Source organism: Dactylosporangium sp. NPDC049525, from assembly GCF_040676755.1.
Classification (GTDB): domain Bacteria; phylum Actinomycetota; class Actinomycetes; order Mycobacteriales; family Micromonosporaceae; genus Dactylosporangium.
The window spans coordinates 1-55,999 of record NZ_JBFAPO010000058.1; the positions used below are offsets into that span (position 1 = coordinate 1).

49 protein-coding genes and 13 tRNA genes (1 of these 62 cut by a window edge) are annotated in these 55,999 nt (G+C 71.4%); 31 read left to right on the top strand and 31 right to left on the bottom strand.

Features of this window, described 5'->3' with window-relative positions:
* The 3 genes from AB0K00_RS46445 to AB0K00_RS46455 form a co-directional block, all read right to left on the bottom strand.
* Positions 1-1,015: serine/threonine-protein kinase (locus AB0K00_RS46445; RefSeq protein ID WP_363535761.1), on the bottom strand; the 1,015-nt coding region annotated here is incomplete at its 3' end.
* 145 nt (positions 1,016-1,160) lie between these two features.
* On the bottom strand, positions 1,161-2,348 hold the full coding sequence (locus AB0K00_RS46450; RefSeq protein ID WP_363535764.1) for an NAD(P)/FAD-dependent oxidoreductase: 1,188 nt from the start codon (positions 2,346-2,348) through the stop codon (positions 1,161-1,163).
* 23 nt (positions 2,349-2,371) lie between these two features.
* Positions 2,372-4,618 carry a PAS domain S-box protein gene (locus tag AB0K00_RS46455; protein ID WP_363535768.1) on the bottom strand — a complete coding sequence of 749 codons (2,247 nt, stop codon included), beginning with the start codon at positions 4,616-4,618 and terminating at the stop codon, positions 2,372-2,374.
* 52 nt (positions 4,619-4,670) lie between these two features.
* Between AB0K00_RS46455 and AB0K00_RS46460 the strand changes: the two genes are divergently transcribed.
* Positions 4,671-5,453, top strand: a complete 783-nt coding sequence (locus AB0K00_RS46460; RefSeq protein WP_363535771.1) for an SAM-dependent methyltransferase — start codon at positions 4,671-4,673, stop codon at positions 5,451-5,453.
* A complete protein-coding gene (locus tag AB0K00_RS46465) occupies positions 5,450-6,385 on the top strand; it encodes a sigma-70 family RNA polymerase sigma factor (RefSeq protein WP_363535774.1) in 936 nt (311 codons plus the stop codon). The genes AB0K00_RS46460 and AB0K00_RS46465 overlap by 4 nt, the downstream gene beginning before the upstream one ends.
* On the opposite strand, the gene AB0K00_RS46470 is transcribed toward AB0K00_RS46465, so the two are convergent.
* Positions 6,373-6,963, bottom strand: coding sequence for a helix-turn-helix domain-containing protein (locus AB0K00_RS46470; protein WP_363535777.1), 591 nt, complete (start codon positions 6,961-6,963; stop codon positions 6,373-6,375). The genes AB0K00_RS46465 and AB0K00_RS46470 overlap by 13 nt on opposite strands.
* 63 nt (positions 6,964-7,026) lie before the next feature.
* Here AB0K00_RS46470 and AB0K00_RS46475 point away from each other — a divergent pair, with 63 nt between their 5' ends.
* Positions 7,027-7,971: a hypothetical protein gene (locus AB0K00_RS46475; RefSeq protein ID WP_363535780.1), complete on the top strand. Its 945-nt coding sequence runs from the start codon at positions 7,027-7,029 to the stop codon at positions 7,969-7,971.
* Between the two features lie 59 nt (positions 7,972-8,030).
* On the opposite strand, the gene AB0K00_RS46480 is transcribed toward AB0K00_RS46475, so the two are convergent.
* Both AB0K00_RS46480 and AB0K00_RS46485 read right to left on the bottom strand, forming a co-directional pair.
* Complete coding sequence (locus AB0K00_RS46480) at positions 8,031-9,749, bottom strand: trypsin-like peptidase domain-containing protein (RefSeq protein ID WP_363535783.1); 1,719 nt, start codon at positions 9,747-9,749, stop codon at positions 8,031-8,033.
* 81 nt (positions 9,750-9,830) lie between these two features.
* Positions 9,831-10,403, bottom strand: a complete 573-nt coding sequence (locus AB0K00_RS46485) for a hypothetical protein (protein WP_363535786.1) — start codon at positions 10,401-10,403, stop codon at positions 9,831-9,833.
* A 58-nt stretch (positions 10,404-10,461) separates the two neighbouring features.
* Here AB0K00_RS46485 and AB0K00_RS46490 point away from each other — a divergent pair, with 58 nt between their 5' ends.
* Entirely contained in the window at positions 10,462-11,139 is a 678-nt protein-coding gene (locus AB0K00_RS46490; protein WP_363535789.1) for an SMI1/KNR4 family protein, read from the top strand.
* Between the two features lie 19 nt (positions 11,140-11,158).
* Positions 11,159-11,569 carry a tRNA (N6-threonylcarbamoyladenosine(37)-N6)-methyltransferase TrmO gene (tsaA, locus tag AB0K00_RS46495; RefSeq protein ID WP_363535792.1) on the top strand — a complete coding sequence of 137 codons (411 nt, stop codon included), beginning with the start codon at positions 11,159-11,161 and terminating at the stop codon, positions 11,567-11,569.
* Positions 11,570-11,639: 70 nt separating this feature from the next.
* On the opposite strand, the gene AB0K00_RS46500 is transcribed toward tsaA, so the two are convergent.
* From AB0K00_RS46500 to AB0K00_RS46520, 5 genes are all read right to left on the bottom strand, one after another.
* Positions 11,640-12,959 (bottom strand): class I SAM-dependent methyltransferase, encoded by a 1,320-nt coding sequence (locus AB0K00_RS46500; RefSeq protein WP_363535795.1) that lies wholly within the window; start codon positions 12,957-12,959, stop codon positions 11,640-11,642.
* Complete coding sequence (locus tag AB0K00_RS46505; protein WP_363535935.1) at positions 12,956-14,323, bottom strand: FAD-binding oxidoreductase; 1,368 nt, start codon at positions 14,321-14,323, stop codon at positions 12,956-12,958. Before AB0K00_RS46505 ends, AB0K00_RS46500 begins: the two co-directional genes overlap by 4 nt.
* 141 nt (positions 14,324-14,464) lie before the next feature.
* Positions 14,465-15,721: an RNA polymerase sigma factor gene (locus AB0K00_RS46510; RefSeq protein WP_363535798.1), complete on the bottom strand. Its 1,257-nt coding sequence runs from the start codon at positions 15,719-15,721 to the stop codon at positions 14,465-14,467.
* Positions 15,718-16,041 carry a YciI family protein gene (locus AB0K00_RS46515; RefSeq protein WP_363535801.1) on the bottom strand — a complete coding sequence of 108 codons (324 nt, stop codon included), beginning with the start codon at positions 16,039-16,041 and terminating at the stop codon, positions 15,718-15,720. The genes AB0K00_RS46510 and AB0K00_RS46515 overlap by 4 nt, the downstream gene beginning before the upstream one ends.
* 59 nt (positions 16,042-16,100) lie before the next feature.
* A complete protein-coding gene (locus AB0K00_RS46520; RefSeq protein WP_363535804.1) occupies positions 16,101-17,474 on the bottom strand; it encodes a condensation domain-containing protein in 1,374 nt (457 codons plus the stop codon).
* 94 nt (positions 17,475-17,568) lie between these two features.
* Here AB0K00_RS46520 and AB0K00_RS46525 point away from each other — a divergent pair, with 94 nt between their 5' ends.
* Complete coding sequence (locus AB0K00_RS46525) at positions 17,569-18,222, top strand: class I SAM-dependent methyltransferase family protein (RefSeq protein WP_363535807.1); 654 nt, start codon at positions 17,569-17,571, stop codon at positions 18,220-18,222.
* A gap of 88 nt (positions 18,223-18,310) precedes the next feature.
* Positions 18,311-19,399, top strand: a complete 1,089-nt coding sequence (locus AB0K00_RS46530) for a hypothetical protein (protein ID WP_363535810.1) — start codon at positions 18,311-18,313, stop codon at positions 19,397-19,399.
* A 35-nt stretch (positions 19,400-19,434) separates the two neighbouring features.
* Here AB0K00_RS46530 and AB0K00_RS46535 read toward each other — a convergent pair whose 3' ends face one another.
* Positions 19,435-20,001, bottom strand: a complete 567-nt coding sequence (locus tag AB0K00_RS46535; RefSeq protein ID WP_363535812.1) for a helix-turn-helix domain-containing protein — start codon at positions 19,999-20,001, stop codon at positions 19,435-19,437.
* A 79-nt stretch (positions 20,002-20,080) separates the two neighbouring features.
* Between AB0K00_RS46535 and AB0K00_RS46540 the strand changes: the two genes are divergently transcribed.
* A complete protein-coding gene (locus tag AB0K00_RS46540) occupies positions 20,081-20,698 on the top strand; it encodes an NAD(P)H-binding protein (RefSeq protein ID WP_363535815.1) in 618 nt (205 codons plus the stop codon).
* 134 nt (positions 20,699-20,832) lie between these two features.
* On the opposite strand, the gene AB0K00_RS46545 is transcribed toward AB0K00_RS46540, so the two are convergent.
* The 4 genes from AB0K00_RS46545 to AB0K00_RS46560 form a co-directional block, all read right to left on the bottom strand.
* Positions 20,833-22,602: an ABC transporter substrate-binding protein gene (locus tag AB0K00_RS46545; protein WP_363535818.1), complete on the bottom strand. Its 1,770-nt coding sequence runs from the start codon at positions 22,600-22,602 to the stop codon at positions 20,833-20,835.
* Positions 22,603-22,878: 276 nt separating this feature from the next.
* Positions 22,879-23,289 carry an RpiB/LacA/LacB family sugar-phosphate isomerase gene (locus AB0K00_RS46550; RefSeq protein ID WP_363535821.1) on the bottom strand — a complete coding sequence of 137 codons (411 nt, stop codon included), beginning with the start codon at positions 23,287-23,289 and terminating at the stop codon, positions 22,879-22,881.
* Between the two features lie 17 nt (positions 23,290-23,306).
* Complete coding sequence (locus AB0K00_RS46555) at positions 23,307-23,894, bottom strand: hypothetical protein (protein ID WP_363535824.1); 588 nt, start codon at positions 23,892-23,894, stop codon at positions 23,307-23,309.
* 21 nt (positions 23,895-23,915) lie between these two features.
* On the bottom strand, positions 23,916-24,818 hold the full coding sequence (locus AB0K00_RS46560) for a DMT family transporter (RefSeq protein WP_363535826.1): 903 nt from the start codon (positions 24,816-24,818) through the stop codon (positions 23,916-23,918).
* 88 nt (positions 24,819-24,906) lie between these two features.
* On the opposite strand from AB0K00_RS46560, the gene AB0K00_RS46565 reads away from it, so the two are divergent.
* Entirely contained in the window at positions 24,907-26,247 is a 1,341-nt protein-coding gene (locus tag AB0K00_RS46565) for a PLP-dependent aminotransferase family protein (protein WP_363535829.1), read from the top strand.
* A gap of 46 nt (positions 26,248-26,293) precedes the next feature.
* Here the strand turns inward: AB0K00_RS46565 and AB0K00_RS46570 are convergent, their stop codons facing one another.
* Positions 26,294-30,577 (bottom strand): discoidin domain-containing protein, encoded by a 4,284-nt coding sequence (locus tag AB0K00_RS46570; protein WP_363535832.1) that lies wholly within the window; start codon positions 30,575-30,577, stop codon positions 26,294-26,296.
* 647 nt (positions 30,578-31,224) lie between these two features.
* On the opposite strand from AB0K00_RS46570, the gene AB0K00_RS46575 reads away from it, so the two are divergent.
* Positions 31,225-32,496: an ROK family transcriptional regulator gene (locus AB0K00_RS46575; RefSeq protein ID WP_363535835.1), complete on the top strand. Its 1,272-nt coding sequence runs from the start codon at positions 31,225-31,227 to the stop codon at positions 32,494-32,496.
* Here the strand turns inward: AB0K00_RS46575 and AB0K00_RS46580 are convergent.
* Positions 32,474-33,589 carry a cytochrome P450 gene (locus AB0K00_RS46580; protein ID WP_363535838.1) on the bottom strand — a complete coding sequence of 372 codons (1,116 nt, stop codon included), beginning with the start codon at positions 33,587-33,589 and terminating at the stop codon, positions 32,474-32,476. The genes AB0K00_RS46575 and AB0K00_RS46580 overlap by 23 nt on opposite strands.
* An 81-nt stretch (positions 33,590-33,670) precedes the next feature.
* Between AB0K00_RS46580 and AB0K00_RS46585 the strand changes: the two genes are divergently transcribed.
* On the top strand, positions 33,671-34,297 hold the full coding sequence (locus AB0K00_RS46585; protein ID WP_363535936.1) for an alpha-ketoglutarate-dependent dioxygenase AlkB: 627 nt from the start codon (positions 33,671-33,673) through the stop codon (positions 34,295-34,297).
* Between the two features lie 84 nt (positions 34,298-34,381).
* A complete protein-coding gene (locus AB0K00_RS46590) occupies positions 34,382-34,747 on the top strand; it encodes an STAS domain-containing protein (RefSeq protein ID WP_363535841.1) in 366 nt (121 codons plus the stop codon).
* Positions 34,748-34,918: 171 nt separating this feature from the next.
* Here AB0K00_RS46590 and AB0K00_RS46595 read toward each other — a convergent pair whose 3' ends face one another.
* Together AB0K00_RS46595 and AB0K00_RS46600 are read right to left on the bottom strand one after the other, a co-directional pair.
* Entirely contained in the window at positions 34,919-36,421 is a 1,503-nt protein-coding gene (locus AB0K00_RS46595; RefSeq protein ID WP_363535844.1) for a phospholipid carrier-dependent glycosyltransferase, read from the bottom strand.
* Positions 36,422-36,479: 58 nt separating this feature from the next.
* A complete protein-coding gene (locus tag AB0K00_RS46600) occupies positions 36,480-37,892 on the bottom strand; it encodes an MFS transporter (protein WP_363535847.1) in 1,413 nt (470 codons plus the stop codon).
* A 70-nt stretch (positions 37,893-37,962) separates the two neighbouring features.
* Between AB0K00_RS46600 and AB0K00_RS46605 the strand changes: the two genes are divergently transcribed.
* Complete coding sequence (locus AB0K00_RS46605; protein ID WP_363535850.1) at positions 37,963-38,532, top strand: TetR/AcrR family transcriptional regulator; 570 nt, start codon at positions 37,963-37,965, stop codon at positions 38,530-38,532.
* On the opposite strand, the gene AB0K00_RS46610 is transcribed toward AB0K00_RS46605, so the two are convergent.
* From AB0K00_RS46610 to AB0K00_RS46630, 5 genes are all read right to left on the bottom strand, one after another.
* A complete protein-coding gene (locus AB0K00_RS46610) occupies positions 38,506-39,720 on the bottom strand; it encodes a hypothetical protein (RefSeq protein ID WP_363535853.1) in 1,215 nt (404 codons plus the stop codon). The two genes, AB0K00_RS46605 and AB0K00_RS46610, sit on opposite strands and share 27 nt — an antisense overlap.
* 10 nt (positions 39,721-39,730) lie before the next feature.
* Positions 39,731-40,624: a carbohydrate ABC transporter permease gene (locus tag AB0K00_RS46615; protein ID WP_363535856.1), complete on the bottom strand. Its 894-nt coding sequence runs from the start codon at positions 40,622-40,624 to the stop codon at positions 39,731-39,733.
* A 7-nt stretch (positions 40,625-40,631) separates the two neighbouring features.
* A complete protein-coding gene (locus AB0K00_RS46620; RefSeq protein ID WP_363535859.1) occupies positions 40,632-41,540 on the bottom strand; it encodes a sugar ABC transporter permease in 909 nt (302 codons plus the stop codon).
* Positions 41,541-41,544: 4 nt separating this feature from the next.
* Entirely contained in the window at positions 41,545-42,957 is a 1,413-nt protein-coding gene (gene ngcE / locus AB0K00_RS46625) for an N-acetylglucosamine/diacetylchitobiose ABC transporter substrate-binding protein (protein WP_363535862.1), read from the bottom strand.
* A gap of 242 nt (positions 42,958-43,199) precedes the next feature.
* Entirely contained in the window at positions 43,200-44,177 is a 978-nt protein-coding gene (locus tag AB0K00_RS46630; protein WP_363535865.1) for a BadF/BadG/BcrA/BcrD ATPase family protein, read from the bottom strand.
* A gap of 53 nt (positions 44,178-44,230) precedes the next feature.
* Between AB0K00_RS46630 and AB0K00_RS46635 the strand changes: the two genes are divergently transcribed.
* Together AB0K00_RS46635 and murQ are read left to right on the top strand one after the other, a co-directional pair.
* Complete coding sequence (locus AB0K00_RS46635) at positions 44,231-45,145, top strand: MurR/RpiR family transcriptional regulator (protein WP_363535867.1); 915 nt, start codon at positions 44,231-44,233, stop codon at positions 45,143-45,145.
* Positions 45,142-46,044: an N-acetylmuramic acid 6-phosphate etherase gene (gene murQ, locus AB0K00_RS46640; protein ID WP_363535870.1), complete on the top strand. Its 903-nt coding sequence runs from the start codon at positions 45,142-45,144 to the stop codon at positions 46,042-46,044. The genes AB0K00_RS46635 and murQ overlap by 4 nt, the downstream gene beginning before the upstream one ends.
* A gap of 3 nt (positions 46,045-46,047) precedes the next feature.
* Here the strand turns inward: murQ and AB0K00_RS46645 are convergent, their stop codons facing one another.
* Entirely contained in the window at positions 46,048-47,175 is a 1,128-nt protein-coding gene (locus tag AB0K00_RS46645; protein ID WP_363535873.1) for a hypothetical protein, read from the bottom strand.
* 317 nt (positions 47,176-47,492) lie between these two features.
* Here AB0K00_RS46645 and AB0K00_RS46650 point away from each other — a divergent pair.
* The 14 genes from AB0K00_RS46650 to AB0K00_RS46715 all read left to right on the top strand — a co-directional run bounded on the left by AB0K00_RS46650 (position 47,493) and on the right by AB0K00_RS46715 (position 49,513).
* Positions 47,493-47,565, top strand: a tRNA-Trp gene (locus AB0K00_RS46650).
* Positions 47,566-47,719: 154 nt separating this feature from the next.
* Positions 47,720-47,792, top strand: a tRNA-Ala gene (locus AB0K00_RS46655).
* 5 nt (positions 47,793-47,797) lie between these two features.
* Positions 47,798-47,869 (top strand) — tRNA-Phe (locus AB0K00_RS46660).
* A gap of 10 nt (positions 47,870-47,879) precedes the next feature.
* Positions 47,880-47,951 (top strand) — tRNA-Gln (locus tag AB0K00_RS46665).
* A gap of 10 nt (positions 47,952-47,961) precedes the next feature.
* Positions 47,962-48,039, top strand: a tRNA-Thr gene (locus AB0K00_RS46670).
* A gap of 9 nt (positions 48,040-48,048) precedes the next feature.
* A tRNA-Thr gene (locus AB0K00_RS46675) sits at positions 48,049-48,121 on the top strand.
* Positions 48,122-48,202: 81 nt separating this feature from the next.
* Positions 48,203-48,275 (top strand) — tRNA-Leu (locus AB0K00_RS46680).
* A gap of 5 nt (positions 48,276-48,280) precedes the next feature.
* Positions 48,281-48,356 (top strand) — tRNA-Asp (locus tag AB0K00_RS46685).
* 138 nt (positions 48,357-48,494) lie between these two features.
* Positions 48,495-48,944 carry a hypothetical protein gene (locus tag AB0K00_RS46690; protein WP_363535875.1) on the top strand — a complete coding sequence of 150 codons (450 nt, stop codon included), beginning with the start codon at positions 48,495-48,497 and terminating at the stop codon, positions 48,942-48,944.
* A tRNA-Lys gene (locus tag AB0K00_RS46695) sits at positions 48,931-49,004 on the top strand. Before AB0K00_RS46690 ends, AB0K00_RS46695 begins: the two co-directional genes overlap by 14 nt.
* A gap of 4 nt (positions 49,005-49,008) precedes the next feature.
* A tRNA-Arg gene (locus AB0K00_RS46700) sits at positions 49,009-49,081 on the top strand.
* Positions 49,082-49,277: 196 nt separating this feature from the next.
* Positions 49,278-49,350: transfer RNA gene (locus AB0K00_RS46705), tRNA-Asn, on the top strand.
* Position 49,351: 1 nt separating this feature from the next.
* Positions 49,352-49,424, top strand: a tRNA-Val gene (locus tag AB0K00_RS46710).
* 14 nt (positions 49,425-49,438) lie between these two features.
* Positions 49,439-49,513, top strand: a tRNA-His gene (locus AB0K00_RS46715).
* Positions 49,514-50,005: 492 nt separating this feature from the next.
* Here the strand turns inward: AB0K00_RS46715 and AB0K00_RS46720 are convergent.
* From AB0K00_RS46720 to AB0K00_RS46730, 3 genes are read right to left on the bottom strand one after another with little or no spacing between them, the layout of a single operon-like run.
* Positions 50,006-50,905: a DJ-1/PfpI family protein gene (locus tag AB0K00_RS46720; RefSeq protein ID WP_363535878.1), complete on the bottom strand. Its 900-nt coding sequence runs from the start codon at positions 50,903-50,905 to the stop codon at positions 50,006-50,008.
* Entirely contained in the window at positions 50,905-51,477 is a 573-nt protein-coding gene (locus AB0K00_RS46725) for a cysteine hydrolase family protein (protein ID WP_363535880.1), read from the bottom strand. Before AB0K00_RS46725 ends, AB0K00_RS46720 begins: the two co-directional genes overlap by 1 nt.
* On the bottom strand, positions 51,474-52,691 hold the full coding sequence (locus AB0K00_RS46730) for an MFS transporter (RefSeq protein ID WP_363535883.1): 1,218 nt from the start codon (positions 52,689-52,691) through the stop codon (positions 51,474-51,476). Before AB0K00_RS46730 ends, AB0K00_RS46725 begins: the two co-directional genes overlap by 4 nt.
* Before the next feature lie 75 nt (positions 52,692-52,766).
* Between AB0K00_RS46730 and AB0K00_RS46735 the strand changes: the two genes are divergently transcribed.
* On the top strand, positions 52,767-53,552 hold the full coding sequence (locus tag AB0K00_RS46735; protein ID WP_363535885.1) for a methyltransferase domain-containing protein: 786 nt from the start codon (positions 52,767-52,769) through the stop codon (positions 53,550-53,552).
* 74 nt (positions 53,553-53,626) lie between these two features.
* Positions 53,627-53,977 (top strand): hypothetical protein, encoded by a 351-nt coding sequence (locus AB0K00_RS46740; RefSeq protein WP_363535888.1) that lies wholly within the window; start codon positions 53,627-53,629, stop codon positions 53,975-53,977.
* Here the strand turns inward: AB0K00_RS46740 and AB0K00_RS46745 are convergent.
* The gene (locus AB0K00_RS46745; RefSeq protein WP_363535891.1) at positions 53,968-55,482 is read right to left on the bottom strand and encodes a precorrin-2 C(20)-methyltransferase; all 1,515 of its coding nucleotides are present in this window, start codon (positions 55,480-55,482) and stop codon (positions 53,968-53,970) included. The two genes, AB0K00_RS46740 and AB0K00_RS46745, sit on opposite strands and share 10 nt — an antisense overlap.
* Positions 55,479-55,999 carry the 3' portion of a precorrin-8X methylmutase gene (locus AB0K00_RS46750; protein WP_363535894.1) on the bottom strand. The gene runs 106 nt beyond the window's last position, so 521 of the gene's 627 nt are visible here — the last part of the coding sequence; its start codon lies beyond the right edge, outside the window; the stop codon is at positions 55,479-55,481. The genes AB0K00_RS46745 and AB0K00_RS46750 overlap by 4 nt, the downstream gene beginning before the upstream one ends.

Genomic DNA, 55,999 nt, shown 5'->3' on the forward strand with positions numbered 1-55,999 from the left:
CGGGCCAGCTGCGCGACCCACGGCAGCGGCGGGTGGTCGAGGGCCCGGATCTCCTGGAACAGGCCGGCCGGCAGAGCAGCACCCGGCCGCGGCCGGAGGGCCCGCCGCGGGCCGGCGCCACCGGTGGTTGCTCGCGCCGGGTCGGCTCCGCTTCCGTCGCGTGCCCGACCGGCTCCGGTGCCGTCGCGGGCGGGGCCGGTCGCGCGTCCATCGCGCGCCGCGCCGCGACGGCGAGCGCGGCACTGGAGGGCCACCGCGCCGCCGGGTCCTTGGCCAGCGCCCGTTCGACGACCTCCCGCACGCCGGACGGCACGTCCTGCGGCAGCGGCGGCACCTCGTCGTGCGCGTGTCGCAGCGCGATCTGCAGGAAGCTCTCCCCCACGAACGGCAGCCGCCCCGCCAGGCACCGGTAGGCGACGACCCCGAGGGAGTAGATGTCGGACTGGGCGGTCGCCGGCTGCCCGTCCGCCCGTTCGGGCGCGATGTAGGAGGCCGTGCCCAGCAGCAGCCCGGCCGAGGTCTGATGGGTCGCCGCGGCCGAACGCGCGATGCCGAAGTCGGTGAGCACCGTGCTGCCGTCGGGGCGGATCAGCAGGTTGCCGGGCTTGATGTCGCGGTGCGTCACGCCCTTCTCGTGCGCGGCGTGCAGCGCGTCGGCCGCCTCCGCGACCAGCCGCATCGTCGCCTCGGCGGTCAGCCGCTCGACCCGGTCCAGGGTGCGCGCGAGGGACTCGCCCTCGATGTACTTCATCACCAGGTACACGCCGGTGGCCGGGTCGTCGCCGAAGTCGTACACGTCCACCACGCCGGGGTGGCTGATCGTGGCCATGGTGCGCGCCTCGGCCCAGAACCGCTCGACGAAGGCCGACTCGCCCGACGGGCTCCGCAGCAGCTTGACCGCCACCGTGCGCCCCAGCACCCGGTCGTGTCCCTGCCACACGTCACCCATGCCGCCGCTGGCGATGTGCTGCCCGATCTCGTACCGCCCAGCCAGCACCGTTCCCGCGCCGATCAACGCGCCCCCTTCGCAGGCCGGACCAATGCTCAAGGTGCACGCTGAGCCGCAAAGTCATGATTATGGGACGGTCGCCGCCTGTCTTGGGACAGCCCAACGGCCGAATTCATACAACACTTCGCCGGACAACGGCAACGCTCGGGGGTCAGGCCGTCGACATGATGCGGGCGACGTTGTCCGGGGCGAAGTACTCCGGGAGCGGGGTGCTGCCCTGCATCGCGCCGAAGAAGCGGGTGCTCTCCGCCGGTGACGCGGCGATCGCCGCGAACAGCGCCGCCATCTGCGGAGTCGGTGGCTCCATCGAGGCGAGGTCGCGGGTGAGGTGCAGCGCCGGGAGGAAACGCTCGTCGCGGCGGCGCTGGTAGTCGGCGAGGGCGGCGTCCAGCGACGACGGTGACGGCAGGCCCGCGTGGATCGCGGCGGCGAGCAGGGACGCGGAGACGAACGCGTCGGTGATGCCGGACGCGGTGCACGGGTCCTTGTGGTAGCCGGCGTCGCCGACCAGGGCCCAGCCGGGGCCGTGCGAGGTGCGGAAGAAGTTGGGCACGTCGGCGGTGCCGCGGAAGCGTTCGACCCGCTCCCCCGCCGCGACCCGGCCGGCGAGGCCCGGCACGCGGGCGACGGCGGCGAGGAAGTTGCCCTCGATGTCGGCGCGGAAGGCGTGGAACTCGGCGGCCGGGCAGGCGACGAAGACGCAGGCGAGGTCGTCGTTGGTCGGGAAGACCACCACGGCGCGGTCGCCGAGCTGGTAGATCTCCGCGCCCGGGCCGGAGACACCGCGGTAGTACGTGTAGTAGCAGGCGGTCGCGGAGGGGGTCGCGTCGTACAGCGCGGCGCCGGTCTCGCGGGCGACGACGGAGTGCAGGCCGTCCGCGCCGACGACGACCGGCGCGGACGCCTCGAACTGGGCGCCCTCGACGCCGGTGACCCGGCCGGCGGCGTCGCGCAGCAGGCCGGTGACCGTGGTGGACTCGCGGACCGTCACGCCGGCGGCGGCCGCGGCGTCGAGCAGGATCTTGTCCAGGACGGTGCGGCGCACGCAGTAGGGGTGGGCCGCGCCGTCGACCGCCGGTGGCGGGCCGCTGATGACGAACGGGCCGAAGTCCATCGTGAACCCGTCCAGCGCGGGCGCGCCCGATGCGGCGACCTGCTCGAACAGGCCCCACTGCCGCAGCATGGCCATCGCCGGTACGTGCAGCAGATGCGTGGACACCACGTCACTGGGGAACGTGGCCCGGTCGAGCAGCAGCACGCGGTGCCCGTGGCGGGCCAGGAGCATGGCGGTCGGCGAGCCGGCCACCCTGGCCCCGACCACGATCACATCGAAGTCCATGTCCGAGACCGTACACAACCGGGTTATGCCGTGAGCTGTTCGGCCACCGCGGCGAGCAGGTCGGCGCCGGTGAACGGCTTCTCCACCAGGTGGACGCCGGGGTCGAGGATGCCGTTGCTGGTGAGGACCGGCTGGGCATAGCCGGACATGAACAGCACCCTGGTGTCCGGGCGGGCGTGCTGGAGGCGTTCGGCGAGGACCCGGCCGAGCATGCCGGGCATGACGACGTCGCTGAGCAGCAGGTCGATCGGGCCGTCGTGGGCGGCCGCGACCTGGAGGGCGTCGGCACCGTCGGAGGCGGCGAGCACGGTGTACCCGCCGCGGCCGAGGATGCGGGTGGTCACCTCGCGCAGCGCCTCCTCGTCCTCGGCGACGAGCACCGTCTGCCCCGTGGCGGCGGGGAGGTCCGGGCAGGTGGTTGCGCCGGTGGTGAGCGGCTTGGCGTCGCTGGCCGGCAGCAGGATGGTGACGGTGGTGCCGAGGCCGGGCTCGGAGTAGAGCCGCACGGTGCCGCCGGCCTGCACGACGATGCCGTACACGGTGGCCAGGCCCAGGCCCGTGCCGGCGCCGCTGGGTTTGGTCGTGAAGAACGGCTCGAACGCCTTGTCCTGCACGTCGCGGGGCATGCCGGTGCCGGTGTCGGAGACGCGCAGCCGCACGTACAGGCCGGGCTTGAAGCCGTCGCGGGTCATGGAGTGCTCGTCGTCGACGGTGACGGTGCCGGTGTCGATGGTGAGCCGGCCGCCCTCGGGCATCGCGTCGCGGGCGTTGACGGCGAGGTTGACGAGGACCTGTTCGAGCTGGCCGGGGTCGGCGACGACGGATGGGAGGCGCTCGGACAGCGCCGTGCTGAGCGCGATGTGCTCGCCGATGGAGCGGGTGAGCATCTGCTCGACCTCGGTGATGACCCGGTTGACGTCCAGTGGCACCGGCCGGATCACCTCCCGCCGGGCGAACGCGAGCAGCTGGTGGGTGAGGTCGCTGCCGCGCTGGCCGGCCCGCAGGATCTGCTTGGCGTCCTCGGCGAACGGGGTGCCGGCGCCGTCCTCGACGATGAACTCGGCGTAGTTGAGGATGACGGCGAGCAGGTTGTTGAAGTCGTGCGCGACGCCGCCGGCGAGCTGGCCGAGGCTTTCCAGGCGCTGGGTGCGCTGCAGCCGGACCTCGTCCATCTGCCGGTCCGCCTCGGCCCGCAGCCGCTCCTGTTCGGCGCGGGCGGCGATGCGTTCGGTGACGTCGCGGATGCCGGCGAGGGAGATGACGCCCTCGTCGGTGCGCAGGACGCTGCGGGTGATGTCGACCGGGACGAGCGTGCCGTCGCGGTGCCGGGCGGCGGGGCCGGACCAGCCGTCGGCGCGGGCGCCGTCGGGCAGCAGGCGCCGCACCGGCATGTCGAGCAGGTCGTAGCGGGGGTAGCCGAACAGCCGCTCCGCCTGGCTGTTGACCAGTGCGACCCGGTTGCTCTCGTCGACCCCGATGAGCGCGTCGGGCCCGGCGTCGATGACGGCCTGCATCTGCGCCTCGGCGCGTTCCCGTTCGCTGATGTCGCGGGTGGTGCTGGTGACGCCGATCGTGCGGCCGTCGGGTGCGGCCAGCGGCGACACCAGCATCGACACGGTGAAGACGGTGCCGTCGGCGCGCTGGCGCAGCGTCCGGTACGGGTCGACGCGACCGCCCGCCGCGACGATCGCGCGGATCTCGGCCTCGTCGGCGCGCCGGGACGGCGGGATGATCTGGTCCTTCGACCGGCCGAGCATCTCCCCGGCCGTGTAGCCGTAGAGCCGTTCGGCGCCCGGGTTCCACGACAGCACGAGCCCGTCGAGGTCGGTGGAGACGATCGCGTCGTGTGAGGACTGCACGATCGAGGCGAGCAGCGACCGGGCCCGGTCCGCGCCGGTGTGCCCGCTGAGGTCGTGCAGGACGGCGAAGATGTGCCCCTCGACGACCGAGAGCGTGACCTCGGCGGAGAACGGGGTCCCGTCCCGGCGGACCGCCTTCAGCGGCTGCCCCTGCCGCTTGTCGGGGTGGGTGGCGCCGAGGTAGGCGCGCACCCGGTCGATCATCGGCGGCACCGCCGGTGGCACGAGCACGTTGACGGACGCGCCGACGAGGTTGTCGGCGCCGAACATCGCCCGCGCGGCGCCGTTGGCGAACACGATCCCGCCGTCGCCGTCACACACCACGATCGCGTCCGGCGCCACCTCCAGCAGGCCGCTCGCGAGCGTCTCCGTCCATTGCACCTGACCGCCCCCGCACGTCTGCCCCTGCACCCAGAGTAAGGTGACAAAAACGGACAGTTGGCAAGTTTCGGAAAGCGGTGGGATGAGCGTAGACCCGAACCGCCCTAGTGCCGCCCGTATTTATGACCGCTTCCTCGGCGGCAGCCACAACTTCGCGGTCGACCGGGAGGTCGCGGAACGGGCAATCGCCCTGGTCCCGGACCTGCCGCAGGTGGCCCGGGACAACCGGACGTTCCTGCGCCGCGCCGTACGGTTCGCGGCGTCCCGAGGGGTGCGCCAGTTCATCGACATCGGCTCCGGCATCCCGACCGAGGGCAACGTCCACGAGGCCGCCCGCGCCGCCGACCCGGACGCCCGGGTCGTCTACGTCGACGTCGACCCGACCGCGGTCATCCACTCGCGGCAGATCCTCGGCGACGACCCCCGCACCGTGCTCCTGCAGGCCGACCTACATCAGGCCGAGCGCATCCTCGGCGACCCGTCGGTGCGCGCGCTGGTCGACTTCGACCGGCCGGTCTGCCTATTGTTGGTCGCGATGCTGCACTTCATCCCGGACTCGCCGGAGCTGCACGCGGCCCTGCGCCGCTACCGGGACGCCGTCGCCCCGGGCAGCCTCCTCGCGGTCTCACACGGCACCACCGGCTCCCGCGCCGACCGGCTCGAGGAGCTCGCCGACCTGTACGTGCGGACCGGCACGCCGCTGGTGCTGCGCGACCGGGCCGCGATCCTCGGCCTGTTCGACGGCTGGGAGCTGCTCGACCCGGGCCTGGTCCACCTGCCGCTGTGGCACCCCGAGCCGGGCGACCCGCCGGTCGAGGACCCGGGCGCCTACGCTGCCCTCTGCGCGGTCGGTGTCCGCACGTGATCTCCGGGCCGGACCTCGACATTCACCGGGTGGCGCTCACCGGGTACTGCTATCGCATGCTGGGCTCCCCCTTCGACGCCGAGGACGCGGTGCAGGAGACCATGCTGCGGGCGTGGCGCGCCGCCGCCCGGTTCGACGAGCGCCGCGGCAGCCTGCGGACCTGGCTGTTCACGATCGCCACGAACGTGTGCACGGACGTGCTGCGCGCCGCCGGCCGCCGCGCCCTGGCCGTCGACCTCGCCCCGGCCGGCACCGTCGGCGGCGACTTCGGGGCGCCGCTGCCGGAGTCCGCGTTCGTCGGGCCGATCCCGGACGCCCGGGTCCTGCCGGCCGATGGCGACCCGGCGGAGCTCGCCGTGCAGCGGGAGACGATCCGGCTCGCGTTCGTCGCGGCGCTGCAGGTGCTGCCGCCGAAGCAGCGCGCGGTGCTGATCCTGCGTGAGGTCCTGGCGTGGTCGGCGGCGGAGGTCGCCACACTGCTGGAGATCTCGGTCCCGTCGGTCAACAGCGCCCTGCAACGCGCCCGCGCCACCCTGCCGTCCGTCCCTGCGCAGCGGCGGCCCGGCCACGGCGAGCTCGACCAGGACCTGCTGGACCGGTATGTCCACGCGTTCACCAACCACGACATCGACACGCTGGTGTCGCTGCTGCACGAGGACGCGACGATGTCGATGCCGCCGTTCTCGTGGTGGCTGTCCGGCCGCGACGCGATCGCGGCGACGATGCGCGCCTCCGACGCCTGCCGCGGCGACGTGCTGCTCCAGGTGCGGGCCAACGGCGGGCCGGCGTTCGGCCAGTACCGCGACGGCAAGCCCTTCGCGCTGCTGCTGCTCACCGGCGGGCCGCTCGTCACGTCGTCGGTCGCGTTCCTGGGCCGCGCGGACCTGTTCCCGCTGTTCGACCTGCCGGCGAGCCTGGTTCACTCGGCCTGATCCAGCGCGCGGGCGAGGGCGGCATACGCGGTCTCGGCCTCGGCTCGCACGGCGGCGCGCACGGCGGCGGGGTCGTCGCCGGCGCGCATCCGGTCCCGGATCTGCGCGTGCAGGGCCCGGTCCACGCCGGCCAGCACGGCGGCCCGCCACCGCGCGCCGCCGAGGGCCTCCGCCAGGGCCTCCTCCGCGCGTTGCGAGAGCAGGCGGGCCCTCGCCTGCAGCGCCGCCGAGTCCTCGACGACCTGCCAGAACGCGCCCACGTCCGGGCTCAGGCCGAGGGTCGGCTCGCCGCGGTCGAGCTCGTCGAGGAACAGCCGCCGCACCGCCGCGACCGGCGACTCCCCCGGCCGGCGGTCCCGCACCGCATCCGCGAGACGCCGCACGACCTCGTCCTGCCGGTCGAAGAACAGGTCCTCCTTGGTCGGGAAGTAGTTGAACGCGGTGTTCACCGAGACCCGGGCCGCGTCGGCCACCTCCGCGACCGTGACCCGGTCGAACCCCTTGGCCAGGAACAGGGCGAGTGCCGCGTCCGCGATCGCCGTCCTGGTCGCCGCCTTCTTCTCCGCCCGCAATGCCACGCCGACAATCATAGCGTCACATCAAATTTGGCGTCACACCAAGTTTCGTCGTACCGTGGCCGCATGTTGCACTTCGGGATCTATCCGGGCGGCCTCGGCGCCGACCTGGACGGCGTGGTCACGCCCGGGCCGCCGGAGGACGCGGCGCGCATCGACGAGCGGCTCGATGACCTGCGACCGCAGCTCGTCCGCGGTTACCTGCACTACAGCGACGCCCTCGGCGGGCACCTGGAGGCGCCGCCGCGACCGGCCCGGCACGCCACCGGCGCCCGGCGGCTCGACCTGGTGGCCTGCTTCCACGAGCCCGGCGACGACCTGACCGGATGGCTGGCGTTCCTGCGCGGGCTGGTCCGCGAGCACGGCGACACCCTCGCCACGCTGCAGGTCGGCGAGGAGGCCAACCACGACGGCCCCGGCGGCGACGGCGGGTTCCCGCAGGTCCGGCGGGCGATCGTGGAGGGCGTCCTGGCGGCCCGCGACGAGGCGGACCGGCTCGGCGTCGACGTGCTGGTCGGCTGCAACTCCACGCCCGTCTTCGACCCGGCGCAGGAGTTCTGGACCGGCCTGGGCCGCCTCGGCGGGCGCGAGTTCACCGACGCCCTCGGCTATGTCGGCCTGGACTTCTTTCCCGACGTGTTCCGGCCGGTACCGGTGGACGCCTTCGACGGTGCCGTGGCGGCGGTGCTGCGCGGGTTCCGCGAGCACAGTCTGGCCGCGGCGGGCATCGCGGCGACGACCCCGATCCACGTGACCGAGCACGGCTGGGCGACCGGCCCGAGCCGCTCACCCGACCGACAGGCCGACGTCCTGGAGACCGTGGTGCGCACCGTCGACGCGCTGTCCGGGCCGTTGCACGTCACCACGTATGAGCACTTCTCGCTGCGGGACGCCGACTCGGACAATCCGGACGTGATGTTCCAGTTCGGCCTGGTCCGCTCCGACTACACGCCGAAGCCCGCGTTCGCCCGCTTCCGCTCGCTGATCGGTCAGCTCGGGCCCGGGTCGTGACACACAACGGCCCGCGCTGTGGCGAGCGCGGGCCGTTGCTGCGAAAGGGTTCTGCTTGTTTACGGCGACTCGCCGAGCGTGACCGTGACCTGCTGTTCGGCGCCGTTGCGCGTGATGGTCATCGTGACCTTGTCGCCGACCTTGGCGGCCTGGATGGCGTTGATGAGGTCGGTCGCGCCGTTGATCTGCGTGTTGCCGATCTTCGTCACCAGGTCGCCGGTCTTGATGCCGGCCTTGTCCGCCGGGCCCGCGGCCACGACCCCGCCGATCAGGGCGCCGTTCTGGCCGTCGCCGAGCTGCACCCCGAGGTACGGGTGGCTGACCTTCCCGCCCTTCGCCAGCTCGTCGGCGGCGGCGCGGGCCCGGTTCGCGGAGATCGCGAAGCCGACGCCGATGTTGCCGTTGCTGTCCTGCCCGGCGGTGAGGATCGCGGTGTTGATGCCGACGACCTCGCCGGCCAGGTTCACCAGCGCGCCACCGGAGTTGCCCGGGTTGATCGCCGCGTCGGTCTGGATCGCGTCGGCGATCGACTTCGCGCCCTGCTCCCCCGTGCTGATCGTGCGGTGCAGCGCGCTGACGATGCCCGCCGTCACCGAACCCTGCAGCCCGAGCGGGCTGCCGACGGCCAGCACGGTGTCGCCGACCCGCAGCGCGTCGCTGTCGCCGAACTTCGCCGCGGTCAGCCCCGACACGTTCTGCGCCTTGATGACCGCGATGTCCCCGGCCGGGTCCGTGCCCACGACGGTGGCGGTGGCGGTCTTGCCGGTGCTGAACGTGACCGTCAGCTTGGTCGCGCCGGCCACCACGTGGTTGTTGGTGATGATGGTGCCGTCGGTGCTCATGATGACCCCGGAGCCCTCACCCTCCTGGGTCGTGATGTCCACGACGCTCGGCAGCACCGCCTCGGCGACCGCCCCGACCGAGCCCCGCTCCAGGTTCGGCGCGGCGTTGCGGGTGATGACCGTGGTCGGCGCGGCGCTGTCGTCGGCGAAGTTGGTCGCGACGAGGCCCCCACCGAACGCCGACACCACCGCGATCACGACGCCCGCCACGATGAGCCCGACGATCCGCCCACCACGCACGGGCTGCTGGCCGCCGTATCCGGGCTGCCCGTTGTGGCCAGGCTGCCCGTTGTACCCCGGCTGGCCGTTGTAGCCGGGCTGCCCGTTGTACCCGGGCTGGCCCGACACCGGGTAGCCGAGCGGGCCGCCGGAGCCCGGCTGGCCGTTGTATGCGTGCTGTCCGCCGTGGTACCCGGGCTGAGCGCTCACGGGCTGCTGCTGCCCGGGCGGGCCGACGGCGGGGAACGCCGCCGTGGTCGAGCCGAGGCCGGGTGCCCCCGTGGTCGGGAACGCACCGGTCCGGTGCGTCATCGGGCTGGTCGGCCAGGTCTGCGCGCCCGGCGCGGCCCGCCCCGGCTCCGCGCCAGCCGGGCCGACCGGCCCGACCGGGCTGGTCGGCAGCGCCGCCGTGCGGGCGCCGGCGACGTGCTGCGGGTGACCCGGCAGCGGCGTGGTCGAGGCGCCGGATGCTCCCTGGAGCCCGGATGCTCCCTGGAGCGTCGGCGGGAACGGCCCCGTGCGCGGCTCGGTGACGTCGGCGCCGGCCGGCTTCGCCCAGACGGGAGCGGGTGACGACCCCGGCTCCGGCTGCGCGGCGGCGGGCGAGGACGGGAGGTCAGAGGTCCCCGGCGAGCCGTTCGCCCCCGGCGGCTGCCCGGGCGTCGCGGGTCGTGCGGCGGTGGGCGGTGCGCTCCACTGGCGGTCCTCGTCACTCATGATGTCCACCTTGCACAACGCACCTCCGCCCAAACTGGACTTCGCCTGGGAACTCGCCGTGAGCCTTGTGATCATCCCAATCTAGGGCAGACCCTTGAGGCTCCTGCCGGCTTTGACCGGCCAGACCTCGGCGAACGTGACCCCGCGCTCGGCCGCCAGCGCCTCGACCAGTCTCCCCGAACAGAACGCGGGGCCGGTGGCAAGCTGCGGAACCCGGAACGCGGTGACCTCCGCAAGGCCCGCGCCGCTGAACGCGTATCGCGTCGCGTACATGATCCTGCCGCTGTCGAACCGCACGACGCAGGACCGCTCCTCGTCCAGCAGCTCCCTGACGTGCGGCACGAACATCCAGAACTCGCCGTCGTCGCTGGGCAGCTCCGCGAATTCACCGTCGGCGCCCACGAGCGGCTCGACCTGCCGTCGCACCTCCGCCGTCATCGCCAGCACCGCCGAGGACAGCCACAGCAGCCCGGACTGCCGCAGCCGGCGGCGCCGCTCGTCCGCCTTGACCACCTGAACCCGGATCCGCGGCAACGGGCCTCCCGGCGCCTGCCGCCCGAGGTCGACCAGCGCCCGCCGGTCCTCGGCGGTGGCACCTTGCAGCCACTCGTGCACCTCCGACCCGACCGGTTCGTACACCCGATGTGGCTCCACCGCCACGCCTCCGTTCCGCCCCGGCGAGGGTACCGGCGGCACCGCCTACGCTGTGCCGGTGCTGATCGACTGGCCGGGGGTCCGGGCACGGGTGCTCAGGCTGACCCCGGCCGATCACACCTGGCGGGAGCTCGAAGCGCCCCTCACACCGGCCGAGCTGGACGCCGTGCAGCGCCAGCTCGGCGTCGAACTTCCGGCGGACTACCAGCAGTTCCTGCTGCACGTCGGCCGCGGCGGCCCCGGGCCGTTCTCCGGCGTCCTCCCGGTCGAGCACGTGGACGGCGAGTGGCGGTGGCGGGTCGACCAGGACTACGACCCGAACGACCTGACCAACCTGGCGAAGCCCTTCCCGCTGCGCGCCTCGGACTGGCGCGTCGCGGAGGACATCGAGAACGACTGCCCCGACCCGTTCACGTTCGAGCCGCGCAACGACTACCACGACGAGTGGGAGCGGTGGCATGACCGGCACGAGACCACGATGTTCAACCCCCGCCGCACCCACGGGGCGCTCTACATCTGCCACGAGGGCGATGGGCTCGGGGAGTGGCTGATCGTCACCGGCCCGGAACGCGGCAACATCTGGCTCGACCACCGCGTCGACGGCCGCGGCATGACCCCGGCGTGGTTACCGCACCACCGCCGGGTCACCTTCGGGCAGTGGTACCTGCATTGGCTCGGGACCGCCGAGGGGGGTCGGACCGGCGATCGGTCGGGCGGGCCGCGCCGGGCCGGGTGATGGCGTACGGTCGGGCGGCATGACCGACTTCGTGATCCGACCCGTCGGCTGGGTCGAGTCGCCGCTGCTCGACCGGGCCGGTGCGCCGAAGCAGAGTGATGAGGGTGCCCCCGACGCCTGGCTCCGGTTCACCGCAGACGTCGAGCCGGCGCTGCGGGACCTGACCGCCGGCACCGAGGTGCTGCTGCTCACCTGGCTCGACCGCGCCGACCGCGACACCTTGACGGTGCACCCGCGCGGCGACCTGAGCCGCCCGGCGACCGGCGTGTTCAGCACCCGCTCCCCTGACCGACCGAACCCGGTCGGCCTGCACCGGGTGACGGTCCTCGCCGTCGACGGCACCCGCGTCCACGTCCGCGCCCTGGAGGCGCTGGACGGCACGCCGATCATCGACGTCAAACCTGTTCTCGACCCGGTGGCCGATCGCTGATCCGGGGCGCAACGCAACGCCCCGCCGGTCGCGAACGGCCGGCGGGGCGAACTGGGTTGCGGGAGCGCGGTTACGCGGTCCAGTCCGGGCGCAGCGGGTAGGACGAGTCACCCAGGCGGGTGGTCTTCGTGGCGAGGATCTGGTGCAGCTGGATCTGGTTGCGTTCGAAGGCGAACCGGGAGCCCGCCATGTACAGCCCCCACACCCGTGCCGTGCCGACGCCGACCTCGTCGACGCAGGCGTCCCAGTGCTCGACGAGGTTGCGGTTCCACCCGGCGAGGGTGTGCGTGTAGTGCATCCGCAGGTTCTCCTCGTGCTGCACCTCGAACGCCGCGTCGTGCACCGCGGAGACGAGCTTGCCGGGGCTGGCGAGCTCGCCGTCGGGGAAGACGTAGCGGTCGATGAAGGCGCCGGTCTTGTGCGAGGTGCGGTTGTCGGCGCGGGTGATGCAGTGGTTGAGCAGCCGGCCACCGGGCTTGAGCCGGTCGCGCAGCGTCTTGAAGTACTTCGGGTAGTTGCGCAGCCCGATGTGCTCGGTGAGGCCGATGGAGCTGATCGCGTCGAAGTGCTCCAGCGGCGCGTCGCGGTAGTCCAGGTGGCGGACCTCGGCGAGGTGGGAGAGCCCCTCGCGTTCGATCGCCGCCTGCGCCCACGAGGCCTGCTCGCGGGACAGCGTCACGCCGAGGGCCTTGACGCCGTATTCGCGGGCCGCGTGCCGGACCATGCCGCCCCAGCCGCAGCCGACGTCGAGCAGCCGCATGCCCTGCTTGAGGGCGAGCTTGCCGGCGACCAGGTCGTACTTGTTGGCCTGGGCCTGCTCGAGGGTGTCGCTCGGCGAGCGGAACACCGCGCAGGTGTAGGTCATCGACGGACCGAGGACCTTCTCGTAGAAGGCGTTGGAGACGTCGTAGTGGTGGTGGATGGCCTCGGCGTCGCGGCCGCGGCCGTGGCGCAGGCCCTGGAGGGTGCGCTTCCAGGCGGGGACGTGCTCCTGGGGCGGTGGCGGCGGCGGGCGCAGCCGGTCCCAGCCGAGCCCGCGCACCAGCCGCAGCGCGTCGGCGGGTGACGGCAGCCGCAGCTGCAGGCCGCCGTCGATGCCCTTGAGGGCCTCGTAGGGGTCGCCGGGGTGCACGCCGCGGACCTCGAGGTCGCCGGTCACGTAGGCGCGGGCCATGCCGAGGTCACCGGGGGCGGTGAGCAGGTAGGACAGCCCGCGTTCGGAGGCGACGTGCAGGCCGATCGCCGCCGTGGCGGGTCCGACGGCGCTGCCGTCGTATCCGGTGATGCGCACGGTGGGCTCACCGGTGGTGACGGCGCGGACGATGTCCGCGACGGTAGGCATCGGCGGCCGCTGCCGCGGCGCCGAGGAACGCTTGTTGGTGATGGTCATCGTCGCCCCACTACCTTGTCGTAGAGGTCGGTCAGTCTGTGGTCGGGGTCGTAGCGGTCCTTCGCGGCGCGGTACGCGGCGGCACCGTAGAGCCGGTCGAAGGTCTCGCGGTCGTAGTACGCGTCGGAGTACAGCGACTTGTGGCCGCCGAACTCGGACACCTTTGCTTCGATGGCCCGGTTGACGTCACCGTCGGCGGCGCCGGGCACGATCGGGACGGTGCCCCAGAACCCGACGTTCACGTAGGGCTCGCCCGCGTGCATCGGATAGAGGGGCCAGGCGGTGCCGGAGCGTAGCCGCAGCGGGCACAGCCAGATCGGCGCCATCGGCACGTTCTCGGCGAACCAGTGCAGGAACTTGCCGGTCAGGGCCAGTGGCAGCTCCACGTCCTGCACCACCCGCTCCCGGTCGGGGTTGCCCCGCAGCCGGTCGATCCGGGCCGCGACACCATACCGGTTCTCCAGCCGCACGATGCGGTGGTAGACGTCGCTGCGGCGCAGCCTGGTCGGCCACAGCCGCCGCAGGAGCGGCTGCTGCGCGCCGAACGCGGCCGAGCACCAGAACCAGTCGGTGTCCCACCGCCACAGGTAGTCGTAGGCGGTGAGGTGGTCGGTCGCCTTGGACCGCAGCGACTGGTAGTAGATCGACTGCCCGGTGTAGTCGCTCGCCGGGCCGGTGCCGCCGAACTCGCCCAGGACCAGGTAGGACTCCTCCGGCCGGAACATGACGCCGTCCATGACGTCCACGTCCACGCCGTCCCAGCGCCCGGTGCGCATCACCTCGCCGACGGCCTCGAGGAGGTCCTCGACGTCGTCGAAGCGGATGTTGCGCAGCGCGACCTGCGGGGCGATGGGCTGCAGCTCGATCCTCAGCCGGGTGGCGTAGCCCAGGCTGCCGAGCGAGTTGGGGAACGCCGCGAACAGCTCCGCGTGCTCGTTGTCCGGACGGGCGGTGACGATCTCACCCGCGCCGGTGAGGATGTCGAGCTCGATCACCGACTCGTGCGGCAGTCCGTGCCGCCACGAGGTGGCCTCGATGCCGAGGCCGGTGACCGCACCGCCGAGGGTGATGGTGCGCAGCTGCGGCACGACCAGCGGCATCAGTCCGTGCGGCAGGGTCGCGTCGACGAGGTCCTCATACGTGCACATGCCCTGCACGTCGGCGGTGCGCGCGAGGGGGTCGACCTCGATGACGCCGTCGAGGCCGCTCACGTCGAGGCCGGCGGGCCCGGCCGCGGATCTCGGCCGGAACAGGTTGGATGTCTTCTTTGCCAGGCGGACCGGGCTGCCGTCCGGCACCGCCGCATACGAGGCTCGCAGCACGGCCACCGCACGCTCGTGCTCCGGTCTCCCCTTCGGGTTGATCCGTTTCACTCGATCACCTCCTTTCCTGTGAAGGTCCCCGTGACCTTGCACATTCCAGGTGCTCAAGAGTTGAAACTTGCACATTAGGCAAGATCAACCAATGGCGGGTGATCAACCTCACGGCACGCGACGGTAACTTGACTATGCGAGATCTTGCAGTCTCCTGGCGAGAAACCGTCGTTCCGCGTCGGTGCCCACCGTCGACAGTGCCTCGCGGTAGGCCTCCGCCGCCTCCTCCCGCCGCCCGAGCCGGCGCAGCAGGTCCGCCCGGGTCGCCGGCAGCAGGTGGTACCCCTTGAGCAGACCGTCGTCGCGCAGCGCGTCGACGAGCGCCAGGCCGGCCGCCGGCCCGTCGGCCATCGCCACGGCGACCGCCCGGTTGAGCTCCACGACCGGGCCCGGGGTGAGGCGGGTGAGCCGCTCGTACAGCAGGCTGATCTGCCGCCAGTCGGTGTCCTCGGCGCGCGTCGCGGACGCATGGCACGCCGCGATCGCCGCCTGCACCTGATACCGGCCGGCCCGGCGGCGGCGCAGCGCCCGGTCGAGGATCGCCAGGCCCTCCTCGATCCGCGGGCGGTCCCAGGTCGTGCGGTCCTGCGCCTCCAGCGGCACCGGGTCGCCGCCGGCGTCGACGCGGCCGGCGCGGCGCGCCTCGTGCAGCAGCATCAGCGCCAGCAGACCGTGCGCCTCGGGCTCGTCGGGCATCAGCGCGGCCAGGACGCGGCCGAGCCGGATCGCCTCCGCACTGAGGCCGCCCCTGATCAGCGCCTCGCCGGCGGTCGCCGCGTAGCCCTCGTTGAACAGCAGGTACACCACCGCGAGGACCGCCTCGAGCCGCTCCGGCAGCAGGTGCGCGGGCGGCACCCGGAACGGGATCCCGGACCGGCGGATCTTGTTCTTCGCGCGCACCAGGCGCTGCGCCATGGTGCGCTCGGGCACCAGGAACGCCCGCGCGATCTCGGCCGTGCTGAGCCCGGCCAGGCTGCGCAGGGTCAGCGCGACCCGGGTCTCCAGCGACAGGGCCGGATGGCAGCAGGTGAAGATCAGCTCCAGCCGGTCGTCGGGCACGACACCGGGATCGTCCCAAGGGTCAGGGCCAGGGTCGGGGTTCGGGGTCAGCATGGCGGCCTCCCGCAGTTTCTGGGCCTCGACGGCGTCGCGTCGCAGCCGGTCGAGGGCCCGGTTGCGGGCGGTGGTGGTGAGCCACGCACCGGGCCGCCGCGGTACCCCGTCGACGGGCCACCGCACGAGCGCCTGGGCGAAGGCGTCCTGGGCGCACTCCTCGGCGAGGTCCCAGTCGCCGGTGGACCGGATCAGCGCCGCCACGATCCGGCCCCACTCCTCGGCATGGACGGCGGCGAGGACCCCCTCGACCTCGCCGCCGCCGGGACCGGTCACTGCCAGAACGGCCGCACCTCGATCCGTCCGTGGCGGGCCATCGGGTGCTGCGCCGCGACCTCGATCGCCTGGTCGAGGTCGGTGCACTCGATGATGTCGAAGCCCGCCATCTGTTCGCGGGTCTCGGCGTACGGGCCGTCGGTGAGCAGCACCTCGCCGTCGCGGACCTGCACGGTCGTGGCCTCGTCCGGAGACACCACCCGGTTGCCGAACAGCCGGATGCCCCTGTCGTCCATCTCCTTGACCCACGCGACGATGTCGTCGCTGGTCGGATCGTCGCTCGCCGCGCCATCGGCGACGACCAGCATCAGATACCTCACGATCACACCCCTTCCGGTCCGTCCCTGACCCTGTCGTGGTCACGACGAACGGCGGAGCCTCATATCGACAGGCTCTCCGCGGTGGTTTTCACCGCGGCGTCCACCAGCAGCGCCTCGATGCCGCGCAGGTGGGCCTCGACCGCGGCGGCGGGCAGCACCGACGTGTCCGCGAACAGCGTCAGGTCCATGCTGCCGGGCACGGCGTTGACGTGCAGGAAGTAGCGGGCGCCGTAGTGCTCGACCGGTTCCCAGCGCAGCGCCGTCGCCGGCCGCAGCGCCTCGATCGCGGCGCTGGTCACGTCCTCGCCCGCGGCGACCGGGGTCTGCGCGTCGAACCGGCGGTCGTTGAACGACACCGACAGGTCGACCTCGCCGCCCCGGGCCGCGCCGACCGCCGCCACGAGGTCGTCGAGGCCGGCCGGGTCGTACTGGGCGTGCAGGTACGCCTGCAGCGACGCCCGCATCGTCCGGCCGATGACCACCGGCAGGTCCGCGTCGCCGACCTCGATGACGCACAGCCCGTCCTGCGACGCCGGCCCGACCGAGTCGGCCAGCCCGGGCCGGAACCGGTTGCTGACGATCACCTGGAGCACCGCCTCGCCGGCGCCGGTCTGCCGGGCCAGCTGGACGGCGGCCGCGGCGAGGATGACCGCCGAGGTGCTGACCTGCTCCCGGCCGGCCAGCCGCGTGACGGCGAGGTCCCCGGCGGGCGAGCTGAGCGTGGCGGCCCAGAACGGCGGCTCCCCTTCCGGCCGCTCGCCCGCTTCGGGGAACCGTTGCAGCGCAACGCCTTCCAGGTGCCGGGCCCAGTACCGCAGCGCCTTGTCGCTCTGCCGGCGACCGGCAGCGGACTGCTGGTGCAGGGCCTGGTCGTAGGGCTGCCGGTCCTGCGACGCGGCGAGGGGCTCGCCGCGCAGGCACAGCACCACGTCGCGGACCAGGGCGGTCAAGCCGCCGCGGTCGGTGACCAGGTGGCAGATGCCGAACACAGCGTGGGTGACGACGTCGCCGACCCGCACCGCGCCCACCCGCAGCGGCCACTCGCGCGGGTAGTCGTACGCCGGGTCGGTCAGCTCCGCCTGCAGCACCTTCGCCGCCGCTGCGGCGGTGCCGGCCGTCGCGTCGACGACGTGGACCTCGATCGCGCCGGTGGCGGCCAGGACCTGCTGCGGCGCGCCGTCGTCGCCGGCCCGGACCCGGGTGCGCAGCGACTCGTGCCGCTCCACGACCGTGCGGACGGTGTCGGTGATCCGCGACAGGGGCGTGCCGAACGAGATGCCCTCACCCTCGAGGTCGGTCACCCAGCTCATGTTGAGCACCGCGTCGTCCGGGACCATCCGCTGGATCGCCCGCCAGATCGCGACCTGCCCCCAGCTCAGCGCGCTGACTCCGCCCCGGCTGCCGCTGAACTCGACCAGCGTCCGCTCCGTCATCGTTGGAATTCAAGCGCTGCGATTCAACGACTGTCAATATAGGGCCAACCTGACCATCCCCCGCCGATCCCGCCGGTACTGATTGAATGGCGCGGTGAGCAAAGACTGGGTCCGCTGGCACCAGGAGTACGACGCGCAGGGCTCCTCACTGGGCCGGCGGCTCGAGGTCGTGCGGCGGGACCTGCGCCGGGCGCTGGGCACCTCCCCCAGCGAGCCGGACGGGACGCGGCGGCTCATCAGCATCTGCGCCGGCGACGGGCGCGACGTGCTGCCGGTCATCGCCGAGCACGACCGCCGGGTCCGCGCGCTGCTGGTGGAGCTCGACCCGACGCTCGCCCGGCGGGCCCGGGAGACCGCCGACGACCTCGGCCTGTCCAGCGTCGAGATCCGCACCGCCGACGCGGGCGACGCCGGCACCTACCTCGACGTGCGACCCGCGCACATCCTGCTGGCGTGCGGGGTCTTCGGCAACGTCGGCGACGACGACGTGCGGCGCACCGTCGCGGCGCTGCCCACGCTGCTCGTCGCGGGCGGCATCGTGATCTGGACCCGCGCCAGGGCCGACGACGGGTCCGACCCGAGCCAGTGGGTTCGGACGCTGTTCGCCGAGCACGGCTTCACGGAGCTGTCGTTCACCGCCCCCGACGACGCCCGGTTCCGGGTCGGCATGCACCGGCTCGCCGGTGCCGTGCGACACGGCGCGCTCAGCGACCGGCTCTTCACCTTCCGGGCGTCCGGGGCAGGATGAGGCACCGCACGTCCCGGGCAGGATGAGGCACCGCGTTTCACCTGCCCTGGGCGAACCGGCCCGCCGCCGGCAGCGCGACGGTGGGCGCATGACGGTGAAGGACCTGGCCACCCTCACGCCGAGCGGCTACCCGGCGGTGTCGCTGCTGATGCCGACCCACCGTACGTCGCCCGCCAACCAGCAGGACCCGATCCGGCTACGCAACCTCCTCACGGAGACCCGCCGCCGCCTCGAAGCGGACGAGGCGGTGCCGGCGGACGTCGCCGCCGCCGTGTACGACGAGATAGCCGAGGCCGCGGCGCACGTCGACCTGCGGCAGGTGGGCGAGGGGCTGGCGCTGTTCGCGTCGCCCGGGCAGGTGCACGTCCGCCTCCTGGAGAGCCCGGTCAACGAGCGGGTCGTGGTCTCCGACAGCTACGAGATCCGCGACGTCGTCGCCGACGCGGCAAGACGCCACCGGTACTGGGCGCTGGTGCTGTCCGAGCAGCCGACCCGCCTGTGGAGCGGCGACGGCACCACGCTCGTCGAGGTGACCACGCACGGCTTCCCGTTCACGCACGAGGGTCCTGGTGGCGCGCTCGGCCTGCCCCGCGACTACGGCCAGAATCCCAGCGCCCACCGCGACGAACGGCACCGCCAGTTCTTCCGCGACATCGCCACCGCCCTCACCCAGGTCGACGCCCTCGACGCGCGGCCGGTGTTCGTGCTGGGCGTGCAGCGGTACGTGGCGTTCTTCTCCGCCGAGTGGAGCGGCACCATCGCCGGCACGGTCCCCGGCAACTACGACCGTTCGGGCCCGCGCGACCTGCACCGCGTCCTGGCCCCGCACCTCGCCGCGCACCAGGCCTTCGAGCAGATCGCCGCGCTCGAACACCTCGACGTGGCCCGCGGCGCGAACCGCTTCGCCGCCGGGCTGCCGGAGGTGTGGCAACTGGCCCGCCAGGGCCGCGGCGCGCACCTGCTGGTCGAGGAGACCTACCACAGCCCCGCCTGGATCCACGAGGACCACCTGCACCCCGCCGAGCAGCAACCGACCCGCGCCCCCGCCGGCACCCTCGTCGACGACGCTGTCGACGACGTGGTCGAACTCGTCGCCCGACAGGGTGGCGAGGTCACCTTCGTCGGCGACGGCAGCCTCGCCACCGACGGCCGGATCGCCCTGATCCTGCGGTACTGATTCCGGCGGCGGAGCTGGGCGACGAAGGCGGCGGGTCAGAGGCGGAGCTGGGCGACGAAGGCGGCGGCGGACTCCAGGTCGGCCCGGCGCTGCGAGAAGTGGCCGATGAAGGCGAGCTGGAAGCAGGCGCCCAGCAGCAGGCCGGCGATCGCCTCCAGGTCGGCGTCCGGGGTGATCCGGCCGAGGCGCTGTTCGGCGCGCAGGTAGTCGACCAGGCTGTCGTTGGCGCGGTGCGGGCCGAGGTTCTGGGCGCGGAGCTGGTCGCGGTGGGCGTTGAGGATCGCCGGGTCGGAGAAGATCGAGGCGAACATCGGGAAGCCGTCGCGGTAGAAGCCGATCGCGACGGCGGCGAGCTCGGTGAGGGTGTCGCGGACGGCGCCGGTGCCGGCGCGCTCGGACAGGGTCTGCAGCATCGGGATGAACTGCGGGCCGCGCTCGTGCAGGACCGCCACCATGAGGTCGATCTTGTCGCGGAAGTGCTTGTAGAGCGTGGCCTCCGAGTAGCCGGCGGCGCGGGCGATCTCCTTGGTGGTGGAGTTGGCCAGGCCTCGGGTCCGCAGCACCGAGGCGGCGGCGTCCAGGATCACGTCGCGCGTGGCCAAGCCGGCTCCCTTGACAAGTTAGTGAACACTCACCCACCATCATAGGGGTTAGTGAGTGCTCACTTACCAGGGGGATGCCATGAAGTTGACCGTGTTCGGCGCGACGGGCGGGATCGGGCGGCACCTCGTCGAGCAGGGGCTGCGGCTCGGGCACGAGATGACGGCGGTGGTCCGGCGCGAGTTCGACGTGCCGGGCGTGACGGTCGTCCACGCGACCCTGGACGACGCCGCCGCACTCGAGGCGGCTGTCGCGGGCCGGGACGCCGTGCTCACCGCCCTCGGCCAGCGCAAGGGCGGCCCGCCGACCGTGCAGGCCGACGGCGCACGGGCCGCGGTCGCCGCGATGCGGGCGACGGGCGTGCGGCGCATCGTGTCGGTCGACGCCGCCGGCCGGGTCGCCGACCGCGGCGACAGCCTCCTCATGCGCACGGTGGCGAAGCCCATCGTGCAGCGGATCCTGAAGGACAACTTCGACGACCTGGCCGAGGCGGAGCGGGTCCTGCGGGCCAGCGGCCTGGACTGGACGCTGATCAGCCCGCCCCGCCTCACCGACGGCGGCCACCGTCCATATCGGACGGTCATCGACCGCAACGTCCGCGGTGGACGGACGCTGTCCCGCGCCGACGTCGCCGACGCGATGCTCAAGTCGCTCCGCGACGACGCCCACATCCACCGCCGCGTCAACATCGCCTACTGACAAGCTTGCGGCCCGGATCCGACGGGCATCGGATCCGGGCCGGACGCTCGCGGTCGCCCCAAGGAGGCCAGGCGGCCGCGACCGTCACCGCATGCCCGGGAAGTCCCTCGTCAACCCGGGCACTCCCGGTGCGGTCAGCTCACGCCGAGGCTGCCGAAGTCCACCATGCCGTAGTACTGGCTGATGAAGACGTTGGTGAGCCGCGGGTTGCGGTAGTTGAGTGCCTTGTCGTAGGTGAACGGCACGAGCACCGCCTCGTCCATGACGATCTTGTTGATCTGGCCCCAGATGGCGGCGGCCTTCTTCGGGTCCGACTCGGCCTTCGCCTGGTCGATGAGGCTGTTGACCTCGGCGTTGTTGAGCTCGGAGAAGTTGTTGTTGCCACTGGGCAGGATCAGCCGGCCGTCCACGAGCACCGCCAGGAAGCCCGACGCGGTCGGGAAGTCCGCACCCCAGCCGGCCATCATCAGGCCGTAGCCCTTCGACTGCGTGTTCGACGGCGCGCCGATGGTGGAGCGGAAGTACAGCGAGGCGTCGCTCGGGTCGAGCCGGGCGTTGATGCCGACGTTCTTCAGCGCGGCCTGCAGCGCCTCCGCGGTCTTCGGCTCCTTGCCCGAGTTGCGGGTCGCCAGCACGGTGTCGAAGCCGTTGGGCTTGCCGCACGCGGCGAGCTCCTCCTTGGCCTTGTCGACCTGCGGCTTGCCCGACTTGGTGTTGAACGGGTCGAGGTTCGGGTCGTGGCCGGCGATGTTCGGCGGCAGCATGTTGGTGGCGATGTCGCCGCCGGCGTCCGGGCCGCCACGGGCCGTCTGCATCGCGATCTTGTCCGTCGCGTACTGCACGGCCTTGCGGCAGTGGATGTTGTCGAACGGCGCGATCTTCGTGTTGATGGCGAAGTAGCGGATGAAGCCGGTGGTCGGCGCGTCCGCGTTCTTCTTCACGTCCGGGTTGAGCAGGACCTTCGCCTGCGAACCCTGCTGGACGCCGGTCTGCGCCAGGTCCAGGTCGACCTCACCGGCGATGAGCTGGTTGTCGATCTCCTCGACGGCGGTGCCGAACGTGACCTCGATGCGGTCGGGCAGCGCCTTGCGGATCGTGTCGGTCTTCGGGTCCCACTGGTCGTTGCGCACGAGGACGGCCTTCTTGCCCTCGTCGTACGACTCGAACTTGTACGGGCCGGAGGAGACCGGGTGGTTGGAGTACCGCTCGCCGGTGTCCTTCGCCTTCGGCACGGGGCCGGCACCCGGCATCGCCAGCAGGTATGGGAAGTCGCTCAGCGGCTCCTTGAGCGTGAACACGATGGTGTGGTCGTCGGGGGTCTGCACCGACTTGAGGCCCAGCTTGTCGGGGTCGGTGTCCTTGTACGGTCCCGGATACTTCTGGCCCTGGTCGAGCACGTCGATGAGGTAGCTGGGGCCGCCGGACAGCACGTCGGAGGCGAAGACGCGCTCGACGCCGTACTTGACGTCCTTCGACGTGATGGGCGTGCCGTCCTCGAACTTCAGCCCGTTGCGCAGGGTGAAGGTGTACTTCTTGCCGCCGTCCTCGATCTTCGGCAGGTCGGTGGCCAGGTCAGCGGTCAGCACGAGCCCCTCGTCGCCGGGCTTGGGCTGGTTGGTCAGCAGGGTACGGACGTAGTACCCCTTCATGAAGTTCCAGATGTTCGCGTAATAGGCGCGCACCGGGTCGTAGGAATCGGGGTTGTCGTGGTTGGTGACCTTCAGCGTGCCGCCCTTCTTCTCCGAAGGATTGACCACACCGGTCAGTGCCGCGTTGAACCCGTTGGCACCTTTCTGACTGTTGTCCTTGCTGGTATTGTCGCTGCTTGAGCCGCTGCCACAGGCGGACAGCACAAGCGTCGCGGTGACCGCTCCGGCCACCAGCGCACTCGTTCTGATATTCACGTGTGTAGAACCTTCCCGGATGCCACGACTGTGCGGTCGTGGACGGCGTTTCGGCACGCGGGCAGCACACATCGCCAGGCGTCCACATCGGACCCTCTACTGTGGACGGGCACGGGCATGCACCGCGCCCACCATGTGGGTCGTCGAGTCGTCTGTCGGTGTTGGTCGGCATTGCTGCTCGCATAACGGCGATGTGCGTCGCCGTTCATTGAGCAAAGACTTCGGGCACCGCGAAGCGGTTGCGACCGTTCAGGTCACGCTTTGGTCAAGCACCACTCAACCGAGTGAAGCGATGTTCTGCGACTCCGAGGCGTCCGGTCCGTCGACGGCGAGGAATGCGGTGAGGACCTCGACGGCCACGTCGGGCGCGAGGCGCTTGAGGCTCATCGCCAGGACGTTCGCGTCGTTCCAGAGCCGGGCGCCGCGGGCGATCCACGGGTCCCAGGCGAGCGCGGCCCGCACCCCGGGCACCTTGTTGGCGGCGATCGCCGTGCCGGTGCCGGTCCAGCACATGACGACGCCGAAGTCGGCGCGGCCGTCGACCACCGCGCGGCCGACGGCGGTGCCGAGGTCCGGCCAGGGCGCGCCGGGAACAGCGACGTCCAGCACCTCGTGCTGCTCGGTGAGGTGCCGGACGACGGCTGCGGTGGTCTCGTTGGAATCGTCTGCCGCGAACGCGATACGCACGCAACCAAAATACGGCGTCAGTCGTCCAGGTCGCTGCCCGACGAGCTTTCCAGGGACTGCATCATCGACTTGCCGATGACGAGGAAGTCGGCGCGGACCTTGTCGGGGGTGAGCGTGGTGCCGGTCGCGGTGGTGAGGTTGAGGCTGATGTAGAGGTTGCCGTCGTAGAAGTCGAGCTCGTACATGAGGGCGCCGCCGGTCGTGGTGTACATGGCGAACGCCTTCGTGCCGATGCCGTCGACGTCGGTGACCGTCGCGCCGGCGGCGGTGGCGGATCCGGCGAGCTTCTTCACCGCGTCGTAGTGGGTGCGCACGTCGGACGCGCTGGACGGCACGTCGATGGCGACGGTCAGCGTGCCCGCGGTGTCGAAGGTGACGACACAGCCGCCATAGGTGCGGCCGAAGGCGTTGGTGTCCTTGTTCTGCTTGTCCTTGACGGCGCCGAAGGCGGACATGCCCTGGGCACCGGTGACGGTGACGCAGGCGTCGGCGGGCTTGGCGTAGGTGGTGGTGTCAGCAAGGAAGTACAGGGCCACGCCGCCGCCGCAACACAGCAGCAGCAGCGCGCCCGCGATGATTCCGATGATGAGGAAGACTTTCTTCACGCGCTGATGCTGCTGCCCGGTTCACCGAAGGTCAGTCGCGTACCGGCCAATGTCGTCAATCGGGCGCGCGACACGGGCCGCTCGCAACCGTTGGGTGAGGGCGACGCAGGCGAGCACGGCGACCGCGGCGACGATCGCGCCCGGCGGGACGGACTCGCCCAGCAGCAGCGCCGACCACCCGAGCGTCAGCACCGGCTGCGACAGCTGCAGCTGGCCGATCTTCGCGACACCGCCGCGGGCGAGCCCGCCGTACCAGGCGAAGAAGCCGAGGAACATCGAGATGACGGTCACATAGGTGAAGCCGGCCCAGCCCGCCGCGGAGGCGTGCGGTGGCTGCCGCACGACGGAGACCAGGCTCACCACGACCGTGACGGGCAGCGACAGCACCAGGGCCCAGCAGATGGTCCGGGCGCCGCCGAGGTCGCGGGCGAGCGCGCCGCCTTCGGCGTAGCCGAGGCCGCACAGCGCGACGGCGGCGAGCAGGAACAGGTCGGCCGGTCCGACGGACCCGCTGACGGCGCCGCTGGCGACGAGGAACACCAGGACGGCGGCGAGGCCGGCGCCGCCGGCGAGCCAGAACGCCGGGGTGGGCCGCTCGCCGCTGCGCAGGACCGCGAACCCGGCGGTGATGGCGGGCAGCAGCGCGATGACGACGGCGCCGTGCACGGCGGTGCTGGTCTGCAGAGCGAGGGAGGTGAAGAGCGGGAAGCCGACGACGACGCCGAGCGCGACGACCGCGAGCCGCCGCCACTGCGCGCCGGTCGGGCGCGGCGCGCGGGTCACGGCGAGATACGCCAGGGCGAGCAGCCCGGCGCCGACGGCGCGGCCGAACGCGACGAACCACGGGTCGAGGTCACCGACGGCGACCCGGGTGGCGGGCAGCGACATGCTGAACGACAGGACGCCGAGCAGTCCCAGCACCACGCCCGTTACCGTCTTCGGCGCAGTAACGCTATTCTCTTCTCTCATGAATGACGATAACGCAGCCAGCCGCGTTATCCAAGATCTCCGGTTGGCGGCGGCCGCCGCGGCACCGGGGTCGCGGCTGCCGACGGTCCGGGAGCTCAGCGCCCGCCATCAGGCGTCGCCGGTGACCGTGACCCGGGCCATCCGCACGCTGACCGCGGAGGGTGTCCTCGACGCGCAGCCGGGCCGCGGCACCTTCGTCCTGCGTCCCCCGCACACCGCGCACGCCCAGGACCTCAGCTGGCAGTCGATCGCACTCGGCGCCCGGCCACCCGGCGAGGACGCGATGCAGGCGCTCCTGGCGGTCCCGAGGCCGGGGATGATCCCATTGTCCAGTGGGTACCTCGATGCCGACCTGCAGCCCGTAGCGGCGCTCGGCGCGGCCCTCGCCCGGGCCGCAAGGCAGCCGGCGGCGTGGCAGCGTGGCCCGGTCGAGGGGCGCGACGACCTGCGCGCCTGGTTCGCCCGGACCTCCGGCGGGGCACTGCGGGCCGAGGACATGATCATCTGCCCCGGCGGGCAGTCGGCGCTGTCGACCGCGTTCCGGGCGCTGTGCGCACCCGGCGACGCGATCCTGGTGGAGGCGCCGACCTACCTCGGCGCGCTCGCCGCCGCCCGGGCCGCCGGGCTGCGGGTCGTGCCGGTGCCCACCGACGCCGAGGGGGTGCGCCCGGACCTGCTGCGGGCCGCGCTCCTGCGCACGGGTGCCCGGCTGTTCTACTGCCAGCCGCTGTATGCGAACCCGCACGGCGCGACGCTGTCCGCGGCCCGCCGGCCGGAGGTCCTAGCCGCGGTGCAGGCGGCGGGGGCGTTCCTGCTCGAGGACGACTACGCCAGGGACCTCGCGATCGACGACGACCCGCCCCGGCCGCTGGTCGCCGACGACCCGCACGGGCATGTGGTGTATCTGCGGTCGCTGACCAAGTCCGCCGCGCCGGGCCTGCGGGTCGCGGCGATCGGCGCCCGCGGCGCGGCCGGCGCCCGGCTGCGCGCCGCCCGGGTCCTCGACGACTTCTTCGTCTCCGGGCCGCTGCAGCAGGCGGCGCTGGACCTGGTGACGTCGCCGGCCTGGCCCCGGCACCTGCGGGCGTTGCGCACCGCGTTGCGGGCCCGCCGCGAAGCGCTGACCACGGCCATGGCGGTGGACGTACCAGAGCTGCGGTTGGCTCTTGTCCCTGCGGGAGGGCTGCACGTGTGGGCGCGGCTGCCGGAGGGCGCCGACGACGTCGCCGTGACCAACGCCGCCGCGGCGCGGCAGGTGGTGGTGTTCCCCGGGCGGCCGTGGTTCGCGGCCGAGCCCGACGGGGCGTATCTGCGGCTGACGTTCGCCGCCGCCGCGCCGGACCAGCTGCGCGAGGGCGTCCGCCGGCTTGCGGCGGCAATGTGAAAGGGCCGCCGGTGCGACAGCACCGGCGGCCCTTCACAATGGAGTGCTACGGGTTGATCACCAGCGTGAAGGTGCTGGTGGTGTTGCGGATGTTCTCGGCGTTGTTCGAGAACGTCAGGTTGTTGAACGTCGCGGTGCCGACGGCCGGGCCCTGACCGGGTTCGGGCATTTCGTTGACCCAGATGCCGATGCCGGACTTGGCGTTGAACGCGTCACCGCTGCGCTGCGCGCCACTGATGTTGATGTTGGTGAACACGGTGTCCTGGACGGGGTTCTCCGGCGTGGAGCCGGTGTACTTCGTCTGGAACATGATGCCCGAGTAGGTCGGGTCCACGATGTCCACATCGGACACCCGGATCGCCCGGAACGGCTTCGAGGCCGAGAAGACCCAGATCGCACCGAACGCCTGGTTGCCCCAGAAGTGGCCGCCGGCACGCACCAGCGACACGTTCTGGATCACCGTCGCCGGGGAGTTGAACCCGACGAACGGGTACCCGAAGTCCAGCGAGCTGATCGTGATGCCGGAGTACGTCAGCATGTCCGCGATGTAGAGGTTGCGGAACGTGTTGCCGTAGCCGCCGTACACCGCGAGGCCCGCCGCACGCCAGGTCAGCGTCGCGGAGAGGTTCTCCCACAGGTTGTCGTGGTTGCCCACCGAGCCGCCGCCGTCGGTCGCGGAGAACAGCGCGAACGAGTCGTCACCCGTGGAGCGGGCGTCGATGTTGTTCAGGTGGGTGTTGGTGGTGTCGTTGGTGAAGTTGATGCCGTCCGCCCACGTGTCACGGATCCGGCTGTTGGTGATATTGATGTTGCTGTTGTGCACACCCCAGTACATGCAGACGGTGTGCTCGACCCAGACGTTGTCGATGGTGAGCCCGTTGATGTCCTTGAGCTCGCCCCACACCTTGCCGGGGCCGTCGATGCGCGAGGTGTAGTTGCCGAAGAACGCGATCCCCGAGAAGGTGGAGCCGTTGGCGCTGGTCTCCAGGCGGAAGCCGGCGTCGGTGTTCTCCTGGCCCTGCGGGGTCTGGAACTTCGTGTACCACGGGCCGGCGCCGAGGACCTTGACCGCCTTGCCGTACACCCCGAACTTGCTGTTCGTCTCGTACGTGCCGGCGGGCAGGTAGACGCCGAGCGCCGTGGTGCTCTGGCGGGCCGTGTCCAGCGCGTTCTGCACGTCCTGGTGGGTGAAGCCGGCCGGGACGATGTACTTCGTCGGGTCCGGGTTCGCGATCGGCGAGACCTGCTCGAGGTTGATGAAGTCCACCGCGAACGTGCCGCTGTTGGCGGCGTCCTTCTGCAGCTTGATCGTGCTGCCGGCGGCCACCGTGCTGTTGAGCATCACGTTGGCCTCGTCGTAGATGTGACGGGGCCCGGCACCGGGCGAGTTCGACGGCGAGGCCTCGTTGCCGTAGAGCCACGAGTACTTCGACGTCAGGTTGATCGCCTTGTGGAAGGTGCCGTTGACGTAGATGTTCAGCGACGTGGTGGTGCCGTCCGGGATGGAGGCCCGCACGACGAGCGTGTTGGTGTTCGCCCGCGTGGTCCACTGCACGTAGGAGCCGGTCGCGTTGAGCGTGACCGCCTTGCGGCCCGACGCCTCACCGGCGATGTCGCCGATGATGCGGTTCGGCCCGACGACCGCCGCGCCGCCGCCGACGCTGCCGTCCTCCGCCTCGTACATGTCGTACGGCATGTTCGCGCCGCGGCCGACGAACAGCTGCTGCACGGAGGTGTTGTTGGCCTGCTTGACCGACAGCTCGTTGGTGTCCGCGGCGATCACCGTGGTCACCGTGTACTTGCCGTTGGCGGCGGTCCAGGTGCCCAGGTTGACCGGGGCGGTGGTGGCACCGGCGTTGATCACGCCGGAGGTGGAGCCGGTCAGCGTCTTGACGGTCGCGCCGCTGGTGGCGTCCTTGACGGTGACGGTGATGCCGTGGGCGCCGCCGGCGGAGGCCTGGGTGCCCTGGTTCTTGATGGCGACGGTGAACGTGACGGTGTTGCCGGCCGACGGGTTGCTCGGCGACCAACCGGACGGCGAGGCGATCAGGTCGGACGTCTGCACCGGCGCGACGGTGAACGCCGACCCGGTGAAGGTGTTGTTCGCGTCGTCCTGCTCGACGACCGTGTTGCCCTCGTCGACCTTGGCGATCGGCGTGTACGTGCCCGCGTCGCGGGCGCCGATGCTGGCGGTGACGTTGGCGGTCGCGCCGGCGGCGAGTGCGCCGACGTTGGCCGTGCCGACGAGCGTGGTGCCGAAGTAGAACTTGACGTTCGTCGCCGCCGAGCCCGCGGTGCCCTGGTTCTTCACCGTGGCGGTGAGGCTGAGCGCGTCGGTCTCGATCGGGTTGGCCGGCGAGCTGGAGATGCCGGTGACGACGAGGTCCGGGTTCGGCGCCGCGACGCCGAAGATCTGGAACTCGGCGATCTGGCCCGACGGGGCACCGGTGTTGGAGTTGATCTTCAGCTGAACGTCGGCGACCCGCGCGGTGAGCGTGATGTCGACGCTGTTGCCGGTGGCCGGGTCGAAGCGGTAGTCGCGGGCCGGCACCAGGCTGGTGAGGCCGGACGCGCTCTGCTCACGGCCGAGGACCTCGATGTTCTGGGTCCGGGCGCCCCACGCGGTGCTGGGGTCGAGCTTCAGCGTGATCTTGCTGATGTCGGCGTTGGCGCCCAGCGACGTGGTCAGGGTCGCCGGGAAACCGCCCGCGCCCTCCCAGTAGGTGGTGACGCTGTTGTCGTTGGCGTTGGCCGGGATGAACGTGAACACCGAACCGTTGGCGGTGATCGGCTTGCCGATCGCCAGGTTGGTGCCGGGCGGCGGGTTGCCGGTGCCGGTGCGGGTGACCGTGTTGCTGCCCGCCGAGGTGTTGTTCGCGGCGTCGAGCGCCTTCACCTGGTAGGACACCGTGGCCGTGTCGGGCTGGTTGTCGGTGTAGGTGAGGACGTTGCCGGCCACGTTCGCCCGGTAGGAGCCGTTGGCGTAGATGTCGTACCGCGCGATGCTGCCGCTGTTGTCCGTGGAGGCGCTCCACGTCAGGCGGATCTGGCCGCTGGCCGGCTGGGTGTACGCGAGGTTCGTCGGCGCCGACGGCGGCGTGGTGTCCACGACCGTGCCGGTGCGGGTGACGGTGTTGCTGCTCGCGGACTGGTTGCCGGCGGCGTCCCGGGCCTTCACGAAGTACTGGACGGTCGCCGTGTCCGGCTGCGTGTCGGTGTAGGTCAGGATGTTGCCCGCGACGCTGGTACGCAGCACGCCGTTGGCGTAGACGTCGTAACCGGCGATCGTGCCGCTGTTGTCGGTGGAGGCGCTCCACGTCAGGCGGATCTGGCCGCTGGCCGGCAGGGTGAACGCGAGGTTCCCCGGCGCGCTCGGCGCGACCGTGTCACCGGTCGACGGCCCGTACACCTCGAGCTCGGACAGCTGCGCGGCGGCCCAGCCCGTGTTCGCCGAGATGCTCACCCGGATGTAGCGGGTGGTCAGGGTCGTGAACGGGATGGTCACCGTGTTGCCGGTGCCCTGGTTGAACTCGTACTCGGCGGAGCCGAGGATGTTGGTGAACGAGCTGCCGGTGGTGCTGCCCTGCAGGGTCAGCGTCTGGCGGCGGGTGCCCCAGCCGGTGGGCAGCTTCAGCACGACCGAGCTGACCGGGACGGCCGAGCCGAGGTCGACCTGGACCCACTGCGGCAACGCGCCGCTGCTCTCCCAGTAGGAGGCCTGGTTGCCGTCACCGGCGTTGGCGGCCGTGAACCCGGCGTTGGTGCTGCTGGAGGAGAACGTCTTGCCGGCGGCCAGGTTGGTCGTCGACGACGCGACGCCGTAGATCTCGAACTCGGAGATCTGCGCGGCGGGCCAGCCGGTGTTGGCGGTGAAGTTCAGCCGCACGTAGCGGGTGTTGACCGCGGTGAAGTTGATGGTGACGGTGTTCTGCTGGGCCGGGTTGAAGCTGTACCCGAGCGACCCGGCGATCGTGCTGAACGAAGCCCCGTCCGTGCTGCCGGTCACCGACAGGGTCTGCTGCCGCGTCGCCCAGGCGGTGTCGTTGGGCAGCTTCAGCTTGACCTGGTCGATGTTCTTCGCGCTGCCCAGGTCGATCTGCGCCCACTGCGGGAAGGCGTTGTTGGCGCTCTCCCAGTAGGTGGCCTGGTTGCCGTCGTTGATGTTGCCGATCCCGTTGGCGCCGTTGGTGCTGCTCGACGTGGCGGGTCGGCCGCTGGCAAGGTTGGGTCCGCCGGCGGCGTTCGCCGGCAGGGTCTGAGCCGTAACCGCGACCAGGGCTGCCACGGCAAACGCCGAGAGCACCCTTCGCGTCACGTGCCTCTTACTCATCGCGATCCTTTTGTTCCAGGGGACGGGGTGTGCGGTGCGGGGAGTTGGCGGCTCCGCGAGGGACCGCGTGCTTGGCGGTCGGGTCCCTCGTGCAGTGGCGGTGCGGTCTTCAACGACGACTGGCCCGGTCGAGGCCGGGTGGGGGTGGCGCGCGAACGGGCATGGCAGGTGCCTCTCCGTAGGCGGGGGCGGCACGGGTGACCTGTTGGCGGACCGGTCACACCGCGAGTTGCGGAGAGTAGCGAAAGTCTGACGACGGCTTGTTGGAATCTTGCATCACGTTGGCCCAAATGTTGCAGACTTGCTACCAAGAAGTCAACGGGTGTCACTGGAATCGGCGGCGCGCGGTTCTGTGGCATCGCGTGGAGTTCTTGCGTTGGATCGTGGGCACCTCGACACAGGTGTTGAAAAGAGTTTCGAAACGTTCTGGATTCGTTGCCCGCAGGGCTGGTGTTGCCGGGATGTTTCGTGGTTGATTCGTCGGACTGACCGACGAATGAGCTGCGTCGATGCCGACGTGGCGCCGCTCGGCGGTGAGGCTCGACGTTCGATGGGAGTGCGGTCGATGGTGAGCTGTCGATGGTAAACGTCCGATGTGAGCGTCCGATGGAGAGCAGCTGTGAGCGTCCGGTGGTGAGCGTCCGGTGGTGAGCAAGGAGCGCGCCGGCGCCGGTTCCGTCGACGAGCCCACGGACCAGCTCGCCCTGCGCCGGGTCAACCTGAGCCGGACGCTGCGTCACATCCGCACCAACGGACCCCGCTCCCGGGCCGCGATCGCCGCCGCAACCGGCTTGCACAAGGCGACGGTGTCCAGCCTCGTCGACGAACTGCTGAGCCGGCGCCTCGTGCGCGAGATCGGCACCGAGCACTCCGGCGCCGCCGGGCGCCCCGGCCGCGGCATCGCGCTGTCCCCCGACGTCGGCGCCGTCGGCATCGAGATCAACGTCGACTACCTCGCGGTGCACGGCAGCGACCTCACCGGCCGCACCGTCATCGAGAAGCGGGTCAGCTTCGACGCCAAGGGCCGCGACGTCGAGCGCTGCCTCGACGACATCACCCAGGCCGCCCAGCGAACCCTGGCCGAGCTGGTCCGCCGCGGCGTGACCCCGGTCGGCCTGACCGTCGCGGTGCCGGGCCTGGTCGACGTGGCCCGCGGCGTGGTCGTGCTCGCCCCCAACCTCGGCTGGCGCGACGTCCCCGTCGCCACCCGCCTCGCCCACGGCCTGGACCCCGACCTGTGGATCGGCGTCGACAACGACGCCAACCTGGCCGCGCTCGCCGAATACACGTGGGGCGTCGCCGCCGGCACCGACGACCTGGTCTATCTCACCGGCGAGGTCGGCGTCGGCGGCGGGGTGATCGTCAACGGCCGCCTCCTGCGCGGCGCCGACGGCTTCTCCGGCGAGGTCGGCCACCTGCCGCTCGACCCGGGCGGCGACCTGTGCGGCTGCGGCCGCATCGGCTGCTGGGAGACCAAGGTCGGGCTCGCCGAGCTGGTCCGCCGGGCCACCCCGGACGTCGCCTACGGCCTGGAGCAGGGCCCGATCCCCGACCCCGAGGAGCGGATCGCGGAGGTCATGCGCCGCCTCGCCCGCGGCGACAAGGCGGTGGCCGCGGCCGTCGCCGAGGTCGGCCGCTGGCTCGGCCACGGCGGCGCGATCCTGGTCAACCTCTTCAACCCGCGGGTGATCGTGCTCGGCGGCTACTTCGCCGAGCTCGCCGACCACCTGATCCCGTCGGCGCAGGCAAACCTGGCCCGCATGGCCGTCGCCAGCACCGCGGCCCGCTGCCACTTCGTCGCATCGCACCTGGGCTTCACCGCGGCCGCCCGCGGCGGCGCCGGCGTGGTGGTCGAGCGGATGATCGAGGACCCGACCGCGGTGTCCCTGTCGGCACCTAGCCTGGCGGTCGCACGCTGACGATGAAGTCCCGCAACTCGTAGCTGGAGATGTCGGGCTTCATCGCGACCCGCGGCGGCTGGACCATCCTGAGGTCCGGCAGCGCGAACAGCTTGCTCAGGAAGATGTCGGCCTCCTGGATCGCCACGTAGGCGCCCGGGCACCTGTGCGGCCCGTCGCCGAACGCCAGCCCCGGCCCGTCCCCGGCCTCCTCCAGGTTGGCGGCGCTGACGTTGACGTCGACCAGTGCGTCCTTCGGGATCACCGCGTCGCCGGCGGTCAGCTCGGCGGTCGTGCGCCGCTTCAGGTTGCCCACCACCGGCTCCAGTCGCAGCAGCTCGTGCAGCAGAGCCACCCTGTCGGGTTCGTCGCCGCCGGTGTACCGCTCCCGCAACGCCTCGTCGGTGAACAGGTGCCATGCCACGACGTTGACGAACTCCCGCGTCGTGACCATGCCGGCCGCCGCGAACGTCAGGCACTCCCCCAGGATCTCCCCGTCGCGGCACCCCTCGTCGATCAGGTGCGAGATGAGATCGTCCTGGCGCTGCCTGCGCCGCCGGCGCACGGCGGGCCGCACGTCGGCCAGATAGATGCCGAGGAACTGGACGTTCTGCTTGAACACCCACCGGATCCCGTTGAGGCTGGTGAATCCGGGCCTGCCGAACTTCTCCGGGAAGAACGCGTCGAGCCGCTTGTCCAGCCCCGGCCGGCTGTCCGTCAGCCCGATCACCGCCGACACGACCTCGATCGCCATGCGGAAGCTCAGCTTCGCCAGGTCGGCCTCGTGCTGGGTGGTCAGCATGGCGAGCTGCTCGTCGGCGACCCGCTCCATCAGCCCGCGGTAGTGCTCGTCGACCCGGCGCGGCGTGAAGAACCGCGCGGTCTGCCGGCGGTGCTCGCGGTGCTCCTCGCCGTCGCGGTACAGCACCGGGCGGCGGATGCTCGGCGGCAGCTTCTCCACCGTCTCCACGCCGAGGCCGGCCTGCACCGTGTCGGTGCTGCGCAGCACCTCCCGGCCCGCGGCGAACCCCGTCACCTGCCAGGCGCCGTCCGCACCGTGCCGGACCGGGCAGCCGGTGACGACGGCACCCCGCTCGATCTTCCTGCTACTCATGGTGAGCTATACGATACGGCTTCGGCACTGTTGGCGTGTCGCTCGTACGGGTGTTCGAAACGGTGTAGGCTCGATCGCATGATGGAGCTCGCGTACCAGCCCTCGATGCTGGACACGGTCATGCCCACGGTGATGCCCCTCGCCGGCGGGATGGTGCGCCATGAGCTCAGCCGCGGCGCCTGGGTCGACCACCTCCCCGGCTGGGTCCTCGGCTCCGACGCGGTCCTGCAGACCCTGCTCCACGAGGTCGACTGGCGCGCCGAGCGGCGCAAGATGTATGACGGCGTCGTCGACGTCCCCCGCCTCCTGCGGTGGTATGGCGAACGCGACGAGCTGCCGCATCCCCTGCTCGCCGAGGCCCGCCGCGACCTGACCCGGCACTATGTCGAGGAGCTCGGCGAGCCCTTCGTCACCGCCGGCATGTGCCTCTATCGCGACGGCCGCGACAGCGTCGCCTGGCACGGCGACACCATCGGCCGCGGCGCCCGCTTCGACACGATGGTCGCGATCGTCTCGTTCGGCGCTCCGCGCTCGCTGCTGCTGCGCCCGCGCGGCGGCGGTGACAGCATCCGCTTCCCCCTCGGCCACGGCGACCTCGTCGTGATGGGCGGCTCCTGCCAGCGCACCTGGGAACACTCGATCCCCAAGACCGCCCGCCCCGTCGGCCCCCGCGTCAGCGTGCAGTTCCGCCCCACTGGTGTCGCCTGATCGGGGTTCGATCTCTCGATGGATGCGGGACCGCCGCGCAACCCGTATCGTGAGACCGGCTCGGATTATGAGAAGGTGAGCCAGATGAACCAGGTCGATCGTTTCGCGGTGTTCCCGGAGTTGCATATCACGGTCGACCCGATGCCCAACCAAGCGATCAGAGTCAGGGTGGCCGGCGAGGTCACGTTGGAAAATGTCGCCCAGCTGCGCACGGTCCTGCACCGCGCCATCGACGACGTCCGCGCCACCGCCGTCGAGGTCGACCTGAGCCTCGTGTCGTTCATCGACTCGACCGGCATCGGCAAGCTCGTCGGCGCCCGCGCCCACGCCCGCGGCAACAACAGCGACCTGTGGATCGTCAACCCCAGCCCGGGCGTGCGCCGCGTGCTCAGCCTGCTGGGCCTCATGGAGATCCTCAGCGCCCCGGACACCACCGGCACCGCCGCCTGACCCACCCGCACGCCCGTTCCATTTCCGCTCTGCCTTCGGCCGCGCATGGTCCAGCGCCGTCGAGCGCATCATTCGGTGCTACAACACGTCGCCGGCTGCAAACCGGACAACCCGAAGGATCCGAGGGTCAGCGCACCGTGGATCCTTCGGGTTGTCCGGGTTTGTTCGGTGTCACATCCAGCGGGAGCCGAGCCACATCCTGGAGAGCCATTCGGCGTTCGTGATGCCGGTGGCGCTGTAGATCGGGTAGAAGTAGGCGAAGCACACCGCAACCAGTGACACGTAAGCGCCCGCGATGATCGAGCCGATCAGGCGCCGGTCGCTGTCGGGATTCAGGTGGCGGGGCGGGCCGATGATGGCGCCCAGGACGTAGACGACGGCGAGGATCAGGAACGGTTCCGAGGGCAGGGCGTAGAAGTAGAACATCGTGCGGTGGCTCGGCATGGACTGGAACCACGGCAGGATGCCGGCGAGGGCACAGGCCATGATGAGCCAGGCGCGGCCGTCGCGGCGGGCGATCGCCAGCCAGCCGAGGGCGAACAGCGCGGGCAGGAACGACCACCACAGCACCGGCGTGCCGAGCAGCAGGATCTGCGAGACGCAGCTGGCGGCGTCGCACGGGCCGTCGGTGTTGACGTACATGCTGACCGGGCGGCCGAGCAGCAGCCACATCCACGGCCACGACTGGTAGGGATGCTTCGAGACCAGGGTGGTGTGGAAGCCGTACGCCTCCTTGTGGTAGTGCCACAGGTTGACCAGCGGGTCGATGAGGCGGTCGTGCGGGAGGCCGTTCGCCTGCGCGTACCAGTGGCGGAAGTAGCCGTCGTCGGAGGCGAACCAGCCGGTCCAGGTGGCGAGGTAGGTGACCACGATGAGGGCGCCGAAGGCGAGCACCCACCGGCCGTCCTGGACGATCGCGGTGTAGAGGGGCCGGCTGGCGCCGGCCGAGCGGCGGGCGCTGGCCTCGAACACGACGCTGAGCGCCGCGAAGAGCAGCACGTACCACAGCGCGCTCCACTTGACGCCGCAGGCGAGGCCGAGGGAGACCGCGCAGGCGAGGCGATACCAAGGGATGCCGAGCCGTGGGCGGTCGGGGTCGCCGCCGGTCTCCAGCAGCGTGAGCCAGCGGGCGCGGCGCTGTTCGCGGTCCAGGATCAGGAAGTAGAACGCGACGACGATCCAGAACATGAGGAAGATGTCCAGCAGCGCCGCCCGTGACAGCACGAAATGCATGCCGTCCAGGGACATCAGCAGCCCCGCGGTGGCGGCCAGGAGCGTGGAGCGGAACAGCCGCCGCGCGGCGAGGACGATCAGCAGGATCGACACCACCCCGACCACGACCGCCGCGATGCGCCACCCGAACGAGTTGTACCCGAAGACCTGCTCGCCCAGCCCGATCATCCATTTACCGAGGGGCGGATGCACCACGTACTGCGGGGTGCCGTCCTCCGGGTTCCACTCGACCCCGTGCTGCAACAGGTCCCACGCCTCGTTGGCGTAGTACACCTCGTCGAACACCGTCTCCTTCGGATGCGCCAGATTCACCATCCGCAGCAACAGCGCCACCCCGGTGACCAGGATCGCCGCCAGCCAGAACCCCGGGGTCGCGGGTCCCGGCCGGGCGAGCCGGCGACGGGTCACGTCAGGCACGGTCCGGGCCTCCGACGAAGTCATCCGGTGATCGTAAGGGGGAGATCGCCGCGGCGGCGGCCCCGCCCGCAACAGTGCGGTGTCAGTGGTGGGTCTCGGCGGGCGCCTTGCGGGGCATCAGCGTGACGACCGGGACGCTGACGGCGACGAGCGCGAGGACCACGCCGAGGCTGACCGTCATGGCATGGTCGAGGCCACCGGCCGCGGCGTGGAAGAACAGCGAGGTGACGGCGGCCGAGCCGATACCGGCGGCGAGCTGCTGGACGGAGCTGAGCGAGCCGCTGGCGCTGCCGGCCTCGTCGGGGTCGATGTCGCCGAGCGTCACGTCGAAGATGGTGCTGTAGCAGCAGCCCATGCCGACACCCACGACGAACAGCGCCGGCGCGAGCGCCCACAGTCCGGTGGCGGTGCCCGAGGCGAGGACGAGTGCGAGGGCCCAGCCGGCGCCCGCCAGTACCAGCGCGAGCCCGATGAAGATCAGGGTGCGGCCGAGCTTCTCGACCAGCCCGCCCATGGCGGCGAACGCCGAGGCGATGATGCCCAGCGTCAGCGGGAGCAGGGCGAGCGCGGCACCGCGCGGGGAGGCGTGCAGGCCGGTCTGGATGAACAGCGACAGGACATAGACCAGGCCGGTGGTGGCGGCGAAGACGGCGAGGCCGACCAGCAGGCCGGAGGTGAAGCCGCGGTTGCGCAGCAGCGACGGCTTGATCAGCGGGTCGGTGGCGGTGCGCTGGCGGCGGGCGAACGCTACGAAGCAGGCGAGACCGCCGGCGACGGCGCCGACCGGCACCGTGGTCCAGCCGTTGGTGGAGCCTTCGATCAGGCCGTACAGCAGGCCGAACATCGTGCCGGCGAGCAGGCCGGAGCCCCAGCCGTCGACGGTCGTGGCGCGGTCGCCCTGGTCGCGGGGCAGGATCCGCACGGCGATCGCCAGGCCGGCGGCGCCGAGGATCAGGTTGACCAGGAAGATCGGCCGCCACGACAGGCCGAACAGGTCGGCGTCGATGACGAACCCGGCGAGGACCGGCCCGCCGACGGTGGCCACGCCCAGCAGCGGGCCGAACAGCCCGAACGCCTTGGTGAGCATGTCCCGGGTGAACGCCTTCGTCATGATCGCCATGCCCTGCGGGATCAGCAGCGCGCCGAAGGCGCCCTGGGCGATCCGGGCGAGGATCAGCACCGCGGGGTCCGGCGCGAGCCCGGCGACGGCCGAGGCGAGGGTGAAGCCGGTCATGCCGGCCAGGAAGAGCCGGCGCTGGCCGAACTTGTCGCCGAGCCGTCCGCCGACGACGAGCAGGACGCCCATGGCCAGCATGTACGCGGTGCCGAGCCACTTGATCAGGCTCTCCCCGCCGTGCAGGTCCTGGGCGATGGTGGGCGCGGCGATGTTGGTGACGGTCGAGTCGATCATGTCCAGGCCGTCGGCGAGGAGGACCAGGGCGAGGATCGCCCACATGGCGCGGGTGGTCAGGCCGCTGGTCGCTGTGGTGGTCATGCTCCGAGCATATGCAGAGTCACTCTAAAGTCAAAGTGATTCTGCTTTCATAGTCGGTACGATAGTGCGCATGACGACGACGCCCGGCCGACGGGAACGCAAGAAGGCGCTGACCCGCCAGGCCCTCGCGGACGCCGCGCTGGAGCTGTTCCTGGAGCACGGCTACGACGGGGTCACGGTCGCCCAGATCGCCGACGCCGCCGACGTGTCCCTGGCCACGCTGTTCAAGCACGTGCCGGACGGCAAGGAGGCGCTGATCTTCGACGACGGCACCGAGCGGCGCGAGGCGGTGGTGGCCGCGGTCCGCGACCGTCCCGCCGGCACCTCGGTCCTCGCCGCGCTGCGCGGGTTCATGACCGGCCGTGGCCCGTTCGCCACCGACCTGACCCCCGACCTGCGCCGCAAGCGTGACCTGATCGTGGGCACCCCAGCCCTGGCCGGGTACCAGCGCAAACTGTGGCTCGCCGGCGAGGGGGCACTCGCCGAGGCGATCGCCGCGGGAGGCGACGCGCAGGACCCCGCGACGCGCGCGCTGGCGCGCTACGTCCTGGAGATCCCGGAGCTGGCCGGCACCGACCCGGACCCGCGCGCGTCCCTCGACGCGATCTTCGACCTACTGGAGCGGGGCTGGACCGGCTGACGGCATCTGCAGCGTCGCGGTCTCGTATCCGGTCGGCGGCGGGACATACCCGGGCGGCGGGACGTAGGGGTGCAGGCGGACACCGGGCCGGTCTTCGCGGAAGCGGTCGAGCGCCGCATCGGTCACCGCCGTGCGGCGCAGGTCGAGCGCCTGCAGGTCGAACCGGTCGAGGACCGGGATGATCGCGTCGGTCACGGGTGTGCCGCTCAGATCCAGGGACCGCAGCCGCGTGACGCTCTCCAGGAGCCGTTCCACGTCCCGGTCCGTGCCATGCGCGAGGTGGAGGTCCAGGCTGTCCAGTTCGTCGGGCAGCGTCGCGGGCCCGGCGACCTCGTCGGCGGTGATCCGCAGCGTCCGCAGGGACCAGGGCACGGCGCCGTCCAGCCGCAGGACGCCCGGCGCGTGCAGGTCCATGGTGGTCACGGCCGGCAGGACCCCGGCGAGCGACCCCAACGGCGTCGCCGGCAGGCCGGTGATCGTCAGGGTTTCGACGGCGTCGAGCGACCTGGCGGCACGGACCTGGACGCCGTCCGCCGCCACATGCAACCGGAGCACCCGCAGCTTCGGGAAGCGGGCGAACGCCGAGAGGTCCCCGAGCGTCCACATCCGGTGGTCGAGGATCTCCAGGTTCGGCAGGTCCGGCAGCGCGGCGTCGAACCCGCCGGTCATCAGGTGCAGCGATTCCACGCGCTGCGGTGCGGCGGCGATCCGGCGCAGGTCCGCCGCGTCCCAGCACTCGGCGAGCGCGTGGATGCTGAACGGGACGTCGCGGCGCCCGAACGGCAGGACCGGCCCGCACACGTTGAACGGCGGCGGGCCGGTGGGTGCGTGATAGAGCATGTCCTCGTCGTCGAAGAACCGGCCGCAGCAGACGACCTCGACGAGGGTCGCGTCGCCGGTCTCGCTGACGACACCCAGGTTGATCCACTGCGGGACGCGGCCGTCGCGCCACAGCTCGGCCAGCGCCGTCTCCGCGTCGCACCGGTGCAGCGCCACGGCCCGCTCCAGGCTGCTGTCCTCGGGATACCGCACCTCGCCGGGCGCCGGCGCGTTGCCGTCGTAGGACTGGTTGAGCCGCACCCGGAACAGCAGCCGCTCCGGCAGCGGCTCCAGCACGGCCGCACGGGCGAGGTCCCGCGCGGCCGCCGCCGACGCCGCGAACCGGGCGGCGAACGCGTCTCGCTCCACGCCGCCGAATCTACTTGAGCTGGCCGGCCGTGAGGCCCGACTGCACCTGGCGCTGGAAGACGAGGTACAGGATGAGCACGGGCAGCATCGCGATCGCCATGCCGGCGAACAGTGCGCTGTAGTCGCCGGCATAGCCCTGGTTGATGGTGAGCGCGGTGAGCCCCTGGGTGAGGACCCATTTCTTCTCCGCGCCCTCCCCCTGCATCAGGACGATCGGCAGCACGTACTGGTTCCAGTGCCCGAGCAGGTTGAAGATGCCGACGCTGATCAGGCCGGGGCGGGCCATCGGCAGCATGATGCGGAAGAACAGCCCCCAGTGCGAGCAGCCGTCCACCATCGCGGCCTCGGCGACGTCGGACGGCAGCGTCCGGAAGAACGCGGTGAGGAAGAAGACGGTGAACGGCAGCGAGTACGCGGTGTAGACCAGGATCAGGCCGAGGTGTGTGGAGAGCAGGCCGAGGTTCTTCACCACGAAGAACAGCGGCACCAGCGCCAGGAAGACCGGGAACATCATGCCGCCGACGAACAGGAAGTAGATGAACCGCCCGAACTTGATGGTGTACCGGGCCAGCACGTAGGCGGCCATCGCGCCCAGCAGCATGGTGAGCACCAGCGCGCCGCTGACGACGACCGCGGTGTTGAGGAAGTACCGGCCGATGTTCGCCTCGGTCCAGGCGCGGCTCCAGTTGTCGAAGCGCAGCTTCGACGGCAGGCTCCAGGCGCTGGTGAGGATCTCGTTGTCGGACTTGAACGCGCTGAGGACCGCCCAGATCAGCGGAAACGTGGTGAGCACCGCCCAGCCGACGAGGACCGTGTGGGAGAACGCGTTGAAGACGCCGAAGCGCCGGCGCGGCGGCACCTTCGCCGCCGCTGGGGTCTCGACGCGGTCGGTGACAGCGGTCATGCGGGCCTCACAGCTCGATCCGGTCGCGGCGGGTGATGCGCAGCGAGACGAACGCGACGGACAGCGTCAGGAAGAACATCGCGACCCCGATGGCCGAGGCGTAGCCGAACTTGGACTCGTTCATGGCGTCGCCGTAGAGCCGCAGCCCGATGACGTCGGAGCTGTTGCCCGGCCCGCCGTCGGTGATGATCTGCACGATGGCGAACGCGTCGATCGCCAGGATCGCCAGGTACACCCAGGCCACCTGGATCGTGTCCCACACCAGCGGCACGGTGATCTTTCGCAGGATCTCGCCGCGCTCGGCGCCGTCGAGCATCGCCGCCTCGTAGAGTTCCCTGGGGATCGACTGCATGGCGGCGTTGAACAGCACGACGTAGAAGCCGACGTTGCTCCACACCATGACCGCCAGGACGCACCAGAACGCCAGGTCCGGGTCGCCGAGCCAGGGTTTGGCGAGGCCGTCCAGCCCGATCGCGCGGAGGAAGCCGTTGAGGATGCCGCTGCGCGGCGCGTACACCTCCTTCCACAGCACGCCGATGATCGCCACCGACAGCACCTGCGGGAAGAAGTACACGATGCGGTAGAAGGCGGCACCGCGCACGCCGTGCACGCCCGCCCGGCCCTTGCGCCCGCCGACGCTGAGCATCGACGCGAAGAACAACGCCAGCACGATCGTGATGATCGGCAGTGCCACGAGGATGATGGCGTTGTTCTTCAACGCGTTCCACACGTAGTGGTCCTGCAGGAGCCGGCGGAAGTTCTCCGGCCCCACGTATTCGTACGTCGGCGACAGCCCCCGCCAGTTGGTCAGCGAGATCTGGAACGCCTGCAGATACGGCGAGATGACGAACACGGCGTACAGCGCCAGCGGCGGTACGAGGAACGTGAGCACGAACAGGCGCCGACCGTGCCGCATGGCATCAGCTCCGCTTGTACTTCGTGATCGAGGTGTCCTTGGCGATCTCGTCGGCGCCCTTCTGGCACGCCTCGACGAACTGCGCGGCGTTGATCCGCTTGGTGAACAGGTCGCCGCAGGCCGCGTCGACGAGGTTGCGCTCCAGGCGGCGGTAGAAGGAGTTGTACACCCAGTTGAAGCCCTTGTCGCCGGACGCCTTCAGCGCCTTGGTGACGCTGGTGAGGCCCGGCGGCAGCTCGACGCCCTCCTCGGCGCCGGCGACGCAGGTCAGGCTGGAGGTCTTGCGGGTGAAGTCCGCGGCGCCCTTCTTCGACAGCATGATGCGCATCAGCTCCATGCCGCCGTTGGCGTTCTTGGCCTTCGCCGGCACGATGTACGGCTCGCCGGCGGTCCCCCGCAGCGCCTCGAACGGCAGCTTGTCGCCGCTGCTCAGGCTCGGCGTCGGCGCGACCGCCATCCGGAACGCGGGCGGCGTGACCTTCTTCTGCTCGCTCTCCAACCACGAGCCGCAGGAGATGAAGACGGCCTTGCCCAGCGACCACTCGGTCTGCGACTGGATGTGGTCCAGGCCCTCGGAGCCCGGCAGGATGTAGCCGTCGACGGCCAGCTGCGAGTACGCCTCGGCGGCGGCCTTGATCGCCTCGTGCTTCCACGCGTTGGGTTCGAGGTTGTCGATGGCGAGCAGGACGTCAGGGCCGGCCATCTTCGCCGCGGCGGACAGGATCAGCCAGCTCATGTAGCGCGGGTGCTTGCCCTGGTAGGTCCACGGCGCGATGCCGGCGGCCTTGATGGTCTTGCACAGGGCGATCATCTCGTCCCAGGTCTTCGGGTACTGCCAGCCCTTGTCGGCGAGGAGCTTCTCGTCGTACCAGACGCCGTAGGCGGTGTAGGCGTAGTTGAGCGAGAACACCTTGCCGTCGTAGGTCCCCGGCAGCAGCGATCCCGGCAGCAGGGTCTGGCGGACCGTCTTGCCGGCCACGTCGAGGCTCGGCGCGTCGAGCAGCGGCGCGAGGTCGGTGAGCGCGTTCTGCGAGACCAGCCCGTTGAAGTCGATCTGCGCCGACCCGGAGTTGTTGACCATGTCGGGCGGGCTGCCGTCGACGAACCGCGGCTGCAGCGTCTTGCTGATCTCCTGGGTGGCGGAGTGCTTGATCTCCGCCTTCGGGTACTTCTCCTTGTACATGGCCTCGTGGGCCTTGGCGTAGTCCTCGCCGAAGCCACCGTTGAAGATGACGACCTCGAGCGGGGCGTCGTCCTTGACGCCGAGCGGGTTGACATTGGTCTTGTCACCCTGCTCGGTCTTGGTGTCCCCGTCGCCGCCGCCCATGGCGCAGGCGCTCAGCGCGGCCGGGGCGGTGGCCAGCAGCCCGGCGGCGGCCGCCGTCTGCAGGACGCCCCTGCGGGTCAACGTGTTCATCCGTCGTGCTCCTTCGTGGGGGTCGAGGGGCCGCTCGTTGCTGACGAGAATGAAGGTTTCCAACGGAAGTTTCAAGAGTCGGAAGATTCCTGCCACGTGGCGGTCCTGGCCGCCTGTTGCCCTGTGGCAGGCGGCTCCACCTGCGGATATGCGTCGATGTCGCGGTGCCGGCCGACCGGCCGGCACACTCGCGGACCACGTAAATATTGACGAAATCGTTGCCGGACTATGAACGGTCGGCCCTACCCAGCGTTCGTGAGCCGTGCATGCACCGCGTCGCCGACGGGCTCGCCGGTGCACGCGGCGATGGCGAGGGCGGCGGCGCCGGCGGCACCGTCGCGGGCCTCGGCCGGCGTGACCTTGCACCGCTGCCGGACCCCCGCGCGGACCAGCTCGGCGACCGGGCCGCCGGCGAGCAGCACCGAGCCCGCCAGGACCACCGGGGACCCTTCGGGCGGGCCGCCGCGGGAGACCACGTCGAGCGCGTGCAGCAGGTGCTCCGCGGCGGCCTCGACGATCCCGCGGGCCACGTCGTCGCCGGCGTCGGATGCGGTCCCGACCAGGGGCGCGAGCAGGCCGAGCGCCGCCGGCGGCCGGCGGTAGGCGACCCGCACCAGGGCCTGGGCGTGCTCCTGCGGGTCGACGTGCGCTTCGGCTTCCAGGGCCGTGGTCACCGGTCCTGTGAGCAGCGTCGCCGGTCCGCGCCCGTCGAGCGCGCGCAGCACCGCACGCAGCGCCTCGCGGCCCAGCCACACCGCCGAACCCTCGTCGCCGAGCAGCCACCCGTAACCGTCGCAGCGGCGGAACGGCGCACCGTCGCGGAACGCCATCGCGGCGGCTCCCGTGCCGGACAGCAGCAGCAGGCCCTCCTGCCGCCCCGTACCCGCGGCGAAGGCAACCTCGAGATCGGTGACGCTGCGCGGATCGCCGGTCAGGCCGGCGGCGTGCCACGCCTCCTCGGCGGCCGCCCTCGCCTCGGCCCGCCCGGCGGACGCGGCACCGGCCGCGCCGATCACGCCCGCGGCGACGGCCGCCGGGTCGAGACCCGCCAGGGCCATGCGCAGCGCGGTCTCCAGGGCCTCGGCCGGGCGGCCACCGCTGGAGTTCTGGTTCGCGCCGGCCGCGCGCCCTCGCCCCAGCACCGTCCCATCGACGGTGCTCACCAGGCAGCGGGTGCTGGTCGCGCCCGCGTCCACACCCACGACCAGGGGCACGCGCACCCGAACACCGTACTGCATTGACGAAAAGCGCGTGAGAACGGAAACTTTCCCACATGAAGGTGAGCCGGCAGTCCGCCGAGAGCGGCGCCACGTCCACCGCGGTGAAGGTCAGAGGGCTGCTGCCCTCCCTTTCCCCGGCGGAGCAACGCGTCGGACGGATCATCGCCGACGAGTCCGCCACCGCCGCTCAACTGACGATCACGGAGCTGTCGAAGCGCGCCGAGACGTCCGAGACGACGGTCATCAGATTCTGCCGCGCCATCGGGTTCTCCGGCTACCCCGAGCTCCGCCTCAGGCTCGCGGCCGAGGCCGGGCGGGCCCTCGACGACGGCGCCGGCGGCGAGGAACCCGGCAGCGACATCAGCCAGACCGACGACCTCGCCACCGTCGTCAAGACCATCGCCTTCGCCGACGCCCGGGCCGTCGAGGACACCGCCGCCCAGCTCGACCTCGACATCCTGCAACAGGTCATCGACGCCGTCGCGGCCGCCCGCCGGGTCGACATCTACGGCGTCGGCGCCAGCGCGTTCGTCGCCCGCGACTTCCAGATGAAGCTGCACCGGGTCGGCCTCGTCGCCTACGCCTGGTCGGACCTGCACCTGGCCCTCACCAGCGCCGCGCTGCTCGACGAACGCGACGTCGCCATCGGCATCTCCCACACCGGCACCACCATCGACACGATCGAGACGTTCAGCGAGGCCGGCCGCCGCGGCGCCACGACCGTCGCGCTCACCAACTTCCCCAAGTCGCCGATCACCCGCATCGCCGACCTGACCCTCACCACCGCCGCCCGCGAGACCACCTTCCGCTCCGGCGCGATGGCCAGCCGGCTGGCCCAGCTCACCGTCGTGGACTGCGTGTTCGTCGGCGTCGCCCAGAAGACCTACGCACAGACCAAGGCGGCCGTGGAGAAGACCCGCGAGGCCGTCCGAAGCCGGCGGGTGCGACCGGAACGAGGCCCCTGGTGACCGTCCCTCCCCCGATCGCACCGACGGAGGAACGCAACGCGCGGACCCACCACATCGACCAGCTGCCGACCCTGCGCATCCTCGAGCTCATCAACGCCGAGGACGCGACCGTCGCCACCGCGGTCGCCGCCGTACTCCCCGACCTCGCCGAGGTCGTCGACCACAGCGTCGACGCGCTGCGCTCCGGGCACCGGCTGCACTACTTCGGCGCCGGCACCTCCGGCCGCATGGCGGTCCTCGACGCCACCGAGCTGCGCCCCACCTACGGCGTCGAACCCGGCTGGATCGTGGCCCACCTCGCCGGCGGCACCCCCGCGCTCACCGACGCCGTCGAGGCCGCGGAGGACGACGCCGAGGCCGGCGCCGCCGTCGCCGCCGAGGTGCTCACCGCCGGCGACGTCGCGTTCGGCATCACCGCCAGCGGCGGCACCCCCTTCGTCGGCGGCGCGCTGCAGGCCGCCCGCGACCGCGGAGCGCGCACCGTCCTGATCTCCGCCAACCCCAAGGCCACCCTCGCCGCCCACGCCGACCTCCACATCGCCGTCGACACCGGCCCCGAGGTCGTCACCGGCTCGACCCGCATGAAGGCCGGCACCGCGCAGAAGCTCGTCCTCAACGCCCTGTCGACCGCCGTGATGATCCGGCTCGGCCGCACGTATTCGAACCTGATGACCGACATGGTCGCCAGCAACGCCAAGCTCCGGGTGCGCCAGGTCCGCATGCTGGTCCAGGCCACCGGCCTGCCCGCCGACACCTGCCAGGCCGCCCTCACCGCCGCGGACGACGAGGCGAAGGTGGCCCTGCTGACCCTGCTGACCCGCGCCGACGTCAACCAGGCCCGCCAGGCCCTGCGCGCCGCCGGCGGCATCGTCCACCAGGCCCTGCACGCGGTCCGCTGAGTCTCAGGATGCCCGTGTACCGGGCGTCGCTGCGCCGGCCCCCAGACGCGGGAGTACCCCGACCGCGGGATGCCCGGCACTGAAGCGCGTGAGCGCGGGCGGGGTCACCGCCGTTCCCCCGAGATCGACGACAACGAGGTCCAGCCCTTCGAGCACCGGGATGATCGCGTCGGTGACCGGCGTGCCCCGCAGGCTCAGGCGCATCAGGCCGGTCGCTCCCTCCAGGAGCCGCGCCACGTCCTCGTCCGTGCCGTCGGTGAGGTGGAGCTCCAGCAGCTCCAGGCCGGCCAGCCGCGGCGCCCGGCCGGCGATCGCGGCGGCACTGAGGCTCAGCGCGCGCACCGGTGGTGCGAAGTTCCCGTCCAGCCGCAGGAGCCCGCCGGCGCGCAGGTCCATTGTGGACACATTGGATGCGGTGGCGGCGAGCTCCTCCTGCCCCCACGGGCGCGGCGGCAGGTTCGTGATCGTCAGCTCCTGCAGGGCCTCGAGCCGCCCGCCGCCGGCCCGGAAGCCGTCGGGTGCCGCCAGGTGCAGGTCGAGCCTCCGCAACTTCGGGAAACGACCGAACACCGTCAAGGCCCCACTGCCGGCGTGGTGTTCGAGGATCTCCAGGTTGGGCAGGTCCGGCGTTCCCGCGTCGAACTCGCCGGTCAGCACGCGCAGCGCCCGCACCGCGCCGCCGACGACCGCCAGCCGGCGCACGTCCGAGGAGTCCCAGCACTCGCTGATCGTGTGGATGCTGAACGGGGCGCCGTCGTTGCCGAACGGCCGCGCCAGTGCGTGCACGTTGAACGGCGGTTCCCGCCCGGCGTCGCGGAAGAACAGATCCTCGTCGTCGGTGAACCGGCCGGTGCCGGTCACCTCGACGACCGTCGCGTCGCCGGTCTCGCCGACGACCCCGACGCCGACGTGATGCGGGACGCGTCCGTCCCGCCACAGCTCGCCGACCGCGGTCTCCGCGTCGCACCGGTGCAGCACCACGGCCCGCCCACCGGGCTCACCCCAGGGCGCGTCGATCCGCAACCGGAACACCAGCGGCTCCGGAAGACGCTCGATCACCGCCGCCCGGGCGAGCTCCCGCGCCGCCGCGGCCGACCGCGCGAACCGGCCGGCGAACTCGTCTCTGTCCACGGCGCCAAACTACCGGTTCCGCGCCATTCCACATCCGCCGACGAAAATCGGTTGGCCACGGCGCCTCGGGCGCCTATCGTTGAATACACAAGGCAACGACAAACACCCGATCTACAGGAGCCACGATGAGGAACTGGACCGCCACGCAGACCCGGCAACAGCCGGCGTTTGCCGCTGCGCTGCCCACGACCCGAGTCGCGGCGGCCCACCCGCACAGCATGCCGGCCATGCGCACCGCGGGACGGTGGAAAGGCTAGAAACACCAGCCTTCCAACCGCCCGCCCCGCACAGGGACCGGGCGGTTTTTCATTTCCCATAGGGGTGTAGCTCAACTGGTTGAGCGTCGGTCTCCAAAACCGAAGGCTGCAGGTTCGAGTCCTGTCACCCCTGCGCACAACAATGCCCCAGCACGCTGCGGGCGCATGGTTCCACCTTGAGAACTCCACAGCGGATGGCATTTTCGGGAACGACCGGCTTGGTGACCGGACCTGGTTTGGGGCCAGGAAGCGCGGGGTTCGATTCCCCGGTTCCCGACTGTTTCCATGGGGTTGTAGCTCAGCTGGTAGAGCGTCGGTGCGGCATACCGAAGGCCCGGGGTTCGATTCCCCGCTTCTCCACGCAGGTCCTTTTGGCGTAAGCGGTAGCGCGGCTGGTTGAAGCCCAGCGGGTCCCGGTTCGACTCCGGGTGAGGACACCTTGGCCGATGGGAGCTCGGCTAATCGGCAGGCCGCGAGGTTTTGGTCCTCGCTGTGGGGGTTCGAGTCCTCCGCTCCCAGCTTGCACATTGCCGACGTAGCTCAGTCTGGTCAGAGCGCTGTCCTGGTACGACAGAGGTCACCGGTTCGACTCCGGTCTTCGGCTCCACATCCCCCCGCCAACGCAGCACGACTGGTCGTGCATCCGTTTCGTAATCGGAAGGTAGTCGGTTCGAGTCCGACCGTTGGCTCTGGGCTGAGCACTGGTGTGCAGCGTCGCTTTGCAAGCCTCGCCTGCTCGGTTCGATCCCGAGTCGGTCCACGCAGTACATGCCCGGGTAGCCCAATGGGAGAGGCGTCGCGCTCAGATCGCGGAGGTTCAGGGTTCGAATCCCTGGTCGGGTACGCAAGCCCTGTCGGTCCAGTCAGGAGTGGACGCCGCCCTGTCAAGGCGGAGATTCGCCGGTTCAAATCCGGTACGGGGCGCCGTTGGAGAGCTGGCCGAGCGGCAGGGCGGCGGCTTGCTAAGCCGTCGAACTCGAGCAGGTCGCCAGTGGCCCCGAACACGTTGATGGCGGGGCTGGCCAGAGACTCTTGGACAGCAGGACGCCGTAAGATCCATGCATGGAGAAGCGTTGTTGCCAATGCGACGAGTCCAAGCCGCTGGAAGCCTTTGCGATCAACCGCTCGAAGCCCGACGGACGCCACAACCAATGCCGCGCCTGCAAGAAGGTCTACAACGCGGCCTACTACGAGCAGACAAAGGATCGGCACAACCCTGGACGGGCCGAACGTCGACGGCAGGAGCGGGTGCGCATCCGTCGCAAGCTCATCGAATACCTTCAGGAACACCCGTGCATTGACTGCGGCGAGACCGACATTTTGGTGCTTCAGTTCGACCACCAGGGCGACAAGTTGTTCGACATCGGGGCGGGCGCTGCGAAGCTGAGTTCCTGGACCCGGGTCGAGCGTGAGATCGCGAAGTGCGAGGTCGTCTGCGCCAATGATCACCAGCGCAGGACGGCCAGGAAATTTGGCTGGCACAAGTTGAAACACCTGAGCGCCGCTAGCTGAGTGGTTTAGCACCGCACTCTTAATGCGGGGACGTCAGTTCAATCCTGACGCGGCGTACCACCTCCCCCTGGCAGCTCGACGGACCGAGCGGCCGCCTTCTAAGCGGACGGTTGCCGGTTCGACTCCGGCCCGGGGGACTTCTCCTGCCAGCTCGACGGATCGAACAGCGCCCTCCTAAGGCGACGGTTCTCGGTAAGGCAGCGCACGTGGCTGATGATCAGAGGTTCCGGGGGGGTGCATCGGGTCTGGCTCCCAAGCCCTGGTAGCTCATGGGGAAGAGCACTGCGTCGACCCCGCAGGGGTGCCTGGTTCGAGTCCCGTATGCGCGACCATTCCGGTGTCGTTCAACGGCAGGACGGGTAGCTGTTGACTACCTAATCGAGGTTCGAATCCTCGCGCCGAACCATGCCTGTGTAGCTCAATTGGAAGAGCGCCTGTCCTACAAACAGGATGTTGGGGGTTCGAGTCCCTCCGCGGGTACGCAAGAAGTGCATGGCGTTCGTGGTGTACCGGATGTGCACGCCAGGTTGTGGCCCTGGTGGTTCGGGTTCGACTCCCGACGATCGCCCTGATGCCGTCCGCTGTGGAGCACCGTGGGTGCGGGCGCTGGCTGCCCGGCCGCTGCTCATAACGGCGGTGTGCCCGGATCGACACCGGGACCCACGACCGTTCGGCTATCTGAGCCGCCATCCGCTGCTGCTGGCCGTCCGCGCTCGGCGGGCTCGGTGGCGCCCTGGTGTTCAGCGCCGGCGCAGTTCTCGCGGCGAGGCTCAGCGTGACGGCCCGGCACCCCGCGGATTGGACGTCAGACCTGTCGTGAGACTCGCAACCTCAACCCCCGGTCTTTCGGTTGCCGCGCGCATGCGCGTGTTTCGGCCGCGCGGAGCGCTGGGCGTGCGAGCGGCAGCGAGCATTGGGGGTGTGGGGTGAGAATCCCCCACTGCTCTTTCGGCCGGAGGCCGCCGCGGAAGGAACAGGCTTGAGTGGGAGCGCAGCGAGCATGGGGGGTGCGGGGTGGGAACCCCCCGCCGGGGCGCGGCGCCAGCCGTGGCCCAGCTGGCTCAGCGGCGGCGGAGTCGCCGGAGCATGCGGGCGTCCTCGAAGCCGGCGGCTCGGGCCGCGGCCTCGACGGTGGCGCCGTGGCCGATGAGGTGTTCGGCGCGTTCGAGCCGCAGCAGCTGCTGGTACCGCAGCGGCGTCAGCCCCGTCGCGTCGCCGAAGGCGCGGGTCAGGGTGCGTTCGCTGACACCGGCGGCGAATGCGAGGTCGCGCAGCGGCAGGCGGTCGGCGAAGCGGGCGTCGATGAGGTCCTGGACGCGGTGTACCACGTCGGAGAGGTGCGCGCGGTGCCGGAGCATGGCGCTGTCCTGCGGTTCGTCGCCGTTGCGCCGGGCGTAGACGACCATCTCGCGGGCGATCTGCGCGGCGACGCCGGGGCCGTGCCGGGTCGCGACCAGGTGCAGGGCGAGATCGATGCCGCTGGCGATGCCGGCCGAGGTGACGATCCGGTCGTCGATGACGAACAGGACGTCTTTGAGGACCTTGGCGCGGGGGTACTGCGACGCGAGCCGGTCCTGCAGCAGGTGGTGGGTGGTGCAGCGGCGCCCGTCGAGCAGGCCGGCCTGCCCGAGCGCGTCGGCGCCGGAGCAGACGCTGGCGCAGGTGCCGCCCGCGGCGTGGTGGGCCGCGAGCCAGGCCCGGGCGGCGGCGGACAGCCGGCCGTTGTCCGGGAAGCCGTGGCTGCGCCAGCCGGGGACGACGACGAGGTCGGCGGTGTCGAGGTCGGGCAGTGGTCCGGTACGGCGGATCGAGACGCCCTGCGCGGAGGGTACGTCGTCCTGCTCGGCCACGTAGTGCAGTGCGTAGTCCAGGCCGAAGTCGCGGGCCGTGGAGAAGACCTGGGCCGGCCCGGCCAGGTCGAGCAGGTGCAGCTGCGGCACGAGCAGGAAGACGACCTTCATCAGCCGATGGCTTCCTTGACCGTGGCGATCGTGGCGAAGCGGCCGGCGAGGGCGTACTCGGTGCGGGCGATGATGTCGTCGGTGGACAGGGTGCGGGGGCTGGCGAGGATCTCGTCGTAGGGCAGGTGCCGCTCGTCGCGGTGCGGGATCGGGAACGTCGCGGTGGCCTCGGTGACGAACGTGACGTCGTAGCCGAGGTCGCCGGCCATCCGGGTGGTCGTCTCGCAGCACAGCTCGGTCTGGATGCCGGTGACGACGAGGTGGCGGATGCCTTCGGTGGTGAGCAGCTGCTGCAGGCCGGTGGTGGTGAAGGCGTTCGCCGACGTCTTGGTGATGACCGGTTCGTCCGGCAGCGGGGACAGGCCTTCGATCGGGCGGACGTGGCCGTTGCGGGGGTCGAAGACGTTGTCGACCTCGTGGTGCAGGACCCACACGATCAGGTCACCGCGGGCGCGGGCGGCGTCGATCAACGGGTTGACCGTCGCGACGATGTCGGGGTTGGAGACGGCGGCCCAGCTAGGGCGCTGGCGGAAGGACTCCTGGATGTCGATGACGAGCAACGCGCTTCTCATGCCGTCGATCCTGCGCCGTCGACCGCGTCCGCGACAGGCATCGCCTGGCCGGAGGCCGGACCGATCCGGTCACGCGACGACAGGCGCAGGCTCACCCAGTACAACACCAGCAGCAGCAACGCCAGGGCAAGGAGGGTGGAGCCGAGGACGTTGACACCGGCGCGGGCGAGCAGGACACCGATGGCGGTCGGGACGAGGGCTCCGCCGAGGCCGGCACCGGCGATCTGCAGGCCGATCGCCCGGTCGGCGTGCGCGGCCCCGACGCGTTCCGCGGTGGTGAGCGTGAGCAGCGGGAAGACGGGCGCGGCGGCGAAGCCGATCAGGCCGAGGCCGGTGGCGGCGAGCCAGCCGGGGCCGGGCAGCGCGACGAGGAACGCGCCGGCGGCCATGCCGAGCAGGCAGCCGGCGATGACGCGGGACACGCCGATGCGGTCGGCGACGGCGCCCTGCACGACCCGGCCGAGGAACAGGCAGGCCCAGTAGCCGGACACGCACACGCCGGCGACCGCGTCGCTGATCCCGCGGCCCTCGGTGAGCAGCAGGAACGCCCACAGGCCGGCGCCGGCCTCGACGGCCACGTAGACCCCGAAGGCGACCACGCCGAGCCACACCGCGGGCAGCTTGAGGGTGTCCCGGCCGCGTTGCGGCGTCTCGTGCACGGGCACCGGCGCCCGGCCCCAGCTGCGGGCCTTGGTCACGAACGACAGGGCGAGGCACAGCTGGGCGGCGGCGACGACGGCGTATCCGAGCCGCCACGGCGATCCGGCGCTGATCACCGAGGTCATGATGAGCGGGCCGATGGCGACGCCGAGGCCGAAGCAGGCGTGCATCCAGTTCATGTGGCGGGCGTTGAAGTTCGTGGCCGCGTACGCGTTGAGGCCCGCGTCGATCGCGCCGCCGCCGAAGCCGCCGAGCAGGGCGCACGGCACCAGGAACCACAGTCCGGGGGCGAGGGAGTACCCGGCGAGGGCGAGGCTCGTCGCGGCGGTGCTGGCGGCGAGCAGCCAGCCGACGCCGACGCGGGCGAGCAGGAATCCGGCGGCGACGCTGGAGGTGAGGTAGCCGGTGGTCGCGGCGACGAGGAGGTAGCCGACCGACTCGGTCGACACGTCGAACGTGCCGGCCATGAACGGCCAGCCGACGCCGAGGAGGCCGTCGGGCAGCCCGAGGCTGATGAACGCGAAATAGGCCAGCACGAGCAGCGACGTTCTCACCGAGACGATCTTACGGGTTCCACCATCCGGGAAGGTCCTCCCAATATGAGAGATGAGAATATTAGAGTCTGGGACATGGCCAACAACGTCTACACCCATGGACACCACGAGTCGGTCCTGCGCTCCCACCGCTGGCGCACCGCCGAGAACTCCGCCGCCTACCTGCTGCCGGTGCTCCGGCCCGGCATGAGCGTGCTCGACGTCGGCGCCGGCCCGGGCACCATCACCGCCGACCTGGCCGCCGTCGTCGCCCCGGGCGAGGTCACCGCCCTGGAGGCGACCGCCGAGGCCCTTGAGGTCACCAAGGCCGGCGTGCAGGGCGTCGCCTATGTCGTCGGCGACGTGCACGCCCTCGACTTCCCCGACGACACGTTCGACGTGGTCCACGCCCATCAGGTGCTGCAGCACGTCGCCAACCCCGTCCAGGCGCTGCGCGAGATGCGCCGCGTCTGCCGGCCCGGTGGCTACGTGGCGGCCCGCGACAGCGACTACGCGGCGTTCACCTGGTTCCCGCGGCTGCCGGAGCTGGACGAGTGGATGGCGCTGTACCAGCGGATGGCCCGCGCCAACGGCGGCGAGCCCGACGCCGGCCGCCGGATGCTGTCCTGGGCCCGGGCCGCCGGTTTCACCGACGTCACGTCCACGTCGAGCACCTGGTGCTTCGCCGACGAGGAGGACCGCGCCTGGTGGGGCGGCATGTGGGCGGACCGCGTCCGCGCCTCCGCGATGGCGACGCAGGCCCTCGCCAGCGGCGTGACACAGCAGGACCTGCAGCGGCTCTCCGACGGCTGGCGCGCCTGGGCCGACTCCCCCGACGGCTGGCTGTCCATCCTGCACGGCGAGATCCTGGCCCGCCCCTGATCTAAGGCGTGTTTGGTAAGTGGATGCCGGGCTGCGGCGGACCCCACTTACCAAATACGCCTTAGGCTCGTCCGATGGAACGACCGCTCGTCACCGTGTGCCGGGACTGCTGCTGCGGCTCGGCGCGCAAGCACCCCGACGTCGACCACGCCGGGCAGGTCGCCCGGCTGCGCTCGGCGCTGGGGCAGACCGGGGTGCGGGTCAGCGCGTGCCTCGACGCGTGCGAGCGGTCCAACATCGTCGTCGTGCACCCGACCCCGGCCGCGCGGCGGGCCGGGGCCCGGCCGGTCTGGCTCGGCTACGTCCTCGACGACGCGGTCATCGGCGACCTGACCGCCTGGGTCGAGGCCGGCGGACCGGGGGTCGTGCCGCTGCCGGAGATCCTCGGGCTCTACCGCACCAACCCGCCGGTCGGTCAGGGGTAGCGGCGGGGGGTGAACACGACCGGCGTGCCGCTGTCGCCGCGTTCCACCGCGCGGGTCTGCGACGAACCGACGATGAGCAGGGTCCGCATGTCCACTTCGGACGGATCCAGGTCCGCCAGGCGCACCACCCGGACCCGCTCGCCCGGCCCGCCGACGTCGCGGCCGAGCACGACCGGGGTGTCCGGGGACCGGTGCCGCAGCAGCAGGTCCCGGGCCGCCTCGACCTGCCAGGTGCGGCTCTTCGAACCGGGGTTGTAGATGGCGATGACCAGGTCGGCGCCGGCGGCGGCGTCGAGGCGGGCCGCGATCACGTCCCACGGCTTCAACCGGTCCGACAGCGACAGCACGCAGAAGTCGTGGCCGAGCGGCGCGCCGACCCGGCTCGCCACCGCCTGCGCGGCCGTCAGCCCGGGCAGCACCCGCACCGGGACGTCCTTCCAGCGCGGTTCGGCGGCGACCTCCAGGACCGCGGCCGCCATCGCGAACACGCCCGGGTCACCCGAGGAGACGACGGCGACGCGGCGGCCGCCGTCCTTGGCGAGGGCGAGGGCGAACTCGGCGCGCTCCGCCTCGACCTTGTTGTCCGAGGCGTGCCGGCGCTGCCGGGGGTTGGCCGGGATCCTTGCCAGGTAAGGGCCGTAGCCGACGAGGTCGTCGGCGGCCTCGACCGCGGCGAGGGCTTCCGGGGTGAGCCAGTCACGGCCGGCGGGTCCGAGCCCGACGACGACGACCTCACCGGCGGCGACCGCAACAGGTGCGGCGCGCAGCGCCGACGCCGTCTCCTCGTGCACCCGGCTCGGCAGCAGCGCCAGGGAGAAGTACGGCACGTCGGCGGGGTCCACTGTGGACAGCGGCGCGACGCGTTGGCGGTCGGTGGTGGCGCGCTCGACGTACCAGGCGTCCTGCAGCCGGCCGGCCCGCTCCAGGGCGTCGCGGACGGTGCCGAAGGTGCGGCCCAGCTTCATGACGGCGGCGGAGTCGGTGGCCGCGAGGCGCTCCGCGAGGATGTCGGCCGGCAGGGTGCCGGGCAGGACGGTGAGGATCTCGTCGCGCTCGACGAGGGGCCGGCCGAGGACCGCGGACGCGCCGGCGATGGAGGTGACGCCGGGGACGACCTCCGTCTGGTACGTGTGGGCGAGCCGCTTGTGCATGTGCATGTAGGAGCCGTAGAACAGCGGGTCGCCCTCGCAGAGCACGACCACGTCGCGGCCGGCGTCGAGGTGCGCGGCGAGCCGGGCCGCCCACGCGTCGTAGTGCTCCTCGATGACCGCGCGGTAGTCGCCGATCTCCTCGGTGGTGACCGGGTAGACCAGGGCCTCTTCGATCTGGCCGTCGCGCAGGTACGGCGCCGCGATCGACCGCGCGATGCTGCGCCCGTGGCGGGCGCTGTGGAAGGCGACCACGGGCGCGGCCGCGACGAGCCGGGCCGCCTTCACCGTGACGAGCTCGGGGTCGCCCGGTCCGAGACCTACGCCGTACAGCCGCCCGATGTCCACTGTGGTCATTCCTTCTCGTCCGCGATCGCGTTGACGGCGGCGGCCGTCATCGCGCTGCCGCCACGGCGGCCGTGCACGACCAGGTGCGGCAGGTCCGACGCCGCCAGGGCCGCCTTCGACTCGGCCGCGCCGATGAACCCCACGGGGATGCCGAGCACCGCCGCCGGTCGGGGCGCGCCCGCTGCGATCATCTCCAGGAGGCGGAACAGCGCCGTCGGCGCGTTGCCGACCGCGACGACGGCGCCGGCGAGGCGCTCGCCCCACAGTTCGAGGGCGGCGGCGCTGCGGGTGGTGCCGAGCTCGGCGGCGAGCGCCGGCACCCGCGGGTCGCGCAGGGTGCACAGGACCTCGTTGCCGCGGGGCAGCCGCGCCCGGGTCACACCGGAGGCGACCATTTCGGCGTCGCAGAGGATCGGGGCGCCGTCGCGCAGCGCGGCGCGGGCGAGGCGGACCACGTCGGCGCTGTACCCGACGTCGGCGGGCAGGTCCACCATCCCGCACGCGTGGATCATGCGGACGGTGACCT

Coding starts and splice junctions, on each gene's coding strand:
- AB0K00_RS46595 (WP_363535844.1), bottom strand. CDS start 36,421: ATGACTTCGTCGGAGGCCCGGACCGTGCCTGACGTGACCCGTCGCCGG.
- AB0K00_RS46530 (WP_363535810.1), top strand. CDS start 18,311: ATGACGGTGAAGGACCTGGCCACCCTCACGCCGAGCGGCTACCCGGCG.
- AB0K00_RS46735 (WP_363535885.1), top strand. CDS start 52,767: ATGGCCAACAACGTCTACACCCATGGACACCACGAGTCGGTCCTGCGC.
- AB0K00_RS46600 (WP_363535847.1), bottom strand. CDS start 37,892: ATGACCACCACAGCGACCAGCGGCCTGACCACCCGCGCCATGTGGGCG.
- AB0K00_RS46570 (WP_363535832.1), bottom strand. CDS start 30,577: ATGAGTAAGAGGCACGTGACGCGAAGGGTGCTCTCGGCGTTTGCCGTG.
- AB0K00_RS46580 (WP_363535838.1), bottom strand. CDS start 33,589: ATGAGTAGCAGGAAGATCGAGCGGGGTGCCGTCGTCACCGGCTGCCCG.
- tsaA (WP_363535792.1), top strand. CDS start 11,159: ATGACCGACTTCGTGATCCGACCCGTCGGCTGGGTCGAGTCGCCGCTG.
- AB0K00_RS46585 (WP_363535936.1), top strand. CDS start 33,671: ATGGAGCTCGCGTACCAGCCCTCGATGCTGGACACGGTCATGCCCACG.
- AB0K00_RS46740 (WP_363535888.1), top strand. CDS start 53,627: ATGGAACGACCGCTCGTCACCGTGTGCCGGGACTGCTGCTGCGGCTCG.
- AB0K00_RS46690 (WP_363535875.1), top strand. CDS start 48,495: ATGGAGAAGCGTTGTTGCCAATGCGACGAGTCCAAGCCGCTGGAAGCC.
- AB0K00_RS46620 (WP_363535859.1), bottom strand. CDS start 41,540: ATGCGGCACGGTCGGCGCCTGTTCGTGCTCACGTTCCTCGTACCGCCG.
- AB0K00_RS46540 (WP_363535815.1), top strand. CDS start 20,081: ATGAAGTTGACCGTGTTCGGCGCGACGGGCGGGATCGGGCGGCACCTC.
- AB0K00_RS46605 (WP_363535850.1), top strand. CDS start 37,963: ATGACGACGACGCCCGGCCGACGGGAACGCAAGAAGGCGCTGACCCGC.
- AB0K00_RS46460 (WP_363535771.1), top strand. CDS start 4,671: ATGAGCGTAGACCCGAACCGCCCTAGTGCCGCCCGTATTTATGACCGC.
- AB0K00_RS46615 (WP_363535856.1), bottom strand. CDS start 40,624: ATGACCGCTGTCACCGACCGCGTCGAGACCCCAGCGGCGGCGAAGGTG.
- AB0K00_RS46745 (WP_363535891.1), bottom strand. CDS start 55,482: ATGACCACAGTGGACATCGGGCGGCTGTACGGCGTAGGTCTCGGACCG.
- AB0K00_RS46500 (WP_363535795.1), bottom strand. CDS start 12,959: ATGACCATCACCAACAAGCGTTCCTCGGCGCCGCGGCAGCGGCCGCCG.
- ngcE (WP_363535862.1), bottom strand. CDS start 42,957: ATGAACACGTTGACCCGCAGGGGCGTCCTGCAGACGGCGGCCGCCGCC.
- AB0K00_RS46475 (WP_363535780.1), top strand. CDS start 7,027: ATGTTGCACTTCGGGATCTATCCGGGCGGCCTCGGCGCCGACCTGGAC.
- AB0K00_RS46480 (WP_363535783.1), bottom strand. CDS start 9,749: ATGAGTGACGAGGACCGCCAGTGGAGCGCACCGCCCACCGCCGCACGA.
- AB0K00_RS46725 (WP_363535880.1), bottom strand. CDS start 51,477: ATGAGAAGCGCGTTGCTCGTCATCGACATCCAGGAGTCCTTCCGCCAG.
- AB0K00_RS46720 (WP_363535878.1), bottom strand. CDS start 50,905: ATGAAGGTCGTCTTCCTGCTCGTGCCGCAGCTGCACCTGCTCGACCTG.
- AB0K00_RS46450 (WP_363535764.1), bottom strand. CDS start 2,348: ATGGACTTCGATGTGATCGTGGTCGGGGCCAGGGTGGCCGGCTCGCCG.
- AB0K00_RS46590 (WP_363535841.1), top strand. CDS start 34,382: ATGAACCAGGTCGATCGTTTCGCGGTGTTCCCGGAGTTGCATATCACG.
- AB0K00_RS46635 (WP_363535867.1), top strand. CDS start 44,231: ATGAAGGTGAGCCGGCAGTCCGCCGAGAGCGGCGCCACGTCCACCGCG.
- AB0K00_RS46520 (WP_363535804.1), bottom strand. CDS start 17,474: ATGACGGAGCGGACGCTGGTCGAGTTCAGCGGCAGCCGGGGCGGAGTC.